The sequence below is a fragment of the Nocardioides lijunqiniae genome (assembly GCF_015024225.1).
GTDB lineage: Bacteria > Actinomycetota > Actinomycetes > Propionibacteriales > Nocardioidaceae > Nocardioides > Nocardioides lijunqiniae.
The window spans coordinates 113,614-169,347 of sequence record NZ_JACJGM010000001.1 but is presented as its reverse complement, the minus strand read 5'-3'; the positions used below and the strand labels follow the sequence as shown (position 1 = coordinate 169,347).

55 protein-coding genes and 1 riboswitch (1 of these 56 only partly in view) are annotated in these 55,734 nt (G+C 73.4%); of the genes, 19 read left to right on the top strand and 36 right to left on the bottom strand.

From position 1 onward, the window contains the following. The first annotated feature begins 96 nt into the window (after nt 1-96). Nucleotides 97-597, top strand: coding sequence for an inorganic diphosphatase (locus IRQ30_RS00805; protein WP_193606704.1), 501 nt, complete (start codon nt 97-99; stop codon nt 595-597). 116 nt (nt 598-713) lie between these two features. Here IRQ30_RS00805 and IRQ30_RS00800 read toward each other — a convergent pair whose 3' ends face one another. From IRQ30_RS00800 to IRQ30_RS00770, 7 genes are all read right to left on the bottom strand, one after another. Continuing rightward, nucleotides 714-1,391, bottom strand: coding sequence for a methyltransferase domain-containing protein (locus tag IRQ30_RS00800; protein WP_193611175.1), 678 nt, complete (start codon nt 1,389-1,391; stop codon nt 714-716). 4 nt (nt 1,392-1,395) lie between these two features. Then, a complete protein-coding gene (locus tag IRQ30_RS00795) occupies nt 1,396-3,408 on the bottom strand; it encodes an acyl-CoA dehydrogenase family protein (protein ID WP_193611174.1) in 2,013 nt (670 codons plus the stop codon). A 33-nt stretch (nt 3,409-3,441) separates the two neighbouring features. Continuing rightward, nucleotides 3,442-4,746 (bottom strand): NlpC/P60 family protein, encoded by a 1,305-nt coding sequence (locus IRQ30_RS00790; RefSeq protein ID WP_193611173.1) that lies wholly within the window; start codon nt 4,744-4,746, stop codon nt 3,442-3,444. Between the two features lie 236 nt (nt 4,747-4,982). Further along, the gene (locus tag IRQ30_RS00785) at nt 4,983-6,032 is read right to left on the bottom strand and encodes a phosphatase PAP2 family protein (protein ID WP_338087671.1); all 1,050 of its coding nucleotides are present in this window, start codon (nt 6,030-6,032) and stop codon (nt 4,983-4,985) included. 34 nt (nt 6,033-6,066) lie between these two features. Next, entirely contained in the window at nt 6,067-7,065 is a 999-nt protein-coding gene (locus tag IRQ30_RS00780; protein ID WP_193611172.1) for an ABC transporter ATP-binding protein, read from the bottom strand. Next, a complete protein-coding gene (locus tag IRQ30_RS00775) occupies nt 7,065-8,732 on the bottom strand; it encodes an ABC transporter permease (RefSeq protein ID WP_338089505.1) in 1,668 nt (555 codons plus the stop codon). Before IRQ30_RS00775 ends, IRQ30_RS00780 begins: the two co-directional genes overlap by 1 nt. Further along, nucleotides 8,732-9,817 (bottom strand): thiamine ABC transporter substrate-binding protein, encoded by a 1,086-nt coding sequence (locus tag IRQ30_RS00770; protein WP_193611171.1) that lies wholly within the window; start codon nt 9,815-9,817, stop codon nt 8,732-8,734. The genes IRQ30_RS00775 and IRQ30_RS00770 overlap by 1 nt, the downstream gene beginning before the upstream one ends. Next, nucleotides 9,809-9,916: riboswitch (TPP riboswitch) on the bottom strand. Its footprint overlaps the gene before it by 9 nt. Nucleotides 9,917-9,963: 47 nt before the next feature. Between IRQ30_RS00770 and IRQ30_RS00765 the strand changes: the two genes are divergently transcribed. The 3 genes from IRQ30_RS00765 to IRQ30_RS00755 are packed head-to-tail and all read left to right on the top strand — an operon-like array spanning nt 9,964 to nt 11,908. Then, nucleotides 9,964-10,878, top strand: a complete 915-nt coding sequence (locus IRQ30_RS00765; protein WP_193611170.1) for an alpha/beta hydrolase — start codon at nt 9,964-9,966, stop codon at nt 10,876-10,878. Further along, entirely contained in the window at nt 10,866-11,318 is a 453-nt protein-coding gene (locus IRQ30_RS00760; RefSeq protein WP_338089504.1) for a GNAT family N-acetyltransferase, read from the top strand. Before IRQ30_RS00765 ends, IRQ30_RS00760 begins: the two co-directional genes overlap by 13 nt. A gap of 11 nt (nt 11,319-11,329) precedes the next feature. Continuing rightward, nucleotides 11,330-11,908: an NIPSNAP family protein gene (locus tag IRQ30_RS00755; protein WP_193611169.1), complete on the top strand. Its 579-nt coding sequence runs from the start codon at nt 11,330-11,332 to the stop codon at nt 11,906-11,908. A gap of 4 nt (nt 11,909-11,912) precedes the next feature. Here IRQ30_RS00755 and IRQ30_RS00750 read toward each other — a convergent pair whose 3' ends face one another. Genes IRQ30_RS00750 through IRQ30_RS24000 form a run of 4 tightly spaced genes read right to left on the bottom strand, consistent with a single transcriptional unit; the run spans nt 11,913 to nt 16,148 of the window. Beyond that, nucleotides 11,913-13,004, bottom strand: coding sequence for an MBL fold metallo-hydrolase (locus IRQ30_RS00750; RefSeq protein WP_193611168.1), 1,092 nt, complete (start codon nt 13,002-13,004; stop codon nt 11,913-11,915). 10 nt (nt 13,005-13,014) lie between these two features. Further along, entirely contained in the window at nt 13,015-13,821 is an 807-nt protein-coding gene (locus IRQ30_RS00745) for an SDR family oxidoreductase (RefSeq protein ID WP_193611167.1), read from the bottom strand. Further along, entirely contained in the window at nt 13,818-14,918 is a 1,101-nt protein-coding gene (locus IRQ30_RS00740; RefSeq protein WP_193611166.1) for an NAD(P)H-dependent amine dehydrogenase family protein, read from the bottom strand. The genes IRQ30_RS00745 and IRQ30_RS00740 overlap by 4 nt, the downstream gene beginning before the upstream one ends. Before the next feature lie 57 nt (nt 14,919-14,975). Further along, nucleotides 14,976-16,148, bottom strand: a complete 1,173-nt coding sequence (locus tag IRQ30_RS24000; RefSeq protein WP_193611165.1) for an oxidoreductase — start codon at nt 16,146-16,148, stop codon at nt 14,976-14,978. A gap of 68 nt (nt 16,149-16,216) precedes the next feature. Between IRQ30_RS24000 and IRQ30_RS00730 the strand changes: the two genes are divergently transcribed. Beyond that, nucleotides 16,217-16,993 carry a putative protein N(5)-glutamine methyltransferase gene (locus tag IRQ30_RS00730; RefSeq protein WP_193611164.1) on the top strand — a complete coding sequence of 259 codons (777 nt, stop codon included), beginning with the start codon at nt 16,217-16,219 and terminating at the stop codon, nt 16,991-16,993. Here IRQ30_RS00730 and IRQ30_RS00725 read toward each other — a convergent pair whose 3' ends face one another. After that, nucleotides 16,994-19,252 (bottom strand): SpoIIE family protein phosphatase, encoded by a 2,259-nt coding sequence (locus IRQ30_RS00725; protein ID WP_193611163.1) that lies wholly within the window; start codon nt 19,250-19,252, stop codon nt 16,994-16,996. It lies immediately after the preceding gene. 148 nt (nt 19,253-19,400) lie between these two features. Here IRQ30_RS00725 and IRQ30_RS00720 point away from each other — a divergent pair, with 148 nt between their 5' ends. Then, on the top strand, nt 19,401-20,030 hold the full coding sequence (locus IRQ30_RS00720; RefSeq protein WP_193611162.1) for an NADPH-dependent F420 reductase: 630 nt from the start codon (nt 19,401-19,403) through the stop codon (nt 20,028-20,030). Between the two features lie 16 nt (nt 20,031-20,046). Here IRQ30_RS00720 and IRQ30_RS00715 read toward each other — a convergent pair whose 3' ends face one another. The 6 genes from IRQ30_RS00715 to IRQ30_RS00690 all read right to left on the bottom strand — a co-directional run bounded on the left by IRQ30_RS00715 (nt 20,047) and on the right by IRQ30_RS00690 (nt 24,003). Further along, nucleotides 20,047-20,673, bottom strand: a complete 627-nt coding sequence (locus tag IRQ30_RS00715; protein ID WP_193611161.1) for a hemerythrin domain-containing protein — start codon at nt 20,671-20,673, stop codon at nt 20,047-20,049. A 15-nt stretch (nt 20,674-20,688) separates the two neighbouring features. Beyond that, nucleotides 20,689-21,075, bottom strand: a complete 387-nt coding sequence (locus tag IRQ30_RS00710; RefSeq protein WP_193611160.1) for an STAS domain-containing protein — start codon at nt 21,073-21,075, stop codon at nt 20,689-20,691. A 102-nt stretch (nt 21,076-21,177) separates the two neighbouring features. Further along, nucleotides 21,178-21,864 (bottom strand): acyltransferase, encoded by a 687-nt coding sequence (locus IRQ30_RS23965; protein WP_338089503.1) that lies wholly within the window; start codon nt 21,862-21,864, stop codon nt 21,178-21,180. Next, nucleotides 21,861-23,123, bottom strand: a complete 1,263-nt coding sequence (locus IRQ30_RS00700) for an AGE family epimerase/isomerase (RefSeq protein ID WP_193611159.1) — start codon at nt 23,121-23,123, stop codon at nt 21,861-21,863. The genes IRQ30_RS23965 and IRQ30_RS00700 overlap by 4 nt, the downstream gene beginning before the upstream one ends. Beyond that, on the bottom strand, nt 23,120-23,572 hold the full coding sequence (locus IRQ30_RS00695; RefSeq protein WP_227466756.1) for an ImmA/IrrE family metallo-endopeptidase: 453 nt from the start codon (nt 23,570-23,572) through the stop codon (nt 23,120-23,122). The genes IRQ30_RS00700 and IRQ30_RS00695 overlap by 4 nt, the downstream gene beginning before the upstream one ends. Nucleotides 23,573-23,616: 44 nt before the next feature. Then, nucleotides 23,617-24,003 (bottom strand): hypothetical protein, encoded by a 387-nt coding sequence (locus IRQ30_RS00690; RefSeq protein WP_193611158.1) that lies wholly within the window; start codon nt 24,001-24,003, stop codon nt 23,617-23,619. 217 nt (nt 24,004-24,220) lie between these two features. On the opposite strand from IRQ30_RS00690, the gene IRQ30_RS00685 reads away from it, so the two are divergent. From IRQ30_RS00685 to IRQ30_RS00665, 5 genes are read left to right on the top strand one after another with little or no spacing between them, the layout of a single operon-like run. Further along, nucleotides 24,221-24,496 (top strand): helix-turn-helix transcriptional regulator, encoded by a 276-nt coding sequence (locus IRQ30_RS00685; RefSeq protein ID WP_193611157.1) that lies wholly within the window; start codon nt 24,221-24,223, stop codon nt 24,494-24,496. Further along, entirely contained in the window at nt 24,493-24,987 is a 495-nt protein-coding gene (locus tag IRQ30_RS00680; RefSeq protein WP_193606724.1) for a hypothetical protein, read from the top strand. Before IRQ30_RS00685 ends, IRQ30_RS00680 begins: the two co-directional genes overlap by 4 nt. A 7-nt stretch (nt 24,988-24,994) precedes the next feature. Continuing rightward, nucleotides 24,995-25,747 (top strand): ATP-binding cassette domain-containing protein, encoded by a 753-nt coding sequence (locus tag IRQ30_RS00675; protein WP_193611156.1) that lies wholly within the window; start codon nt 24,995-24,997, stop codon nt 25,745-25,747. Then, the gene (locus IRQ30_RS00670) at nt 25,744-27,015 is read left to right on the top strand and encodes a hypothetical protein (RefSeq protein WP_193611155.1); all 1,272 of its coding nucleotides are present in this window, start codon (nt 25,744-25,746) and stop codon (nt 27,013-27,015) included. Before IRQ30_RS00675 ends, IRQ30_RS00670 begins: the two co-directional genes overlap by 4 nt. After that, nucleotides 27,008-27,571, top strand: coding sequence for a hypothetical protein (locus IRQ30_RS00665; protein ID WP_193611154.1), 564 nt, complete (start codon nt 27,008-27,010; stop codon nt 27,569-27,571). The genes IRQ30_RS00670 and IRQ30_RS00665 overlap by 8 nt, the downstream gene beginning before the upstream one ends. Nucleotides 27,572-27,578: 7 nt before the next feature. Here the strand turns inward: IRQ30_RS00665 and IRQ30_RS00660 are convergent, their stop codons facing one another. Continuing rightward, entirely contained in the window at nt 27,579-29,111 is a 1,533-nt protein-coding gene (locus IRQ30_RS00660; RefSeq protein ID WP_193611153.1) for a flotillin family protein, read from the bottom strand. An 18-nt stretch (nt 29,112-29,129) separates the two neighbouring features. Beyond that, the gene (locus tag IRQ30_RS00655) at nt 29,130-29,630 is read right to left on the bottom strand and encodes a hypothetical protein (RefSeq protein WP_193611152.1); all 501 of its coding nucleotides are present in this window, start codon (nt 29,628-29,630) and stop codon (nt 29,130-29,132) included. A gap of 199 nt (nt 29,631-29,829) precedes the next feature. Between IRQ30_RS00655 and IRQ30_RS00650 the strand changes: the two genes are divergently transcribed. Both IRQ30_RS00650 and IRQ30_RS00645 read left to right on the top strand, forming a co-directional pair. Next, on the top strand, nt 29,830-31,038 hold the full coding sequence (locus IRQ30_RS00650) for a serine hydrolase domain-containing protein (protein ID WP_193611151.1): 1,209 nt from the start codon (nt 29,830-29,832) through the stop codon (nt 31,036-31,038). Between the two features lie 135 nt (nt 31,039-31,173). Further along, nucleotides 31,174-32,811: an ATP-binding cassette domain-containing protein gene (locus IRQ30_RS00645; RefSeq protein WP_193611150.1), complete on the top strand. Its 1,638-nt coding sequence runs from the start codon at nt 31,174-31,176 to the stop codon at nt 32,809-32,811. A 12-nt stretch (nt 32,812-32,823) separates the two neighbouring features. Here the strand turns inward: IRQ30_RS00645 and IRQ30_RS00640 are convergent, their stop codons facing one another. The 3 genes from IRQ30_RS00640 to IRQ30_RS00630 are packed head-to-tail and all read right to left on the bottom strand — an operon-like array spanning nt 32,824 to nt 34,909. Continuing rightward, a complete protein-coding gene (locus IRQ30_RS00640) occupies nt 32,824-33,294 on the bottom strand; it encodes a hypothetical protein (RefSeq protein ID WP_193611149.1) in 471 nt (156 codons plus the stop codon). Between the two features lie 10 nt (nt 33,295-33,304). Then, a complete protein-coding gene (locus IRQ30_RS00635; protein ID WP_193611148.1) occupies nt 33,305-34,003 on the bottom strand; it encodes a hypothetical protein in 699 nt (232 codons plus the stop codon). A gap of 9 nt (nt 34,004-34,012) precedes the next feature. After that, nucleotides 34,013-34,909 (bottom strand): LysR family transcriptional regulator, encoded by an 897-nt coding sequence (locus IRQ30_RS00630; RefSeq protein WP_193611147.1) that lies wholly within the window; start codon nt 34,907-34,909, stop codon nt 34,013-34,015. Between the two features lie 79 nt (nt 34,910-34,988). On the opposite strand from IRQ30_RS00630, the gene IRQ30_RS00625 reads away from it, so the two are divergent. Beyond that, complete coding sequence (locus tag IRQ30_RS00625; protein WP_193611146.1) at nt 34,989-35,702, top strand: aspartate/glutamate racemase family protein; 714 nt, start codon at nt 34,989-34,991, stop codon at nt 35,700-35,702. On the opposite strand, the gene rocD is transcribed toward IRQ30_RS00625, so the two are convergent. After that, nucleotides 35,699-36,922: an ornithine--oxo-acid transaminase gene (gene rocD / locus IRQ30_RS00620; protein WP_338089502.1), complete on the bottom strand. Its 1,224-nt coding sequence runs from the start codon at nt 36,920-36,922 to the stop codon at nt 35,699-35,701. The genes IRQ30_RS00625 and rocD overlap by 4 nt on opposite strands. A 133-nt stretch (nt 36,923-37,055) precedes the next feature. Between rocD and pruA the strand changes: the two genes are divergently transcribed. Together pruA and IRQ30_RS00610 are read left to right on the top strand one after the other, a co-directional pair. Further along, nucleotides 37,056-38,684 carry an L-glutamate gamma-semialdehyde dehydrogenase gene (gene pruA, locus IRQ30_RS00615; protein WP_193611145.1) on the top strand — a complete coding sequence of 543 codons (1,629 nt, stop codon included), beginning with the start codon at nt 37,056-37,058 and terminating at the stop codon, nt 38,682-38,684. A gap of 60 nt (nt 38,685-38,744) precedes the next feature. Beyond that, the gene (locus IRQ30_RS00610) at nt 38,745-39,599 is read left to right on the top strand and encodes a MurR/RpiR family transcriptional regulator (protein WP_338087676.1); all 855 of its coding nucleotides are present in this window, start codon (nt 38,745-38,747) and stop codon (nt 39,597-39,599) included. A gap of 18 nt (nt 39,600-39,617) precedes the next feature. Here the strand turns inward: IRQ30_RS00610 and IRQ30_RS00605 are convergent, their stop codons facing one another. The 8 genes from IRQ30_RS00605 to mftD all read right to left on the bottom strand — a co-directional run bounded on the left by IRQ30_RS00605 (nt 39,618) and on the right by mftD (nt 48,409). Next, nucleotides 39,618-40,718, bottom strand: a complete 1,101-nt coding sequence (locus IRQ30_RS00605; protein WP_193611144.1) for an ABC transporter permease subunit — start codon at nt 40,716-40,718, stop codon at nt 39,618-39,620. After that, nucleotides 40,715-41,590: a branched-chain amino acid ABC transporter permease gene (locus IRQ30_RS00600; protein WP_193606738.1), complete on the bottom strand. Its 876-nt coding sequence runs from the start codon at nt 41,588-41,590 to the stop codon at nt 40,715-40,717. The genes IRQ30_RS00605 and IRQ30_RS00600 overlap by 4 nt, the downstream gene beginning before the upstream one ends. Beyond that, nucleotides 41,587-42,321, bottom strand: a complete 735-nt coding sequence (locus IRQ30_RS00595) for an ABC transporter ATP-binding protein (RefSeq protein WP_193611143.1) — start codon at nt 42,319-42,321, stop codon at nt 41,587-41,589. Before IRQ30_RS00595 ends, IRQ30_RS00600 begins: the two co-directional genes overlap by 4 nt. A gap of 1 nt (nt 42,322) precedes the next feature. Next, nucleotides 42,323-43,072: an ABC transporter ATP-binding protein gene (locus tag IRQ30_RS00590; protein WP_193606740.1), complete on the bottom strand. Its 750-nt coding sequence runs from the start codon at nt 43,070-43,072 to the stop codon at nt 42,323-42,325. Continuing rightward, complete coding sequence (locus IRQ30_RS00585) at nt 43,069-44,325, bottom strand: ABC transporter substrate-binding protein (RefSeq protein ID WP_193606741.1); 1,257 nt, start codon at nt 44,323-44,325, stop codon at nt 43,069-43,071. The genes IRQ30_RS00590 and IRQ30_RS00585 overlap by 4 nt, the downstream gene beginning before the upstream one ends. A gap of 92 nt (nt 44,326-44,417) precedes the next feature. Continuing rightward, nucleotides 44,418-45,725, bottom strand: a complete 1,308-nt coding sequence (locus IRQ30_RS00580) for an aminotransferase class III-fold pyridoxal phosphate-dependent enzyme (RefSeq protein ID WP_193611142.1) — start codon at nt 45,723-45,725, stop codon at nt 44,418-44,420. Beyond that, a complete protein-coding gene (locus tag IRQ30_RS00575; RefSeq protein ID WP_193611141.1) occupies nt 45,709-47,205 on the bottom strand; it encodes a GMC family oxidoreductase in 1,497 nt (498 codons plus the stop codon). Before IRQ30_RS00575 ends, IRQ30_RS00580 begins: the two co-directional genes overlap by 17 nt. 22 nt (nt 47,206-47,227) lie before the next feature. Beyond that, on the bottom strand, nt 47,228-48,409 hold the full coding sequence (gene mftD, locus IRQ30_RS00570) for a pre-mycofactocin synthase MftD (RefSeq protein WP_193611140.1): 1,182 nt from the start codon (nt 48,407-48,409) through the stop codon (nt 47,228-47,230). A gap of 272 nt (nt 48,410-48,681) precedes the next feature. On the opposite strand from mftD, the gene IRQ30_RS00565 reads away from it, so the two are divergent. From IRQ30_RS00565 to IRQ30_RS00555, 3 genes are read left to right on the top strand one after another with little or no spacing between them, the layout of a single operon-like run. Then, nucleotides 48,682-49,974, top strand: coding sequence for a glutamine synthetase family protein (locus IRQ30_RS00565; RefSeq protein ID WP_193611139.1), 1,293 nt, complete (start codon nt 48,682-48,684; stop codon nt 49,972-49,974). After that, nucleotides 49,964-51,106 (top strand): amidohydrolase family protein, encoded by a 1,143-nt coding sequence (locus IRQ30_RS00560; RefSeq protein ID WP_193611138.1) that lies wholly within the window; start codon nt 49,964-49,966, stop codon nt 51,104-51,106. Before IRQ30_RS00565 ends, IRQ30_RS00560 begins: the two co-directional genes overlap by 11 nt. Then, complete coding sequence (locus tag IRQ30_RS00555) at nt 51,099-52,262, top strand: M20 metallopeptidase family protein (protein ID WP_193611137.1); 1,164 nt, start codon at nt 51,099-51,101, stop codon at nt 52,260-52,262. The genes IRQ30_RS00560 and IRQ30_RS00555 overlap by 8 nt, the downstream gene beginning before the upstream one ends. Here the strand turns inward: IRQ30_RS00555 and IRQ30_RS00550 are convergent, their stop codons facing one another. From IRQ30_RS00550 to IRQ30_RS00535, 4 genes are all read right to left on the bottom strand, one after another. Further along, complete coding sequence (locus tag IRQ30_RS00550; protein WP_193611136.1) at nt 52,263-52,898, bottom strand: hypothetical protein; 636 nt, start codon at nt 52,896-52,898, stop codon at nt 52,263-52,265. Between the two features lie 52 nt (nt 52,899-52,950). Next, nucleotides 52,951-53,829 (bottom strand): alpha/beta hydrolase fold domain-containing protein, encoded by an 879-nt coding sequence (locus IRQ30_RS00545; protein ID WP_193611135.1) that lies wholly within the window; start codon nt 53,827-53,829, stop codon nt 52,951-52,953. A gap of 90 nt (nt 53,830-53,919) precedes the next feature. Then, a complete protein-coding gene (locus IRQ30_RS00540; protein WP_193611134.1) occupies nt 53,920-55,059 on the bottom strand; it encodes a hypothetical protein in 1,140 nt (379 codons plus the stop codon). 166 nt (nt 55,060-55,225) lie between these two features. After that, a protein-coding gene (locus IRQ30_RS00535; RefSeq protein WP_193611133.1) for an SPFH domain-containing protein crosses the window boundary here: on the bottom strand, nt 55,226-55,734 show its final stretch. The gene runs 598 nt beyond the window's last position; only the last 509 of its 1,107 coding nucleotides appear in the window; its start codon lies off the right edge, out of view — the gene reads right to left on this strand; its stop codon occupies nt 55,226-55,228.

Below are 55,734 nucleotides of genomic sequence, written 5' to 3'. Positions count from 1 at the left end.
ACTGCCTCCCGACTGCGTGTGCGCAGCCATTGTGCGGGACAATGATCCCCGGCCTCGCCGGGCCTGCCGCAGGCGACTGACATTCCGGAGGAAGACGTGCTCGAGTTCGACGTGCTGGTGGAGATCCCCAAGGGCGAGCGCAACAAGTACGAGGTGGACCACGAGAGCGGTCGCATGCGCCTGGACCGCATGCTCTTCACCTCGACGCAGTACCCCGCCGACTACGGCTACATCGAGAACACCCTGGGCCAGGACGGCGACCCGCTGGACGCCCTCGTGCTGCTCCAGGCGCCGACGTTCCCGGGCTGCCTCATCAAGTGCCGCGCGATCGGGATGTTCCGCATGACCGACGAGGCCGGCGGTGACGACAAGGTCCTGTGCGTGCCCGCGAAGGACCCCCGCCAGGAGCACCTGCGCGACATCAACCACGTGCCGAAGTTCGACCGGCTCGAGATCCAGCACTTCTTCGAGGTCTACAAGGACCTCGAGCCCGGCAAGTCCGTCGAAGGCGCCGACTGGGTCGGCCGCACCGAGGCCGAGCTCGAGGTCAACGCCTCCTTCAAGCGGTTCCTCGACACCGGCGGCGCCGCTCACTGAGGCCGCTGGCCGGAGGAGTTTCGCCGGTCGCCCGGCGAAACCCACGGTTCCGGGGCGTTATTTCGGCCCAGAAGCTCCAGAATCGCCGGTCGACCGGCGAATCTCCCGCCGCCGGCTCAGCGCTTGACGGCGCGGAAGTACGACATCCCGCCGGAGGGCTCGAGCGTGACGTCGCGACCGCCCTGGGCGGTCAGCCACAGGTGGACGTCCTCGGAGGTGCAGCCCGGCCCGAGGACGCCGGCGAGCCGGCCCGTCGTGCGCAGCGGGGCGTGGCGCAGGCCGGAGTCGTTGAGCATGGTGCTGCCGGTGATCGTGCCGCCGGGGCGGAGGACGCGCATCATCTCGACGACGGCGCGCGCCGGGTCCGGGAAGCAGTGCAGCCCGGTGAACGACACCACCACGTCGAAGGCGCCGTCCTCGAACGGCAGGTCCTCGACGTCCGCCAGCCGCGTCTCCACCTGCTCCTCGACGCCGAGCGCGTAGGCGGCGTCGGCGGTGCGGTCGAGCATCGTCCGGGAGATGTCGGCGGCGACGTAGCGCAGACCCTGGCCGGGACGCAGCCCGCGCAGCGCGACCCCGCCGCCGCACGGGACGTCGAGCACCGTCGTGCCCGCCGGCAGCGCCCCGAGCTCGTCGGTGGCGGCGTAGAGCCGGTCCAGGTCGCTCTGCAGCCCGACCGCCCAGGCCACGCGACCGACGGTCGGATGGCTCACGAGCCACGGGTAGACCGTCGCCCAGAGGGGGTCCTCGGACCAGCCGCCGAGCCCGAGCCGGCGACGACCGGGCAGCTTCACGGGGTCACGGTCCGACCGGCCCCACGAGGTCGGGGGAGCGCAGCATCTCGGGGGGTACGCCGAACGCGTCGACGAGGTCGCCCGCGAGGGGGCGGATCTTGCGGCACAGCGAGGACACCTCCCGGCTGATCGCCTTGGAGCGGGCCACGGTGAGCCGTCCGTGCTCCATGAACCACGCCCGGTCGGCCTCGATCGTCGACAGCGCGTGCAGGTCGCACAGGAGGTTGAGGCTGACCTTGAGGTCGCCGTCGGGCAGCGCCCGGGTCTTGGCGACGAACGCCTCGAGGACGAGCCGCTCCACGTGGGCGCGCGCCGCGGCGATCACGTGGTCCTGCACCTGGGAGAAGACCGCACCGGGGTTCATCTTCTGGTCGATGCCTCGCTTGAGCCGCCGGGCGACCCCGCCGAGCATGTGCTCCTCGCGGAAGCGCAGCATGGCCAGCTGGTAGTCGGGGTCGAGCAGCCCGGCCTCCTGGTCCCAGCCGTCGTCGCCGCCGGGCAGGACGTCCTTGATGCGCTCGAGGAGCTTGTGGACGCTGGTGCGCTCCAGCACCGTCTCGACGGCCAGGCCGGCCACGAACCGCACCATGCCGAACTGGTCGAGGTCGGCGAACTCGCTGGAGTAGTCGGTGAGCAGGCCCTTGGCGACCAGCTGCAGGAGCACGTGGTTGTCGCCCTCGAACGTCGTGAAGACGTCCGTGTCGGCCTTGAGCGCCGCAAACCGGTTGACCGAGAGGTAGCCCGCTCCCCCACAGGCCTCCCGACACTCCTGGATGGTGCGCGTCGCGTGCCACGTGCCCAGCGCCTTGACGCCGGCGGCGAGCGACTCGAGCTCGCGCTGGCGCTGCTCGCCCTCGACGACACCAGAGAGGATGTCGTGCAGCTCGCCGGCCACGCGCTCCTGGGTGAAGTGCAGTGCGTAGGTGCGCGCGAGCAACGGCAGGAGCCGGCGCTGGTGCAGCCCGTAGTCGAGGAGCAGCTCCTCCTCGTCCTCGCGGGTCGCCTCGAACTGCCGGCGGCGCAGGGCGTACTTCGTCGCGATCGTCAGCGCCACCTTCGCGGCGTTGATGCCGGCGCCGCCCACGCAGACGCGGCCCTGGATGAGCGTGCCGAGCATGGTGAAGAAGCGCTTGTTGGGGTTCTCGATCGCGCTCTCGTAGACGCCGGCCGGGGTCACCTCGGCGAAGCGGTTGAGCATCGAGATGCGCGGCACCCGGACCTCGTCGAACCACAGCCGTCCGTTGTCGACGCCGTTGAGCCCCATCTTGAGGCCGTCGTCCTCGATGCGGACGCCCTCGCAGGGCTCTCCGCCCTCGCGGATCGGCACGACGAACGCGTGCACGCCCTGCGACTCGCCGGCGACGTGCAGCTGCGCGAAGACCACCGCGACCTCGGCGTGCTTGGCGGCGTTGCCGATGTAGTCCTTGCGCGCGTCCTCGCGCGTCGTCGTGATGACGAACTCCTGCGCGGCCACGTCGTACGTCGCGACGGTGCCGAGCGCCTGCACGTTCGAGCCGTGTCCGGTCTCGGTCATCGCGAAGCAGCCCATCAGCTCCCCGGTGATCAGCTTCGACAGGTAGGCGTCGTGGTGCTCCTGGGTGCCGAGCTGGAGGATCGCGCCGCCGAACAGACCGAACTGCACGCCCACCTTGACCAGGACCGACAGGTCGCCGAACGCGAGCGTCTCGAACGCCGCGATCGAGGCCCCGATGTCGCCGCCGCCGCCGTGCTCCTGCGGGAAGCCCATGCCGGTCTGGCCGGTCGCCGCCATCTCGACGACGATGTCCTTGACGCGCTCGCGGTAGTCGTCGACCGACAGCTGCTCGGCGTCCTCGAGCACCGAGGCGTAGTCGGTCAGGTTGCGGCGCACCAGGTTGCGGATCTCGGCGTACGTGCCGTCCAGGACCCCCTGCAGGGCCGCCACGTCGACCTGCGGCTCGACGTAGCCCTTGGCGCCGTGGACCGCGCCCTCGTGCTCGGGCGTGGTGGCGGACGGCGCGGCGGTGTCGGTGGCCATGACGGCACGCTACCGGCGCGCCCCCAGGGCCGGTCAGGGACGGGCGAAGAAGTTCGGCGCGGTCCAGTAGTAGAGGGACTCCTCGGCGACCGGTCGACCGGTGCGCGGCGCGTGGATCATCCGCCCGTTCCCGATGTAGAGCGCCACGTGGTAGATCGAGGAGGGCTTGCTGGAGGAACCCCAGAAGACCAGGTCACCGGGCTTCAGCTCCCCGGAGGAGATCGGCGTGGAGGCCTCGTACTGCGCCACGGAGTAGTGCGGCAGCGAGGTGCCGCCGCGCTGCCAGGCACCCATGGTGAGCCCGGAGCAGTCCCAGGAGGAGGGACCGGCGGCGCCCCAGACGTAGGGCTCGCCGATCTGGGCACGGGCGAAGGCGATGGCGGCGCGGGCGCCCGACGACGCCGGCGGGGGCGTCGGGTCGGCCTGGGGAGCGGGCTCCTCGGCGACGGGCTCCTCGGCCGCGGGAGCGGGCTCGTCCGCGGCGGGCGCGGACGGCTCCTCGGCCGCAGGGGCGGACGGCGCCTCGTCGGCCGCGGCAGCAGCCTCCTGCTCCGCGGCGGCCTGCTGGGCAGCGGCCCGGTCGGCGGCAGCGGCAGCGGCGGCCGCCTCGAGTCCGGCCTGGCGGCGCTCGGCCAGGGAGACGCTGATGTCCTGCAGGCGGGCCAGGTCGGCGAGCAGCGAGGACTTCTCCGCGGCGATCGCCTGCGCCTCGGCGGTCGCGGCGTCGGCGGCCAGCTGCGCCTCGTCACGCGCGTCGCGTGCCGCGGACTCGGTGCGCTCGGCCTTCGTGCGGGCCTCGGCGGCCCGGTCGCTGGCCTCGGCGGCCAGGGCGGAGGCCGCCTTGAAGTCGTCGTAGTTGCTGTCCAGCGCCGACTCGGTGTCGCGCATGGTGTCCATGCGCTCCAGGACGTCGAGGATGCCCTTGGACTCCATCACCCCGGAGACGGCGTTCAGGGTCGGCATCGACTGCACGGAGCTGACGACCGAGCTGGCGTAGACCTTGCGCAGCCGCGACACGTCGGCGGCCGCGGCCGCCTCCTCCTCCTCGGCCGTCGCGGCGGCGGCACGCGCCTGCTCGGCCTCGTAGCGGGCGCCGTTGAACGCCTCGGCGGCCTGGGCCGCGGCGATCGAGGACGCCTGGAGCCGGCCGTTGGCCGCGTCGATCGCGGACTGGATCGACGCGACGTCGTCGGTGCGGACGGCGACCGCGCGCTCGGCGTCGCGCACCTCGGCACGGGTGGGCAGCGGGGTGTCCTCGTCGGCGTGGGCGACCTGGGCGGTCGCGGCCCCTGCGGCGAGGGCGAGGCAAAGGGCGGCGGCAGTCGCGCGGGAGCGCACGGCGGTCTCCAGACGTGTCGGGGAAGTGAGCAACACCCGGCACGCTAGTGCTCAACAGTCACAAAAGCACCACTTGCACCAACATTTCTCAGATTCATCGGCGTGTCGACTTGACGAACTACAAGGTTGTAATTCGCTCGCGCCCGCTCGACGCGCAGACAGCCCCTGACGTCCGTGTCGCTTTGGAACGATCCAAACGACACGAGCGTCAGGGACCACCCCCGCCGGCGGAGGCCTCAGACCTTCTCGACCGGGATCGCCGAGGTGGTCGTGGTGGGGTGGGAGCGCAGGCTCCGCTTGTCGAACTTCTGCCCCGTGGCGATGCCGCCGAGGTAGAAGGACACGAAGGCGATCATGATGCCGGCCACGTCGTCGGCGAGGTAGTGCCAGCCGAAGTAGATCGTGGCGACGACGGTGATCGCGAAGTTCGCCCAGAAGACGATCTTGAGCACCCGGTTGCGCAGCGTGAACTGGACCATCAGGGCCACCAGCAGGGTGATGGCGGTGTGCAGGCTCGCGAAGCCCGCGACCGACTGCACGATGCCGGTGACGCCGCCGTGGATGACGTCGGCGCGCGCGAAGGCGAGGCTGTTCATCAGGTCGGTCGTCGGCGTGTGGGTCAGGTCGTTGTAGCGGGAGAAGTACTCGAAGCCGGGGCCCTTGGTCGGCAGGGCGTAGTACGACAGGGTCCCGAGCGACCACGCCAGGCACTGGGAGGTGGCGAACCAGTAGCCGTAGGAGATGTTGCGCGACCACACCAGCCAGGCGGTCAGGGCGAGCGGCACCAGCGGCAGGAACCACAGGTAGATGTAGGACAGGAAGTGCGCCGAGACGCTCTCCCCGAGGACCGCGTGCAGCACCACCGGCGGGTCCTGGCCGAAGAACAGCACCCGGTCGAGGTACATCAGCTCGCGGTCGTACTCCACGTCGCCGCGCACGAACGGCAGCGACGACTTGAGGTTCCGGTAGCTGACGTAGGTGATGTAGAAGGAGACGATCCCGACGGCCACCAGCGTCATGCGCTCGCGGTTCCAGTGGGTGCTCAGCCGCTCGCGCACGATGCCCGGCATCGCCGAGGGCCGGAGCCTGGAGTACCACAGCGTGCGCGGCAGGAGGTCGAGCAGCAGCGCGCCGAACAGCAGCAGCGGCAGTCGCGCCCAGGAGGGGCCGAGGAACTTGCCCTCGGGGTCCAGCAGCGGGCGGTCGTAGTGGTTGGAGACGACGAACGCGAGAATGCCCATCACCGCGGCGGTGCCGATACAGGTCACGTAGGCGCGGCGATACACGCGGGTCAGTGTAGAGACCGGTGCGACGATCGCCTCATCGGATCACCGCGAGTCGCGAGCGGTCGACGACCAGCCGCACCGGCTCCCCGGCCGCGGGGTGGGTGCCGACCGACGCGACCGCGTCCAGCTCGCCGAGACCGTCGACCCCGACCACGAGGCGCACCTGGTCGGGGGTGACCCGCGCCGACAGGACCACGCCGCGCAGGTCCCGGGCCCCGTCCGGCGCGGTCGAGGGGTCCACGGTCAGCGCCGAGCGGCGTACGGCGACCGCCGCGGCGGGCGGCAGACCGGCGGCGGCCAGCAGCCGCTGCGCCGCGTCGTCGACCAGGACCCGGGCGTAGCCCAGGAACAGCGCGGTCTCGGGGTCGGCGGGCGCGGCCCAGACCTTGCCGATGACGCCGCTCTGCACCAGGCGCCCGTCGCGCATCACCGCGATCCGGTCGGCCACGGTGTAAGCCTCCTCGTGGTCGTGGGTGACCATCAGCGCGGTCGTGCCCGCCGCGACCAGGATGTCGCGCAGCTCGCCGGCGAGCCGCTCGCGCAGTCCCGCGTCGAGGGCCGAGAGCGGCTCGTCGAGCAGCAGCAGCCGCGGCTCGACTGCCAGCGAGCGGGCGAGGGCGACGCGCTGCCGCTCCCCGCCCGACAGCGTGCCGGGCAGCCGGTCGGCGTAGCCGGCGAGACCCACGAGCTCGAGCAGCTCGGCGACGCGCGACTCGACCCCGCGGACCTTGCGCAGGCGCAGCGCGTAGCCGACGTTGCGCCCCACCGTCAGGTGCCCGAAGAGCTGGCCGTCCTGGAACATCAGCGCGAACCCCCGCTGGTGGGTCGGCACGCCGCCGAGGTCCTGCCCCGCCCAGGCGATCGTCCCGCGAGCCGGCTCCAGCCCGGCGACCGCGCGCAGCAGCGTGGACTTGCCCGACCCGGACGGGCCCAGCACGGCCAGCACCTGGCCGGCCGGTAGCTCGAGGTCGACGTCCACCACGGCGGGGACCCCGTCGTAGTCGACCGAGACGCCCGAGAGCGACAGGCTCATCAGAGCGCCCCCAGCGACGGGACGCGCAGCCGCTCGACCGCGAGCATGACGGCGGCCGTGGTGGCGGCGAGGACGACGGACGCGGCGAGGGCCATGCCGTAGTTCATCGCACCGGGGTGGCCGATCAGCCGGAAGATCACGACCGGGAGCGTCGCGCTCTCGTCGCGCGCCAGGAAGGCCGTCGCCCCGAACTCGCCCAGCGACGCCGCGAACGCGAAGCCCGAGGCCGCCAGGAGCGGGCGCCACAGCACCGGCACGTCGACGGTCAGCAGCGTGCGCAGCGGGCCGGCGCCGAGGGAGGCGGCGGCCTGGCGCTGGCGGTCGTCGATGCCGTCGAGCACGGGCACCAGCGTGCGGACCACCAGCGGCAGCGCCACGAGGGCCTGCGCGACCGGCACCAGCAGCGCCGAGTCGCGCAGGTCGAGGGGCGGGCGGTCCAGGGTGATCAGGAAGCCGAAGCCCAGGGTCGCCGCGGAGACGCCCAGCGGCAGCATGAAGAAGCCGTCGAGCACGGTACGGATCCGGCGCTCGGCGCGCGAGCGCGAGCGACGCGTGACGGCGAGCGCCACGAGGAGTCCGAGCAGCAGCGACATCCACGTGGCGTCGACCGCCGTGCGCAGCGACGTGACGAGGGCGTCGGTCACCGGCACGACCAGGGCCTGCTGGTCGCCCACGCTGTCGAGCGCGCGGTAGTTGCCCAGGCTCCAGGAGTCCCCGACGCGCAGCGAGCCGGCGACCAGGGTGACGACGGGCGCCGCCACGAGCGCCAGCAGCAGGGCCGTCATGGCGAGCTGCGGCAGGTCGGCGCGTGCGGGCCGGCGCGGCCGCGAGGGCACCCGGACGACGCTCGGGTCGGCGCTCGCGCGCAGCCGCGCGGCCACGGCCAGCAGCGCGACCACGGCGGTGAGCTGCACCAGGGACAGCGCCGCCGCGCCCGGCAGGTCGAGCAGGTCGGTGGTGAGCAGGTAGATCTCGGTCTCCACCGAGCTGTAGCGCGTGCCGCCCAGCGTCAGCACCACCCCGAACGACGTGGCGCAGAAGAGGAAGACCACGCTCGCGGCCGACACGATCGCCGGTCGCAGCGTCGGCAGGGTCACCGTGCGGAACACCTGCGCCGGGCTCGCGCCGAGCGCGGCCGCGGCCTCCGCGGGGCGGGAGTCGAGCGACTCCCAGGAGGCGCCGACCGCGCGGATGACGACCGCCGCGTTGAAGAAGACGAGCCCCGCGACGATCGCGACCGGCGTGCCGTCCAGCCCCAGGAAGCCCAGCGGGCCCGACTCCCCCAGCAGCTGGCGGAAGGCCACGCCCACCACGACCGTCGGCAGCACGAACGGCACGAGCAGCAGCGCCCGCACGGTGCGGCGCAGCGGGAACTCCAGCCCGTGCAGCGCGTACGCCGCCGGCAGGCCGAGCAGGACCGACACCGCCGTCGCCACCCCGGCCGACCACACCGTGAACCACACGACGCGTCCCGTGCGGGAGCGGGTCAGCACCTCGAGGACCGCGCCGGCGTCGAGCTCGCCGTCGGGGAAGAACCCCCGCGCCACCATGCCGCTGACGGGCAGCACGAAGAAGCAGCCCAGCACCACCACGGGCAGGGCGGCGAGGGCGACCAACGACGCGGGCCGCCGCACCGCGGGCGGCAGCGCCACGGATCGGGAGGCCACTACCGGGTCGTGACGTCGCGCCACTCGGTGAGCCAGGCGTCGCGGTTGTCGGCCACCTCGGCGGGGTCCACCGTGTGCGGCTCGTCGGGCTGCTGGGCGAACGACGCCCAGTCGGCCGGCAGCTCGGTGCCCTCGACGACGGGGAACACGTACATGCTCTCGGGCAGCGCGGCCTGGACCTCCGGGCCGAGCAGGAACTCCACCAGCGCCTGCGCGCCGTCGGGGTTCTTCGCGCCGGCCAGCACGCCGGCGTACTCCACCTGGCGGAAGCAGGTGTCGAGCAGCGCGCTGGTGGTGCTGCCGCCCTTGCCGTCGACCGTGAACGCCGGGGAGGAGTCGTAGGACAGCACGATCGGTCGGTCGCCCTTGCCGCCGCCCTGCGTGAAGTCGGCCTGGTAGGCGTCCGACCAGCCGTTGGTGAGACGGGCGCCGTTGTCCATCAGGTCCGACCAGTAGTCGGGCCAGTCGTCGCCGTACTCGTCGATGGTGGTGAGCAGGAAGGCCAGGCCCACCGAGCTGGTCGCCGCCGAGGGCAGCACGAACAGGTCCTCGTAGGCCGGGTCGGTGAGGTCGGCGAGCGTGGCCGGCGGGTCGATGCCCTTCTCGTCGAACCAGGTGTCGTCGACGTTGACGCACACGTTGGCGTTGTCGACGGGGGCGAGGGCGCGGTCGTCGTCGCCCTCGAGCACGTAGGTCTCGGCGCCGGCGGGCAGGTCGAGGTCGAGGCCCTCGAAGACACCGGCCTCGAGCGCCCGGGAGGCGAAGGTGTTGTCGACCCCGAAGGCGACGTCGCCGGTCGGGTTGCCCTCGGTGAGGACGAGCTTGTTGGTGAGCGTGCCGGCGTCGCCGGCGGCCCGCACCTCCAGCTGGTAGCCGGACTCCTCCTCGAACGCCGCCACGACCTCGTCGGGCAGGGCGAACGACTCGTGGGTCACCAGGACGACCGTGCCACCGGCCTGGGACCCGCCGGACGAGCCGTCCTGGCCGCGCTCGTCGTCGTCGGACCCGACGAGCGAGCAGGACGACGCCGCCAGAGCGAGCGCGGCCAGGCCGATCGTCGTCCGGGCAGCAGAAATGGACCTCATGATGTGACTCCCTTCGCCGGTACTAACCGGAGCAGGTTCAAGGGTCTGCGGCTGGTCCGCACTCTCAGCAAGCTCGCGCTTGCTCCCCTGTCGTGTGGGGCCACAGTAGCGCGCGGCTCCTGCGGGTCGTGTGCGAGGCTCCCAGCATGCCGAGCCGCCGCCACCAGCTCCTGGCCTGGGCCCTCCCGCGCATGCGCGGGTCCCGCGACCTGGAGGACGTCGCCACCGAGCGTGCCCGCGTGGAGCAGTGGCACACGACGCTCGACCGTGCGCTGCCCACCAACGCCGTGCCGCGCTTCGACCGGCGCTACACGATCACCACCGAGACCCTGGCCGGCGCCGGCGGCGCCTTCACGTCGTACACGGTGACGCCGCGAGGGCTCGACCCCGACCTCACGGTCTACTACCTGCACGGCGGCGCGTTCATGGCGCCCGTGGACCCCTTCCAGGTGCGCTACGTCGTCCGGCTGGCCACCGAGCTGCAGGCGCGCGTCGTCGTCCCCGACTACCCCCTGACGCCCGAGCACACCGTCCACGACTCGCATGCCGCCGTCGTCGACCACGCCGTCGGCTGGGCCGATGAGGGGCCGCTGGTGCTCCTCGGCGACTCCGCCGGCGGTGGCTACGCGCTCGGCGTGGCCGAGGCGATGCGCGACCGCGGCGGAGCGCAGGCGGCGCGCATGGTGCTGTTCTCGCCGTGGGTCGACCTCTCCACCAGCACGGCCGAGGAGACCGAGGCGCTCGACGCCTACGACCCGTGGCTGTTCATCGGCAAGCTGCGGGCGTACGCCGAGTGGTGGGCCGGGGGCGCCGACCGGCTGACCCGCTACGAGGCCTCACCGGCCCTGGGCCGCCTCGACGGGCTGCCGCCGACGCTGATGTTCTGCGGCACCCGCGACCTGCTCGTGCCCGGCTGCCGGCTGCTCGCCCGGCGTGCGGCCGAGACCGACTGGGACCTCACCTACATCGAGGAGCCCGACCTGCTCCACGTCTACCCCCTGCTGCCGCTCATCCCGGAGGCGCGACGCGCCTGGAGGCAGATGGTCGCGTGGCTGGGCTGAGCGTCGAGGTCGTCGCCTTCGACGAGCTCGACACCCGCACGGCGTACGCCGCCTGGCGGCTGCGGCAGGACGTCTTCGTCGTCGAGCAGGCCTGCCCCTACCCCGACCTCGACGGCCGCGACGACGAGCCGGGCACCCGTCACGTGCTGCAGCGCGAGGACGGGCGCCTCGTCGGGTACGCCAGGGTGCTCGACGACGTCGACGAGTGGCGGATCGGACGGGTCGTGCTCGCCCCGACCGCCCGGGGCCGCGGCCTGTCGGCGCCGCTCATGCTGGCCGCGATCGACGCCTGCCCGGGCCGCGACGTGGTGCTGGACGCGCAGTCGCCGCTCCAGGGGTGGTACGGGTCGCTGGGCTTCGTCGTCGACGGCGAGGAGTTCCTGGAGGACGGCATCCCGCACCTCCCGATGCGACGAGCGGCTGTCGACGGCGCCGTCTAGCGTCGGCGGGCATGACGACCTCCGACATCGGTGTGGTGGAGCTGCGCCAGTACACCCTGCACCCCGGGCGACGCGACGAGATCGTGGAGCTCTTCGACGCCGAGCTGGTCGAGACCCAGGAAGCCTGTGGGATGCGGGTCCTGGGGCAGCTCCTCGACCTCGAGCGACCCGACCGGTTCGTGTGGCTGCGTGGCTTCGCCGACATGGAGGCCCGGCGGCGGGCGCTGGAGTCCTTCTACGGCGGGCCCGTCTGGGGCCGGCACGCCGAGGCCGCCAACGCGACGATGGCGGAGTTCCACGACGTCTACCTCCTCGCGCCGGTCGGCGGGATCGACCTCGCTCCCTCGCGCGCCACGCACTCCGGCGCGACGCGCGAGCTGTCGGTCACGGTCTACGACGGGCGCCCGGACCTCCCGCGCGGCGAGGCCCTGGCGGTCCTCACCGGGCTGGACGCCCCCAACACCTACCCCGCGCTCCCGCTGCGCCCCGACGGCGACGTCACCGTCCGCATCGAGCCCGGGACGGCCCCGGCCGGACCGGTGCGTCAGGCCGTCCGCGCCCGGCCGACCGACCGGTCGCTGCTGCGGTGAGGCGTCAGGAGCCCGGGGCGGCGTAGCGCAGGCCGTCGGGCGCGGCCTCGCGCGTGGCCTGACCGCGGGCGACCAGCAGCTCGAGGTGGGCCTTGGTCTCCATCGCGGCCATGCCCTGGCTGAAGACGTCGAGCTTCGCGAACGGCGTCTCGTGCCGGGTCCAGCCGAGCCCCTGCGCCACGTCGTACGCCGTGACCGGGCCGGCGCCCAGCAGCCGGGCGCTGTCGTCGAGGCGCCGCTCGTGGTGGGCCAGGAGCTCGTCGACGCGGGCGTGCGAGGACGGGGCGACCGGACCGTGCGCGGGCAGGATCGTCAGGTCCGGCAGGCCGCGCACCTTGGTGAGCGAGGCCATGAAGTGGCCCAGCGGCTGGTCGACCTCCGGCATCGTGAAGCCGATCGACGGCGTGATCGTGGGCAGCACGTGGTCGCCCGCGAACAGCAGGCCGGCGGCCCGCTCGGCGAAGACGAAGTGCCCCGGCGTGTGACCGGGCGTGTGCACGGCGTCGAGCGTGCGGTGCCCCACCGCGATCTCGTGGTCGCCCTCCAGCCACGTGCCGGGGTAGGCCCAGATCGACATGTCCGGCGGCTCGCGGTCGTCGTCCATGCGGACCCACTGCTCGGCCACCTCGCGCGCGCCCGCCGACACCAGAACCTCGACGAAGGGATTCTCCGTGAGGTCCTCGATGTTGTTGAGCAGGTCGAGGGCCGGCTTCTCGTCGGCGCCGAGCGCGACGTCGATGCCGAGCTCCTGACCGAGCACGGTGGCCATCGTGAAGTGGTCGCGGTGCACGTGCGTGACCAGGAAGCGGCGCAGGTCGCCGAGGCCGTAGCCGACGTCGCGCAGGCAGCCCTCCAGCAGGTCGCGCGCCACGGGGATGGCCCAGCCGCCGTCGACCAGCGTCAGGCCGTCGTCGGTCTCGATGACGTAGACGTTGATCGCCCGCAGACCGTCCATGGGGAGCGGGAGCGGGATCCGGAGGATGCCGTCGGCCACCCGCCAGGCGCCCTCCGCGGTCCAGTGCTCGCCGGAGTCCGGCGAGACGGCGTGCGCGGTGCTGACGCCGGGGTCGCGCGGGGCGGCGGGGTCCGGGGTCACGGCACGGACGCTACTGCCCGACGTCGGGGAACCCGAGGTCGAGGGTGGGCTGCTGGATGCCGCCGTCGACCTCGAGCAGCTTGCCCGTGACGTACTGGCCCGCGCGCGAGGACAGGTAGAGCACCGCCGCCGCGATGTCCTCCGGCTCGCCGACGCGCCCCAGCGGCGTCTTCGACTCGAGCTGGTCCATCATCTCGGGCTGCCCGACGACGTACTCGAGGGCGCTGGTCATGATCGAGCCGACGTAGATCCCGTTGACGCGGATCCGCGGCGCGAGGTCCTGCGCGGCCATCCTCGTCCAGTGCGCCAGCGCCGCCTTGGCCGTGCCGTAGGCGAGGAAGCCGCGGTCGGCGGTGCGGCCCATCATCGAGCTGATCGTGACGATGCTCTTCTGCGCCTCGGGCGCCGACTGCAGCATCAGGGGCACGGCGGCGCGGCTCAGGGCGTGCGCGGTGGTGACGTTGAAGCTGAAGGCCTCGTTGAGGAACTCGTTGCTGGTCTTGAGGAACTCGGTCGGGAAGGTGCCTCCGACGTTGTTGACGACCGTGTCGAGCCGGCCGAACTCGTCGTACGCCGCCTGCGCCAGCCCGGCGACGGCGTCGAGGTCGCTGAGGTCGGCCGGCACGACCAGCGCCCGCCGTCCGGTGGCGCGCACCTGCTCGGCCACCCGCTCGAGCTGCTGCTCCGTGCGCGCCGAGATCAGCACGTCCGCGCCGGCCTCCGCGAGGGCGACCGCCGTACCGGCGCCGAGGCCGCGGCCGGCGCCGGTGACGATCGCGACGTGGTCGGTGACCGCGAAGCGGTCCAGGATGCTCATCGGGCGACCAGGCCGCGTCCGGTGACCAGCGGCAGGTCGAGCGCGGTGACCAGCCCGGGCGGGGCCGCGACCACGGCCGGCAGCGTCGTGATGATCCGCTGCGCGGTGGTGATCATGCCGGAGACGTTGTGGTCGCCGTGCTCGCCGTGGTGGGTGAAGTCGACCTGCATCATCGGCTCACCGGTGATCCTGACGCGGTAGCAGCCGTCGCTCCCGGCGGGCGGCGTCTCCCACTCAGGCACCTGGTCCGGGGCGGTGCGCGTGATGTGCTCGAGCACGACCCGCGGCGTGCCGTCGACCTTGCCGACGAGCTGGAAGCGGACGGCGCCCATCGTGCCGGCCTCGACGTCGCCGGAGACCGACGGGGTATGGACCTCGGCCGCGCGCCGGTCGACCTCCTCGGTCAGCGGCTCGTCGAGCACGACGTCGAGCCCGGCGGCGATCTGGCGCACGACGCTGCCCCAGGCCATCGTGAGGATGCCCGGCTCCCACAGCATCGGGCGGGCGTCCATCGGCTTGCCGAAGCCGAACATCTCGTTCATGACGACCGGCTGGTAGTAGGTCGAGTAGTCGCAGATCTCCATGACCCGGACCTCGTCGATGCGCCGGCTGAGGCTGGTCATCACCAGCGGCAGCACGTCGTTGGCGAAGCCGGGGTCGATGCCGTTGACGTGCAGGCTCGCGTTGCCGGCCCGGCAGGCGTCGTCGATGCGCGCCAGGATCTCCGGGGGCAGGATCTTCTCGGGCCACTGCAGCAGGACGGGTCCGCTGCTGGTGACGTTGATGCCGGCCGCGACGAACGAGATCAGGTCCTCGATGCACTCGAACACCCGGTCGTCGGCCATCGCGGTGTGCACGATCGCGTCCGGCTTCAGCGCGATCAGGGCGTCGCGGTCGGTGGTCGCGATGACGCCCAGCTCGCGCCCCAGGTCGGCCAGCACGCCGGCGTCCTTGCCGTCCTTGTCGGGGTTGGACACCCACACCCCCACGAGCTCGAGGTCCGGATGGGCGTCGATGCCCGCGATCGCGTGCCGACCGATGGTCCCGGTGGACCAGACGACGACGCGGAGCGGGTGGTCACGGCTGTCTCGAGGCATGGCGTCAACCTAGAACACGTTCTAGATTTGCGGAAGGGGCCCACCTGGCCCGAGCGGTCAGTGACCCGCGACCACCGGGCACCGGGTGCCGGAGTAGATGGTGGGCATGCAGCGGTTGCAGTGGATGCACGCGCCCGAGGTCTGGCGACCGGCCTGCAGTCTGGTGACCAGGTCGGGCTCGCGCAGGACGGCGCGCCCCATGGCGACGAAGTCGAAGCCGTGCTCCATGGCGCGCTCCATGGTGTCGAGCCGGTTGATCCCGCCCAGCAGCATCAACGGCATCGTCAGCGCCTCGCGGAAGCGCAGCGCCTTCTCCCAGAAGTAGGCCTCGTGGAAGTCGTAGTGCTTCATGAAGGAGCGGCCCATCGGCGTCCGCATGCCCAGGCGCACCGGGAGCGGCATCGAGGCCGCGAACTCCTTCAGCGGCACGTCGCCGCGGAAGAGGTACATCGGGTTCATCAGCGAGCTGCCCCCGCTCATCTGCAGGGCGTCGAGGTGACCGTCGGCCTCCAGCAGTCGCGCCAGCTCCAGGCCCGCGTCCGTGGTCACGCCGCCCTTGAAGCCGTCGCTCAGCGAGACCTTGGCGGTCACGGCGACCGCGTCGCCGACCTCCTCCCGCACCGCACGCGCGACCTGCCGAGCGAGCCGGGCACGGCTCTCCAGGGAGCCGCCCCACCGGTCCTTGCGGCGGTTGAGCCCGGGGGCCAGGAAGGAGGAGATCAGATAGCTGTGGGCCATGTGCAGCTCGAGCACGTCGAAGCCGGCGTCCACGAGCGTGCGCGCCGTCGCGACGTACGCCGCCGTGACGCGGGTCAGGTCCTCCTCGCTCGCCGCGCGGATCATCTGCATCGACAGCGGGCTGGGCATCCGGCTGGCACTGATCGCCCTCACCCCGTTGGAGCGGCCGTTGGCGACCGGGCCGGCGTGGCCGACCTGCCCGGCGATCGCGGCGCCGGTCGCGTGGATCGCGTCGGCGAGGCGCGCGAGCCCCGCGGCGGTGTCGGGGCCGACGACGATCTGCTCGGCGTGCGTGCGCCCCTCGGGGGCGACGGCGAGGTAGGCGACCGTCGTCAGGCCGATCCCGCCCTGCGCCACGGCCAGGTGGTAGTCGATCAGCGCGTCCGTGACCTGCCCGTGCGGGGCCCGTCCCTCGAAGGTGGCGGCCTTCACCGTGCGGTTGCGCAGGCGTACGGGTCCGAGCGTGGCGGGGCCGAACACGTCAGGGGTCACGGCCGGAACGGTAACGCGTTCTAGTTCTGGGCGCACCGGGTCGGGCGGACGGGTGGCACGATGCGGGCGTGACGACCGAGGCGCTCGACGCGCTCACCGCGCGCCTGCGGGCCGCCGGCTGCGTGTTCGCGGAGGACGAGGCGGCGCTGCTCGTCGAGGAGGCCGGCGACGACGCCGAGCGCCTCGAGACGATGGCCGCCGCGCGGGTCGCCGGGCTGCCGCTGGAGCAGGTCGTCGGGTGGGCCGAGCTGGACGGTCGCCGGTACGCCGTCGCGCCCGGCGTCTTCGTGCCGCGTCGCCGCAGCTCCCTGCTGCTGCGCCTGGCGGCGAGCCGGCTGGCTCCGGGTGCGGTCGTCGTCGACCTCTGCTGCGGCAGCGGCGCGCTCGGCGCCGCCCTGCGGGCGCGCGAGCCGGGCATCGACGTCCACGCCGCCGACCTCGACCCGGCCGCGGTCGCCTGCGCCCGCCGCAACCTCCCGCCGGACCGGGTGCACGCCGGGGACCTCTTCGACGCGCTGCCCGCGCACCTGCGGGGCCGGGTCGACGTCCTCGTCGCGAACGCGCCGTACGTGCCGACCACCGCGATCGCGTCGATGCCGCCGGAGGCCCGCGACCACGAGCACCGCCTCGCCCTCGACGGCGGGAGCGACGGCCTCGACGTCCAGCGTCGGCTCGTCCTCGAGGCGCCCGCCTGGCTGGCCGCCGGCGGGGTGCTGCTCGTCGAGACGGGCCGCGACCAGGCCGCCCGCACCGCCGCGCTCGTCTCCGGCGCGGGGCTCCTCGCCCGCGTGCACCACGACGACGAGATCGCCGGCTGCGCCGTCAGCGGCGAGCGGCCGGGCTGATCAGGCGCGACGCACGGCGAGGAGCGTCGTGTCGTCGTCGGCGCCGCTCTCCTGCATGGCGAGCACCCGGTCGACGAGGTCCTGGAGCGGCTCGCCGTCGGTGGTCGCCGAGGTGATGGCGCGCAGCCGGTCGGTGCGCTCGACCATGTCGGAGCCGCGGCGCTCGACCAGTCCGTCGGTGTAGAGCAGCAGCGTGGTCCCGACCGGCAGCGTCAGGCGCACGGACCGGGCGACCCCCTCCCCCACGCCCAGCAGGGGCCGCACGTCGCCGTCGACCTCGCGCGCGCTCCCGGGAGCGCTGAGCAGCGGTGCCGGGTGCCCGGCGTTCGCGATCTCGACCTCGCCGGTCGCCACGTCGAGCAGGACCACGACCGCCGTGGCCACCTGCACGTCCAGCAGCCCGTCCATCAGGCGGTCGAGGTGGTCGAGGCACTCGGCCGGCGAGTGGCCCTCGAAGAGGTAGGCCCGCAGGGCCGTGCGCAGCTGCATCATCGCGGACGCGGCCGTCACGCCGTGCCCGGCGACATCACCGATGACCAGCGCCAGCCGTCCGGGCGCCAGCTCGAAGGCGTCCCACCAGTCGCCCCCCAGCTGGTACGACGTGGCGGGCCGGTAGCTCGCCACCAGGTCGACGCCCGCGAAGTCCGGGGCGTGGTCGAGCACGACGTGGCGCTGCAGGGACTCGGCCATCGCGATCTGCTCGCGCGAGCGCAGCAGCAGCAGGCCGTTCATGTGCCGGCCGAGCACGTCGGCGGCCTCGACCTCCCAGTGGCTCCAGACCTCGCTGTGGCCGCGCACGACCTGGCGCCACTTCTCGAAGGAGCGACGCGGGCTCAGCCGCACGTGCGGTCCCTCGGCGGCGGCCAGCAGCTTGTTGGTGGGGTCGCCGCCCCAGTCGACCACCTGCTCGATCTCGGGGCGCAGCCACATCAGCCACCGGTCCGGGGACGCGCCGATGCGCAGCACCCCGGAGGCGACCGGCGCGAGGTCCGCGAGGCCGGGGTCGAGGGCGGCCAGGTTGCTGCTCTGGATGGCGTAGCGGTCCGGCCGGTCGACGATCGTCGCGATCCGGCGCAGGGCCGCCTCGTCCGGCACCTTTCCGACGGTGCGCACGACGCCGTCGAAGTTGAGCGCCAGGCCCGTCGCGTTCATCAGCGGCAGCAGCGCCGGGTCGCCGAGCAGCGAGTCCAGCGGGTCGTCGGAGCTCGCGGAGACGCGCGCGGTGATCTCGGCCAGCATCGCCTGGGTGGCGAGCGCCGCCTCCCGGTCGTCGGCCCGCTCGCGGTCGGCGATCATCGGCGAGGCCACCTGCGCCAGGAACTCCGCCGCCGAGCGGGCCTCCAGGGGCGGGCGGTGCGGCCCGGAGTAGTGGTGGCAGGCCACCAGCCCCCAGAGCTCCCCCTCGATGACGAGCGACACCGACATCGAGGCGGTGACCCCCATGTGCGAGAGGTACTCGACGTGGACCGGCGACACGCTGCGCAGCGAGGAGTGCGACAGGTCCAGCGGTGCGCCGGTCCCGGGATCGACGATCGGCGTCAGCGGCACCGGCACGTAGGAGATGTCGGTGATCAGCCGCAGCCAGTTGACCGTGTAGAGCCGCCGCGCCTGGGCGGGGATGTCGCTGGCCGGGTAGTGCAGGCCGAGGAAGGGGTTCAGGTCCGGGCGGCGGTCCTCGGCCACGACCTCGCCGTTCCACTCCTCGTCGAAGCGGTAGACCATCACCCGGTCGAAGCCGCTGAGCGCCCTGACCTCGCGGGCGATCTGGTCGGCCAGGGTCATCACCGTGGTGGCCGCCCCGAGCCGCGCCATCGCACTGCGGGCGGACTGGTAGCTCATCGGCGTCGCCCGCACCCGCTCGACCGTCTCGAGCTCCACCACCGTGCGCGCGCCCGAGCGGTGCACGCGCAGGTCGCACTCGAGTCCGGCGAGCTCGCCGCGCCCGACCTCGTCCAGCACGACGACCAGCGGCTCTCCGGGGAACCCCTCTCCCGCCCGCCCTTGCACCAGCTGCGCCGCTCGGGGCCCCAGGACGTCCGCGAGCGGCCGGCCCACGACGTCGTCCGTGGCCAGGCCGAGCAGGGAGACGGTGTTGGCGGAGGCCATCACCACCTCCAGCGTCTCGTCGGCGACGGCGAGCAGCAGTCCGTGGGGCTGGATGGCGCCGGGGACGTGGATCGGCTCGGTGTCGCAGGTGGTGAGGTCGGTCGCGGCGTACGCCGGCGTGTGGTCACCGGGAGGCGTCAAGGGGATCGTCACCTGCGCGGGTCCCGCCTTCCTGGGCACGCTCGAGCACCACCGGTACCGGCGGCGAGATTCAGTGTCCTCGATGCCTCGGCCCGGACGAAACCCCCGACCGGATGAGGCCGCGGGGAAGAACCAGGGGGGCACCACCGTTGGAGAGGGCATGACCACCATCGGACTCATCGGCAGCGGACACATCGGAGCGGCGATCGCCCAGCGGGCGGTGGAGAGCGGGCACGACGTCGTGCTCAGCAACTCCCGCGGGCCCGAGACGCTCACGGACCTGGTGGAGCGCCTCGGCGACCGGGCTCGTGCGGCCACCGCGCAGGAGGCCGCCGCCGAGGGCGACGTGGTCGTCGTGACGATCCCGTTCAAGAACGTCGCGCAGGTGCCGGTCGAGCCCCTCGCCGGCAAGGTCGTGATCGACACCAACAACTACTACTTCGAGCGCGACGGCCGGGTGCCCGACATCGACGAGGGCCGCACCAGCGTCAGCGAGGTCCTCGCCGCGCACCTGCCGGAGTCGCGCGTGGTCAAGGCGTTCAACGCCATCCAGGCCGCGCACATCGTCTCGGCCGCGACCCCGCCGGGCGACCCCGCACGCCGCGCGATCCCGATCGCGGGTGACGACGAGGAGGCCAAGCAGCTGGTGGCCGGCCTCGTCGACGAGATCGGGTTCGACGTCGTCGACGCCGGCCCGCTGGCCGAGGGCCGCCGCTTCGACCGCGACAAGCCTGCGTACGGCGCCGAGCTCGCCGCCGACGCCATGCGCGAGGCCGTCGCGCAGGGCTGATCCCTCGCGGCCGGACCTAGGTCAGGCCGAGGCGCGCGAGCGGCTCGACCAGCTCGCGCTCCTCGTAGGACAGGTGCGAGAGCAGGGTGTCGGTCAGCAGATCGACCGCGTCCTGCAGGCGCACGACGCCGTCGGGCTCGGTGATGAAGGCGACGAGCGCCCGGTCCACGCCCTCGAGGACGTCGTGGATCGCGTGGTGCTCCAGCTCCAGGCGGTCGATCACGGGCGCCAGGGACGGGTCCGCGCGACGCAGGTGCGGGAACATCATCTGGTCCTCGAGCGTGTGGTGCGTCGTCACGACCCGGCAGTAGCTCTGGCAGTAGGCGCCCAGGGCCCAGTCGTTCTGGCGCATCGTCATGGTGTTGATGTGCGAGCGCGCGGCTCCGGGATCCAGCGCACCGGCGGTGACCTGCTCGACGACCGAGCGCACCTGCGCGAGCTCGGCGCGCAGGTGGTCGTGGACGTCCACGAGGTGCTGGCCCTGACCGCGCTCGTGCGGTGAGTAGATCCGCTCGGGGTCGGGCGGCCTCACGTGCGGGCGCTCGTCCTCGTCCCACAGGCGGGTCGCGCTGAGCCGCGTGCCGTCGTCGGGCGTCGGCGTGACCTGCAGTCCCGGCGGCAGGTCGTGCCCGTCCTCACCCACGCCCGGCTCGGCCGGTCAGGAAGCGGACGGCTCGCCCTGCGGGGCGAGGGCGTCGTCGAGCGTGGCGAAGCAGGGGAACACCCGGTCGAGCGAGGTCAGCGACAGCACGCGGGCCACCGGCGGACTCGGGGCGACCAGGCCCAGCGACCCCCGGAACACCCGGGCCTGCTTGCGGGCCGCGACGAGGATGCCGAGACCCGTGGAGTCCATGAACGTCACCCCGCGCAGGTCGATGAGGACGTCCGTGTGGCCGGCGAGCATGAGCTCTCGCAGGCACGTGCGCACGTCGCCGACCGAGGCCATGTCGACCTCGCCGCGCAGCAGGACCACGTGGTGCCGTCCGTGGTCCTCGACCACCACCTCCAGGGGAAGCGGCAGCGGGGGATTGGGATCGTGCCCCATGTGTACCTCGTCTCCGGGCGAGCCCCCCCGACGCGTCCGGGAGGCCTGGCTCAGCACAGGATGTCACGCGCCGCGCGCTCCCACGGCGTTTCCGGCGCGTTCTCACCCGCGCGGGTGAGGACCGCCGACCGGCACCAGCGGCGGCAGGACCGGCCGCAGGTCACCTGCGGCGGAGACCCAGCCGACCCCGGGCTCGAAGCGCCGCAGCACCCGCACGGGCGAGCCGCCGACCACCGCGTGGTCCTCCACGGCGCCGCGCACGACCGACCCGGCGGCCACCACGACGTTCCGCCCGATCGTGGCGCCCGGCAGGATGATCGCGCCGTGCCCGATCCAGGAGCCCGCGCCGATCGTGACCGGTCGGTGCTCGCCGAGCTGCAGGCCGATGGGCACGCCGGGCTCCTGGTAGCCGTGCCCGGCGTCGGAGACGAACACGTCCTGGCCGAACCACACGTCGTCGCCGACCACGATCGAGGTGTGCGCCGTCAGGCTGGTGCGCGCCCCGATCACGCACCGGTCGCCGATCACCAGGCCGCGCGCGGGAAGGCGCGCGTCGTCGGGGCCGTAGCCCACGGACAGCGTCACCTGCCGCCCGACCAGCGTCCGGGAGCCGATGTGGATCGACCGGGCGCCCATCACGGTGGCGGCCGGGAAGCCGATGCTGCTGCCCTCCCCGAGGCTGCCGAACGCCTCGGCGGCGCGGGTGCCGGGCACGATCTCCCCGGCGCGCTGCACCCGCTCCCACACCGCGTGCACCCAGGAGTTGGCCCACCGCTCGCGTCGCTTCACGCGCCAGAGGCTAGACCCTTCGCGGCCAGCGCGGCCGCGAACGCCGGGGTCACCGGGAGCAGCGGGAGGATCGCGGCCTGGTAGGCGTGGTAGACGTCCGGCTTGCCGGGCCAGGTGTCCCCCGCCGGGCGGTTGTGCGCGTCGAGCTCGTGGGTCCAGGAGCCGAGCTCGTGGTCGACCAGACTGCGGTCGATGTGGGCCCACCAGCCGGCGGCGCGCCCGGCCCACCGCTCGTCGCCGGTCAGTCGCCCGAGGACCTCGGCGGTGTTGACCGCCTCGGCCGCGACCCAGTGCATCCGGGCCCGGACCACCGGCGCGCCCTGCCAGTCGGTGGTGTAGACGAACCCCTCCTCGCCGTCGACGGCCCACCCGTCGGCGACGGCGCGCTCGGCCAGCGCCACGGCGGCCTCCGCCGCGCCGGCCGGCGCGCGCTCCCCCAGCGTCCGAGCCACGGCCGCGACCAGCCGCGCCCACTCCAGGCCGTGACCGACCGTGGCGCCGTAGGGCTGGAAGGGGTGGGCAGGGTGGTCGCGGTGGTGCTCCAGCAGGGGTCGCCACTGCTCGTCGAAGTGCTCGGGAATGCGCCAGTCGTTGTCGCTCGCCCAGCCCATGACCCGGCCGGCCACGCGACCGGCGCGCAGATGCCAGGTCGGGTCGCCCGAGACGTCGCCCGCCGCCAGGAGAGCCTCCACGGCGTGCATGTTGGCATTGACCCCGCGGTAGGGGTCGAGCTCAGACCAGGTGCGGTCCCACCGGTCGACGACCAGCCCCTCCCGGTCGTCCCAGAACCGCTCGTCGAGGCAGGCGAGGGCGTCGCGCAGCAGCTCGGCCCCACCGTCGATCCCGGCCGCCGTCGCGGACCCCGCGGCGAGCACGACGAACGCGTGGCCGTAGGCCTGCTTGCTCGCATCGACCACCCCGTCCTCGCCGACGGCGGCGAGCCACCCGCCGTGGGCGTCGTCGGCCAGGCTCGTGCGCAGCGAGCGCACCCCGTGCTCCACGAGCGACGCCAGCTCGTCGGCACCGGGCCCCCCGGGAGCGGGCGGCTCGCCGGCCAGCAGCCCCAGGGCGAAGGTGTGGGTCATGCGACAGGTGATCCACAGCTCCACCGGTCGTGCCGGGTCGACGACGCCGGCGGAGTCGAGGTAGCCGAACCCGAGCCCCGTCCGCGATCCGCGCGCGAACCGGAGGAGGTCGGCGCGCTGGTCGGCGAGGTAGGCCGGGCTGCCGGGGGTGGGCCGGTCGTGCGTCGTGATCATCCGGTCAGCCTAGGAGCGTCCGCGCCCTGCTGTCCCTCACGACTGGCCCGGGCCCTCGCCAGCGTCTCGCGCTCCGCCTCGGTCAGGTGGTGGAGTCGCACCCGCACGGTCTCCTCGTCGACCCACAGCTCTCGCGCCTGCTCCTCGAGGTCGTCGCTCCACTTCACCGCCTCGACGAGGTCGGACCACGCGATGATCCGCGCGGCCGCCAGCCGCGCCACCTCGCGCTCCTCGGGGTCGCCGGGGCCGCACGGCGTACCGCGCTCGAGGTGGACCAGCTCGTGCGCCAGCGTCGAGCGACGCTCGTCCTGCAGCAGGCTCGGGCACAGCGTGATGACGCGGGAGCGCAGGTCGACGACCCCGACGTTGCCCTCACCCGGGTCGCCGTAGACCACGCTCACCTCGGGCGACCGGCTCAGCGCCCGCCACGGATTCCATCCGCCTGCCATGCCCCGCGACCCTAGCCACCCCCGCCGACACGCTCCGGTCGTCGTCAGCCCTCCACCGACGGCCGGTCGGACGACGGCGGCCGCGTGGCCGCGGCGTCCTGCTCCTCGCGCAGGCGCCTGCCCCTCGACCTCCCGGACCGCGCCGCCAGCGCCGGGCGGTCCGCGGCGAGGCCGTCCGCGCGGGCCCGGGCGACCTGGGCCGGCAGGTACTCCGCACTCACCAGCAGCGCCCGGACCAGGTCCTCGTAGTCGACCTTGAGGGCGTCGGCCAGCGCGACCACGACGTCCACCTTGGGCAGCGCCGGGACCCCGCGGGCACGCCACGCGGTGAACGTCCCGTGGTTGAGGCCGGCCCTGCGCTGCACGGCCGCCTCGGTGGCTCCGGTGTCGTCGCAGTAGCTCTCCACCAGCTCCCAGAAGGTCGTGGACACGGTCGTGCGGATCCCTCCGATGGACGGGCTGAGGAAAAGCGTCTACCGCCGATTGTGCCCGAGAAGGCGGCTCCCGCGCCTGAACGGCGCTCGACGCCCCCGGCAGCGTCTACCAGCAGTAGAGCAGACATCTACACCCGATTGACAGCGTCCGTGGCGCGGGTCACGATGCGAACACCCCGAGAGACCTCGACCAAGCGCCGCGGAGGACGGTCACATGCAGCTCAGCTCACCGGAGATGCTCGCGGCGACCATCCGGCGCCGGGGCCTCTCGCTGGCCGACCTCGCCCGGCAGAGCGGGTGCAGCAAGTCGATGGTCGGCCACCTGGTCACCGGCCACAAGACGACGTGCAGCCCCCAGCTCGCCGCCCGCATCGCCACCGCCCTCGACGTCCCCCTCGAGCTCCTGTTCCTCGTCCCCGCGGTCCCGCGGCCCGACGACACCGACGCACGCCCCCCACACCCCCACCCGGAAGGCAGGCACCACCCATGACACCCACCACCTCGCTCCTGCGCGACCCTCGCGTCCTCGCGGCCGGTCTCCTCAGCGCCCTCGTCGTCACGTCGGTCCCGGCCGCACAGGCCGCCTCCGAGGACTGGTACTCCCGCTCCAGTCCGCTCAAGGCCATGGAGGACGGCAAGGCCCAGGGTCTGGCCTACGGCACGTCCTACACGAAGAACACCTTCCTGAAGAACCACACCCACTACCGCGACCCGCGCGAGGGCGGCGACGGGGTCTACACCCAGACCAACTACACCTACCGCGTCCCCGACCAGAGCGGGGAGTCCTGGACCGAGAGCGGCAAGACCGACCAGAGCTCGCGCACCGCCAGCGGCAGCTGGGTCGACCAGTACGACAGCGACGACTACTCCAGCAGCCACGCCGACGCCTCCAAGGGACGCGTGCACTCGAAGGTCTGCGAGGACCAGGCCTGGAGCCCCGACGCCTGCAGTCGTCGGCCGTTCTTCACCTTCGACCTCTGAGCCGACCGTGGACGACGCCCTCCCCTCGCTGCGTGCCGTCGACGTGCGCTGCCGCTACCCACCGGGCACCGTCGACGTGGTCGACCTCGACGAGCTCGCGCTCGGGCCGGGCGCGACGGGCCTGGTCGGGGTCAACGGCGCGGGCAAGACCACGCTGCTGCTCACCCTCGCCGGAGCTTGCCGGCCCCAGCACGGCACCGTCACGCTCGACGGAGCCGACCTCTACGGCCGCGAGCGCCGCGAGCTCGTCGGGCGGATCGGGCTGATGCCGCAGTCGCTCGACCTGCCCGGCGAGCTCCGGGTCGCCGACGCGCTCTCCTACGTCAGCTGGCTGCGCGGCGTCCCGCGACGGGTCGCGGGCCCGCGCGAGCGCGAGCTGCTCGAGACCGTCGGTCTCGGGCCGCGCCGGCACGAGCGCGTCCGCCGGCTCTCGGGTGGGATGCGACGTCGCCTGGTCCTGGCATCGGCGCTCGTCACCGAGCCCGCCGTCCTGCTCCTGGACGAGCCCACCACCGGTCTCGACCCGGAGCAGCGCGCCGGGCTGCGCGCACTGCTCCTCGACCTGCCGGCCGCGACCGTCACGGTGCTGAGCAGCCACGTGATGGAGGACGTCGAGCGGATGACCGCACGGATCGTGGTGCTCGACGAGGGCCGCGTGCTCCACCACGGCGACACGACGGCGTTCGTCGCGGAGCGTGGCGGGCCGGAGCGCTCGCCCGAGCTGGCGTTCCTCGCCACGCTCGCGCGGGGGCGGGCATGACGCGCACCTTCGTCTGGCTCGGCGACCGACGCACGGTCGTGCTGACGTTCGCGGGGATGCTGCTCGCCGGACTGGTCCCGGTGCTCAGTCACGGCACGGACTGGCTCGGGTCGTGGAAGCTCGCCCTCGACCGCGGCACCTTCAGCCTCACCCTCGTCGGTCCGGTCGCCGCGGGCGTCGCCTGCACCGCCTACGTGCGCCTGACGACCTCCGGCGTCGAGCCCCTCGTCCAGACCGCGCGACGACCCTGGTGGCCGTGGCTCCGCCCGGCGCTCGCGACCTGGTGCCTGGCCGCGGCCGCCGTGCTCGTCACCACGCTGGGCGTCACGGTCGCCGCACAGGCGGCCGGGTCGGCGCCGTTCCCCCGGACCCTCTGGGTGCTGGTGCCCGCCCTGTGCGTCCTGGCCGCCCAGGTCGCGGTCGGCGTGCTGCTCGGCGGGCTCGGGCGGCGCCGGTGGCTGGCCCCCGTGGCCGCCGCGGCGACGTTCGGCCTGGGCGTGCTGGGCGCGGTCGGCGTGATCCCCGAGGTCTTCCGCACCGGAGGCCTCACCGGCTCCTACGCCGGCGAGACCTTCGACGTCGCGACGCACCTCCTGCAGGCCGGCGCCGCGCTGGGCATCGCCGCCGGGCTCCTGACCCTCTCGGACCGCGCGGCCGTGTGGCGGTCCCTGGGCGCCCGCGCCGTCGTGCTCGTCCTCGTGCTCGGCGGGGGCGCCTGCTACGTCGCCCTGGGCCGGGGCACCCACGAGACCACCCGCCCGCTCGCCGACCCCGCCCTGGTCTGCCGCGGTCAGGCGCCTCGCGTCTGCCTGGCCCGCGAGACGACGCGCCCCCTCGACGACCTGGTCCGGCGCATGGAGCAGCAGGCGGTGGCCCTCACCGAGATCGGGATCGAGCTGCCCCCGCGCTGGGTGCAGCACCGGCCGGGCGCCCCGGCCGGCGACGGCGACGGCGCGCTGGAGCTGTTCGTCGAGGAGGAGCTGGCCGGCGAGGTCTCCGACGAGACCGTCGCCCGGTCCCTCGCCACCCCGGCCGACTGCCCCGCCTACCGGGGCGACGTCCCCCCGCCCGAGGCCTCCTTCGACACCCGCCGGCTGCTGGCGCGCTGGCTGCTGGTGCACGCCGGGCTCCTCGAGCCGGGTGCCGACGACCAGGACCGCGCCTGGCTCGCCTCCGGCACCGACGAGCAGCGCCCCTGGGTCCTCGGCACCTACGACCGGCTGCGCGCGTGCCGGCTCGACGAGCTCCGGCTGCCCGCGGGTGTCTAGCCGGCTGGCGGTGCTGCGGGCGTGGGGCGCCCCCCGCACCCTGCTGACGGCGTTGGCCCTCGCCGGCGCCGTCCAGCTCGCCGCGTCCACCTACGTCGGCCTGCCGGCGTTCGCCGCCGAGATCCCGGCGCTGGACCTGGCCGCGCCGGCGGCCGCGCTGCTGCTGGCCTCGCCGCTGGTCGACCAGACCCCCGACCTCACCCTGCGCGCCGTACGTCCCCTGTGGCGGGTGCTGCTCCTGCGCTACGCCGTCGTGCAGGTCGCGGGCACCCTCGTCCTCGTCTCGCTGACCCTGACCGCCTGGACGCTGGCGCGTGCGCTGGTGCTGGTCGTCTTTCTCGCCGGCAGCGCCGTGACCGTCGCCGCCGTGGATGCGTGGTTCTGGGTGCCGGTCCTGGCGGCGTCCTACGCCTGGCTGTGGTGGGTGCAGCAGCGCGGCGCCCACGGGAGCGACGTGGCCCTCACGAGCGCCGTCGCCGCGCTGGTGCTCGGCGGGCTGGTGTTCGTGGCTGCAGGGACGTGGCGGGTGCACCGCTCCCGATGTCCTCGCCGCTGACGAGTGGTCAGCGGCCCGCGCCGTCCGCCGAGGCGCCCCCCACCGCGTCGGTGGTGGCGAGCCCGCTGCCCTCGGCCGCCTTGCTGATCGACTTCTTGATCAGGGCCTCGAGGTCCAGGCCGGTCGAGGTCTTGAGCATGTTGAGGGTCTGCACGACGTTGTCGTTGACCTGGCGCGGCAGCGCGCCGGCCCCGTCCGACGAGATGACCGTGAGCTGGTCGATGGCCGCGATCGGCGCCGCGACCTCGCGGGCGATCTGCGGGAGCACCTCGATCAGCATCTGCAGCACCGCCGCGTCGTTGTAGTGCGCGAACGCCTCCGCCCGCTTGTCCATCGCCTCCGCCTCGGCCTGTCCCACGGCCAGGGTGGCGGCCGCGGTGGCCTCGCCCTCGGCGCGGGTCGCGTCGGCCTCCGCCGTACGCCGGGCCTTCTCGGCCTCACCGCGCTTGGCGCCCTCGATCGCCTCCGCCTCGGCCAGCGCCGAGCGGCGGGACTTCTCCGCCTCACCGCTGAGCCGGGTCTGCTCGGCGCTCGCCTCGGCCGCCGCGATCGTGGCGGCGCGGCCGGCCTCGGCGCGGGCGATCTCGGCGGACCGGTTGGCCTCCGCCTCCTGCTCGACCTTGTAGCGCGCGGCGTCGGCCGGCTTGCGCACCTCGGTCTCGAGCTGCCGCTCGGTGAGGGCGGCCTGGCGCACGGCGACCTTCTCCTGCTCCAGCAGGATCGCCTGGTCGCGGTCGGCCTGGGCCAGTGGGCCGGCTGCCGACGCGGTGGCCGCGGCGGCGTCGGTCTCGGCCTGGATCTCCGACTGCTTGAGCGCCAGCGCCCGCTGCGAGACCGCGATCTCCTGCTCCGCCGCGATGGTCGCCTGCTCGGCGGCCTGGCGGGCGTTGGCCTCGGCGATCCGCGCGGCCTGGCTCACCCGGGCCGCCTCGGGGCGGCCGAGGTCGGCGAGGTAGCTGCCGTCGTCGGTGACGTCCTGGATCTGGAAGGTGTCGAGGATCAGGCCCTGGCCGGTGAGGGAGTTCTCGGACTCGTCCGCGACGCGCTGGGCGAACGCCGCACGGTCGCGGATGATCTGCTCGACGGTGAGCCCGCCCACGATCGAGCGGAGCGCGCCGGCGAGCACCTCCTGGGTGAACGCCTCGACGTCCTGCTGCTGGCTCAGGAACCGCTGGGCGGCCAGCCGGATCTGGTCGGCGTTGCCGCCGACCTTGACGATCGCCACGCCCTCGACGTTCAGCTTGATGCCCTGCCCCGACACGGCGCCGCGGATCTGCACCGAGATCCGCCGCGACGACAGGTCGAGGGTCGCGAGCTTCTGGACGAACGGGATGACGAAGGTGCCGCCACCGAGGATCACCTTCTGCCCGGAGAGGTCGGTCGTCAGCGCGCCGGTCTCCGGGTTGAGCACGGCCTTGCCCTTGCGGCCGGTCACGATGAACGCCTGGTTGGGCCCGGCCACCTTGTAGCGGCTCGTCACCAGCAGCACCAGCAGGAGGACGAGGAGGACGAGTCCGCCGATCGGGAGCCAGAAGTCCATGGGGGGTTCCTTTCGAGGTCAGCCGAGGGGCTGCCAGACCGGCGCCACGGTGACGGCGGTGGGCGAGAGCACGCTGGTCACGTGGACCTGGGTGCCGGGGTCGAGCGGTTGGTCGGCGCGGGCGTTGAGCCGCATGGTGTGCCCGCCGACCAGGATCGTGACCACGCCGAAGCCCTCGGCGGGGATGCCGGTCACGACCTTGCCGTCGCGGCCGATGGTGTCGTCGATGGTGAGGGTGGCGTCGCTGCCGCCGTCACGGATCAGGCGCGTGAGCCAGTAGGCGAACCAGCCGAACGCGACGCCGGCGACGAGACCGACGGGCAGGGCCACGAGCAGCGGGGCTCCGGCGGCCTGCGTCGCCGCGCCGCCGAAGCCGGTGGCTGCCACGAAGGCGCCGAGCACGGCGCTGGAGAAGACGTCGCCGGCCAGGGCGTCGAGCGCACCGTCGAAGAGGTCGCCCGCGACCAGGGAGATCCCGAGCACCACGAGCCCGATCAGCCCGATCACCAGCAAGGTCAACTCAGCTCCCGTGGACGACTCCTCCCGCCTGCCTGCGGGGACCACAGCATCCCCCAGCGGGCAGGTCGGCGAAACCCCGGGTCGGTGGCGGGGTGGAGCCAGCTGCACCCCCAAGAGGGGGGCTCACCGGATGGGAAGCGCCGCCGCGCCCCGGCAGCGTGGAGGACACCACCTCCCCTACCCCCTTGGAGTGATCCCGATGACGTCCCTCATCCCCCGCGCCGGCCTGGTCGCCCTGGTCGCCGGGCTGTCCCTCTCGGTCCTCGCGCCGCCGGCCGGCGCGGCCGTCGCCGCGCCCAGCGTCGAGGCCAGACTCGAGCAGGCCCCCGCGGCCGCGACCGTGAAGGCGTCCGGTGCGCGCGTCGTCCAGCGCCACCTGGACCGGCTGGTCTCGCGCTCCGGCTTCCCGGGCGCCACCGCCACCGTGCGTGGCCGCGACGGCGCGGTCCGCACCTACCGCGCCGGCGTGGGCGACCTCGCCACCGGCAAGCCGATCCCGCGCGACTCGCGGGTCCGGATCGCGAGCAACACCAAGATGTTCACCGCCACGGTCGTCCTGCAGCTCGTGGGCGAGGGCCGCGTCGACCTCGACGCCAGGGTCGAGCGCTACCTGCCGGGCGTCGTTCGCGGCCACGGCAACGACGGCCGCCGGATCACCGTGCGTCAGCTGCTGCAGCAGACCAGCGGGCTGCCCGACTACGACACCCTCGTCATCGACGCCGGCGGCACCATGCGCTCGGTCGCCCACACCTACTACGAACCCCGCCAGCTCCTCGACGCCGCGCTCGCCGAGCGCCGGCACTTCCGGCCCGGAGCCAGGTGGGAGTACAGCAACACCAACTACGTCGTCCTCGGCCTCCTCGCCGAGCGCGTGACCAAGCGCCCGATCAGCGAGCTCGTGACCAGGCGCATCATCAAGCGCATCGGGCTGCGCGACACCTACTGGCCCGGCGTCGGCGAGCAGCGCATCCGCGGCAGCCACCCGCGCGGCTACCTCGCCGACGAGCCCGGCGGCCGGTGGCACGACCTCACCCGCATGGACCCCTCGCTGGGCTGGGCCGCCGGCCAGCTCGTCGCCTCCCCCCGCGACCTGGGTCGCTTCATGAGGGCGCTGCTCGACGGCCGGCTGCTCCCCGCCGCCCAGCTGAGGCAGATGCAGAGGACGGTCCGGGCACCGGGCTTCGACGCCGAGCCGGGCTGGCGCTACGGCCTGGGGCTCGCGCGCTACACGACCAGCTGCGGCGTGGTGGCGTGGGGACACGGTGGTGACATCCAGGGCTTCGAGACACGCAACCTGGCGACCAGCGACGGCCGCTGGGCCGTGGTCACCGTCAACGCGCTCCCCACCGGCATGGACATGCTCGAGGCCGTCAGCGCGGCCACCGAGGCGGCGCTCTGCCGCTCCTGACCCGCGGGACCGGTACCAGCATCTGCTGGTACCGGCGAGGTTCTGGGCCGTCCGAACGCCCCAGAACGTAGCCAGTACCAGCAGATGCTGGTACTGGCTCCTCGCCGTCTCGGCCCCTCCTCCTACGATCGGCACGTGAGTGCCACCCTGGTCGCCAAGGGCCTGTCCGGGGGACACGCCCACCGCACGCTCTTCGAGGGCCTCGACCTGACGGTCGCCCCGGGCGACGTCGTGGGGGTCGTCGGGGCCAACGGCGCCGGCAAGACGACGCTGCTGCGACTGCTGGCCGGCCACGCCGAGCCGCTGGCCGGCACCGTGTCGACGGCCCCGTCCGACGCGTTCGTCGGCTGGCTCCCGCAGGAGCACGAGCGGCGCGACGGCGAGACCGTCGGCGGCTACCTCGCCCGCCGTACCGGTGCCGCCGCCGCGGCCGACGCCATGGAGGAGACGGCCGCCGCCCTCGGCTCCGGCGCTCCCGGCGCCGACGACGCGTACGCCGCCGCGCTGGACCACTGGCTGGCGTCGGGCGCTCCCGACCTCGACGACCGGATGCCGGCCGTGCTGGGCGACCTGCGGCTCGACGTGGGCACCGACGCGCTGATGACCTCGCTGTCCGGCGGGCAGGCCGCCCGCGTGGGCCTGGCCGCGCTGCTGCTGAGCCGCTTCGACGTGGTGCTGCTCGACGAGCCCACCAACGACCTCGACCTCGACGGCCTCGAGCGCCTGGAGCGGCTCGTCACCGGGCTGCGCGCCGGGATCGTGCTGGTCTCGCACGACCGCGAGTTCCTCGCCCGGTGCGTCGCCAGGGTCGTCGAGCTGGACCTCGCGCAGCAGCAGGTGCGCGTCTACGACGGCGGCTACGACGCCTTCCTCGAGGAGCGCGCGGTGGTGCGCCGCCACGCGCGCGAGGCCTACGAGCAGTTCGCGGACACCAAGGCCGACCTGGTCTCCCGGGCGCGCACCCAGCGCGAGTGGAGCTCGCAGGGTGTGCGCAACGCGATGAAGAAGAGCCCCGACAACGACAAGATCCGGCGGCGGGCGCAGAGCGAGTCGTCGGAGAAGCAGGCCCAGAAGGTCCGCCAGATGGAGTCGCGGATCGCGCGGCTGGAGGAGGTCGAGGAGCCGCGCAAGGAGTGGGAGCTGCGCTTCGACATCGCCGCCGCCCCGCGGTCGAGCACGGTCGTGGCCACCCTCGACGAGGCGAGCGTGCACCGCGGCGACTTCACCCTCGGGCCGCTCTCGCTGCAGGTCAACGCCGGCGAGCGGATCGGCATCGTCGGGCCCAACGGCGCGGGCAAGACCACGCTGCTGCGCCTGCTGCTCGGCCAGCTCGCACCCGACGCCGGCCGCGCCTCCCAGGGCGCGTCGCTGGCCGTGGGCGAGATCGACCAGGCCCGCGCGGTGCTCCCCGAGGACGCCACCCTGGGTGACGCCTTCGAGGCCGCCGTGCCCGACCTCTCCCCCGCCGACGCCCGCACCCTCCTGGCGAAGTTCGGCCTCAAGGCCGACCAGGTCGGCGCGCTCGTCGGCCGCCTGTCACCCGGCGAGCGCACCCGCGCGGCGATGGCGCTCCTGCAGGCCCGCGCGGTCAACGTGCTGGTGCTCGACGAGCCGACCAACCACCTCGACCTGCCCGCCATCGAGCAGCTCGAGCAGGCCCTGGCGGCGTACGACGGCGCGCTGCTGCTGGTCTCCCACGACCGGCGCCTGCTGGACAACGTCAGCCTCGACCAGCGCTGGCACGTCGACGCCGGCCGCGTCACCCCCGGCTGATCGCGGCCAGTCTCAGACGAAGCACTGGATCTCGCGGACAGGCGACACTCCGACCTCGGGGCTGTCGGCCCGGCCCACCAGGTCCACGTCGACCCGCGAGCGGTATGAGTACTTGTTGACCGAGCGGTTGCACCCGATCGAGTGGATCGTCGTCCTGCCCGTGCCGCAGCCCGAGAGGATGGTCGAGGTCGTCGAGTCGCCGACATGCACCCAGTCACCCGCGACCGTCAGGCGCTCGATCCACACCTTGACCCGGGCGGTCTGGGAGGCCGGCAGACCGGAGATGCGACGCCAGCAGCCCTTCGTGCGCAGGGTCTCGGCCGGCTTCTCGCGGACGATCTGGGGCACCGTCTGATGAACGGCGGGGGCGCGCTGAGCAGTCGCCGGTCGCTCGTCGGCCGGGGCGGCGCCGGCGGGAGGCGCGAGGGTCAGCAGGGGGAGGGCGGCGGCCGCGAGGGCGAGCCGTACGAGGATCCGAGACATGCCCGCATGATCACCCGCGCGCCACGGTCGCTGTCAAGGAGCCGTCGTGCGCGTGCGCCGCGTGCGCCGCGAGGTAGCCGGCCACCTGGCGGTCCCAGGCCGGCAGCGACAACCGCAGCTCGGCGCGCCGACGGTCGTCGGCGACCGTGAGCGAGTCGAGCGGGAAGGCCGCCGTCTCCTGCGACACCGCCCGCACCAGCCGCTCGACGGCCGCCTCCGGGATCGGGGAGCCGGAGGCGACGGTGACCACCGCAGGGATCTCCGGGGCCACCGGGCCCGTCACGTAGGAGAGCCAGAGACCCGTCGACCACAGACGTCTGCGCGAGGACGCGCCGTCGAGAGGGCTCACCACCCCGACCTCGACGGAGGTGGGGGCCTCGCCACCGAGCGCCTCCACCACGGCCCACGCGACCCCGACCGCCGGCGCCACCGGCTCGTCGACCCCGGCGTCGGACACGACGTCGCGGTCGATCGCGAGCCACAGCGCGTAGTCGGGCCCTGCTCCCGCGAGCTCGGCACCGGCCACCAGCGGTGCGGCCGTCAGGCCGGTGGCCGGGCCGTGGCCGAGGGACTCCGCGAGAAGCGCAGCGAGCTCGTGCTCGTCGGCCTCCTCGAGGATCCGGCGACGCACGTCGTGGGTGCCGTCGCGCCAGCGACCGCGGACGCTCACGCGCAGCAGCGGCCCGTCCGACCGGGGGCTGGTCACCATGACGACACGCTAGCGGGGCCGCAGGACGCGAGCGGCCCCCGGCTGCAGCCGCTCCATCAGGGCCCGGATCGCGGGCACGCCCTCGGCGCCAGGGCGGTGGACCATGCCCACGTGCCGCTCGCCGAACCCCGACGAGGGCCGCACCTCCACGTCGGGGTGGCGGAACGCGGTGAGGGCCAGCTGGGGCAGCACGGTGACCCCCAGCCCGTGCGCGACCAGGCTCTGCGCGACCACGTAGTCGTCGCTCTCGTGCAGCAGCCGCGGCTCGAAGCCGGCCGCGCGGCAGCTGTCGACCAGGTGCCGGCGACACCGCTCGCACCCCGCCACCCAGCCCTGCTCGCGCAGCCACGAGGGCCCGACGCGCGCCGGCGCCCCGGCGTCGGGCGGCAGGACGAGGTGGAGGGGCTCGATGCCGAGCGGGACCCAGCTCAGCGCCCCGTCGTCGTCGGGCGGCCCGTCGTAACCGAACACCAGCGCGACGTCGGCGTCGCCGGAGAGGACGGCGGTCCAGGCCTCCGGGGGCTCGACCTCGACGAGCGTCACCTGGACGCCGCTGTGGTCGTCGCGGAGCGCACGGACGGCGGCCGGCACCAGCGTCGCGGCGGCCGAGGGGAACGACGCCAGCCGCACGCTCCCCGTGCGCAGGCTGGCCAGCGCGCCCAGCTCCTCGCCGGCCTGGTGCAGCGCGCTGTGGACGGTGTCCGCGCGGGCCAGCAGCGCGACCCCGGCCTCGGTCAGCCGGGTGCCCTGGCTCGTGCGCACCAGCAGCGGGCTGCCGGCCTCGCGCTCGAGCTGGCGCAGCTGCTGGCTCACCGCCGACTGGGTGGTGCCGAGCTCGCGCGCCGCGGCGCTCAGCGAGCCGCTCCTCGCCACCGCGCGGAAGACGAGGACGCGTCGGGGATCCATCAACCCATTAGAAGCGCTAAGAGTCGCCTTCGACAACTGACGGATACCTAAGGGCCCCGATCCGGAGCAGACTGGAGCCATGGAGACCCTGGGCCTGATCGGCGGCATGAGCTGGCACTCGACCGCGACCTACTACCGGATCATCAACGAGGTGGTCTCCGCCGCGCGTGGCGGCCACGCGTCGGCCCGGATCAGCCTGCAGTCGCTCGACTTCGCCGAGATCCGCCAGTGCCAGCTGGACGGCGACTGGGACCGCGCCGGCGAGCTGCTCGCCGAGGCCGGGCAGCACTGCGTGCGCAGCGGTGCCACCACCGTCGCGATCTGCACCAACCTCATGCACAAGGTCGCGCCCCAGGTCGAGGCCGCGCTCGACGTCCCGCTCCTCCACATCGGCGACGCCGTCGCCGCCGAGGCCCGGCGCCACGGCTGGCAGACGCTCGGGATCCTCGGCACCTCCTGGGTGATGGAGGAGTCGTTCTACGCCGACCGGCTCGCCCTCCACGGCGTCGCCGCGGTCGCGCCCGACGCCGCCGACCGCGCGGTGGTCGACCGGATCGTCTTCGACGAGCTCACCCAGGGCGTCGTCACCGACGCCTCGCGCACGGCGTACGCCGACGTGATCGGCCGTCTGGCCGAGCAGGGCGCGGACGCGGTCGTGCTCGCCTGCACCGAGATCGGCCTGCTGGTCGGCCCCGACGACAGCCCGCTGCCGCTCATCGACAGCGCCGAGGTGCACGCACGCGAGCTGGGCCGGGCCGCCCTGGGACAGCTCCGCCCGACGAGCGCCCGCTAGGCGGAGAGCGCCGAACGGAGCGCCTCGACGAGCACGTCGATGTCGTCCTCGGTGGCCACGATCGGCGGCGCGAAGCGGACCGTCGAGCCGTGCGCGTCCTTCGCGAGGACCCCGCGCTCGAGCAGCGCCTCGCAGACCTGCCGGCCCGTCATCAGGGCGGGATCGACGTCCACGCCGGCCCAGAGCCCGTGGACCCGCACGGCGACGAGCCCACGACCGACGAGCGGCGCCAGCCCCCGCTCCAGGCGCTCGCCGAGCCGGCGCGCACGGTCCTGGAACTCCCCGGTGGCGAGCATCTCCACGACCTCGCGACCGATCGCCGCGGCCAGCGGGTTGCCGCCGAAGGTGGAGCCGTGCGTGCCCGGCTGGACCACGCCCAGGACGTCGGCGTCCGCGGCGATGGCCGACACGGGGTAGAGCCCGCCGCCGAGCGCCTTGCCCAGGACGTAGACGTCCGGGACCACGTCCTCGTGGTCGCAGGCGAAGGTCCGCCCGGTGCGTGCGAGCCCGGACTGGATCTCGTCCGCGACCATCAGCACGTCGCGCTCGGTGCACAGCTCGCGCAGGCCGCGCAGGAAGCCCGGGGGAGGCATGACCACGCCACCCTCGCCCTGGACGGGCTCGAAGAGCACGGCGACCACGGTGTCGTCGATCGCCGCGGCCACGGCGGCGAGGTCGCCGTAGGGGACGCTGCGGAAGCCGGGGGTGAAGGGGCCGTAGTCGGCCGTCGCCTCGTCGTCGTCGGAGAAGCTCACGATGGTGGTCGTGCGGCCGTGGAAGTTGCCCTCCATCGTCAGGATCGTGGCGGCTCCCGGCGCGACGCCCTTGACCTGGTAGCCCCACTTGCGGCTGACCTTGATCGCCGTCTCGACGGCCTCGGCGCCGGAGTTCATCGGCAGCACCACCTGCTTGCCGGTGAGCTCGGCCAGCGCCTCGACGAAGGGCCCCAGCTGGTCGTTGTAGAACGCCCGGCTGGTGAGGGTGAGCCGTTGCAGCTGCTCGGTGGCGCGCGCGACCAGGCGCGGGTGGGCGTGGCCGAAGTTGAGCGCCGAGTAGCCCGCCAGGCAGTCGAGGTAGCGACGCCCCTCGACGTCGGTGACCCAGGCGCCACTGCCCTCGGCCACGACGACCGGCAGCGGGTGGTAGTTGTGCGCGGCGTATCGCTCGGTCTGCTCGATGTGCCTCGCCGACGACGCGACGTCGCTCGGGATCGTGGTCACGGTGTCCACCTCTCGCGGGGGCCTCCGGAGCTCTTCCGGCGCCGTGGAGAGTAGAACAACCTGTTCCAGATCCTGTCAACAACGGCTAGTCTGTAATAGACGTTTCTTCACCCCCGTGCTGCCAGGAGCCCCGATGGACGCGACCACCCGTGTGCCCACCCCCGTCAACGAGACCGTGCGCGACTACGTGCCGGGCAGCGCGGACCTCGCCGCCCTGGACGTGGCCCTCGAGCGACTGGCCGCCGGCCCCGCCGACCTCTCCCACGTCATTGGCGGACGCGCCGTGGCGGGCGCCGGTGATCCCGTCGAGGTGCGCGCGCCGCACGACCACGCACTGCTGCTCGGGACGCTGCGCAACGCCACCCGCGACGACGCGACGGCGGCCGTCGAGGCGGCCCGCGCGGCGGCACCCGGATGGCGGGCGCTGCCGTTCGACGAGCGCGCCGCGGTGTTCCTGCGGGCAGCCGAGCTGCTGGCGGGGCCGTGGCGGGCACGGATCGTCGCGGCCACCATGCTCGGGCAGTCCAAGACCAGCCACCAGGCCGAGATCGACGCGGCCTGCGAGCTGATCGACTTCTGGCGCTTCAACGTCCACTTCGCGCGGGAGATCATGGCCGAGCAGCCGGTCGCCCACAGCCCCGGCGTGTGGAACCGCACCGACCACCGCCCCCTCGAGGGCTTCGTCTACGCCGTCACGCCGTTCAACTTCACCGCCATCGCCGGCAACCTCGCCACGGCTCCGGCGCTGATGGGCAACACCGTCGTGTGGAAGCCGTCCCCCACCCAGCAGCTCGCCGCCAGCCTGACCATGGAGCTCCTGGCCGAGGCCGGTCTCCCGCCCGGCGTCATCAACATGGTGACCGGGGACGGGCTGGCCGTCAGCGACGTCGTCCTCGCGGCTCCCGACCTCGCGGGCATCCACTTCACGGGCTCCACCGCCACCTTCCGCCACCTGTGGCGCGAGGTGGGCGCGCGCATCGACGGCTACGCCGCCTACCCGCGGCTGGTGGGCGAGACCGGCGGCAAGGACTTCGTGCTCGCCTCCCCGTGCGCCGACCCCGCCGCCCTGCGCACCGCGCTCGTGCGCGGCGCCTTCGAGTACCAGGGGCAGAAGTGCTCCGCGGCCTCCCGGGCCTACGTGCCGCGCAGCCTGTGGGACCGGGTGCGCGACGAGCTCGTGGCCACCACGGAGGGCCTGCCCACGGGCGACGTGCGCGACCACACCCGCTTCATGGGCGCGGTGATCGACGGTCGTGCGTTCGCGCGCCACCGGGAGGTCCTCGACGCCTCCCACGCCGACCCGGGCGTGCAGGTCCTCGCCGGCGGGACCTACGACGACAGCCGCGGCTGGTTCGTCCGGCCCACGATCCTCGAGATCGAGGACCCGGCGCACCCCGCCTTCTCGACGGAGTACTTCGGACCGATCCTGGCCGTCCACGTCTACGCCGACGAGGACCTCGACCAGGTCGTCGACCAGCTGGAGTCGGTGTCGGCGTACGCGCTCACGGGCGCCGTGCTCGCCACCGACCGCACCGTCGTGCACCGGCTCTCCGAGCGGTTGCGCTTCGCGGCCGGCAACTTCTACGTCAACGACAAGCCCACCGGCGCCGTGGTCGGGCAGCAGCCCTTCGGCGGTGGACGCGCCTCCGGCACCAACGACAAGGCCGGGGCCGCGACCAACCTGCTGCGGTGGACCAGCCCGCGCTCGATCAAGGAGACCTTCGTCCCCGCCACCGACCACGCCTACCCCCACATGGGCTGAGTCCCGGGCACTCTGGCGCAGACGGTTACTGGAACTACTGAATGTTGGTAAATTCTCATGGTGAGTGAGATCCCGGGCGGCCATGCCTCCATGCGCAAGCTGCTCATGTCCACCCTCGACGACCTGAGCAACGGCGAGCGCAAGGTCGCGCGAGCCCTGATGGCGCAGTACCCCACGGCCGGCCTCACCACGGTGGTCGACCTGGCGGAGGTGTCCGGCGTCAGCCCGCCCACGGTGGTCCGCTTCGTGACCCGGCTCGGGTTCACCGGCTTCCCGGCCTTCCAGCGGGCGCTGGTCCACGAGCTCAACAGCGAGCTGGGCTCGCCGCTCAAGCAGTACCCCGAGAAGGGCGGGCCCTCGGCCCTGGGCATCCTGCACGAGACCCACAACGCGTTCGCCGAGATGCTGATGACGTCCTACTCCGACCTCCCGGAGTCGGAGTTCAAGAAGGCCGTCAAGCTCCTGTGCGACCCCGCCCGCGACATCCGGGTCACGGGCGGGCGCTTCAGCCGCTCGGTGTCCGACTACCTCGTCGCCCACCTGCGCCTGCTCCGGCCGGGCGTGCACGGCGTCGGTGCCGACGACGAGATCGACCGCCGGTCGACCGTCGCGGACGCCGGCGCGAGCACGGTGCTGGTGATCTACGACTACCGCCGCTACACCGACCAGAGCCTGGTGTTCGCCGAGCGGATGGCCGCCCGCGGTGCCGTGGTGTGCCTGATGACCGACAACTGGCTCTCGCCCATCGCCAAGGTCGCGAAGGTGGTGCTCCCGGTGCGCGTCGACTCGGCCTCGCCGTTCGACTCGCTGGTCGCCTCCATGGCCGTCACCGAGAGCATCGTCGCCGGCGTCGCCGAGCGCCTCGGCAGCGCGGGCATCTCCCGGCTCGAGCTGGTCGAGGGCGCCGTCGAGTGACGGCGCCCCCGGGAGCGGTCAGGCTCCCCGCGCGGCCTGCGTCGGGGCCTCCGCCGCCGGCGTGACCGCCTCGGTGGCGTCGTCGTCCGGAGCAGCCCTGCGGCGGCGCCGCGGCAGCACGAGCTCGCGCACGCCCATCAGCCCGAGCGGGGCCTTGATGAGGGTGAGCAGCAGCACGGCCGCCAGGATCAGGTCGGCGACCCCGGCGGGCAGGGCGCTGCCCCCGGTGAACTGACCGTCCTGCAGGCGGCGCAGCAGCTCCTGGAGCCCGCTCACCACCAGGGCGCCGATGACGGCGCCGCTGAGCGACAGGTAGCCGCCGAGGACGATCATCACGATGAAGGCGAAGGTGGCGGTGAGGAAGAAGCTGTTGACGTTGAACGACGTGAGGTAGCCGGCGTACAGCGAGCCCGCGAGCCCGCAGACGAAGGCGCTCAGGATCCACGACAGCGCCCGGTGCCGTCCCACCGCGATGCCCGAGGCCTGCGCCGCCCAGTAGTCCTCACGTGAGGCCTGGAGCTGGAGACCGCTGCGCGAGCGCCGGTAGGCCCACGCCGCGGCGATCGAGCCCGCCGCGACGGCGAAGGCCAGCCAGATGGTGGTGTTGCGCGGGATGCCGATCATGCTCGACGAGCCGCGGGTCACGTCGGTCCAGCTGTTGAGGACGTTGTAGACGATCAGCAGCAGGGCCAGCGTCGCGATGCCGGACTGCAGTCCGGACAGGCGCGCGACGATCGGCGAGGTGACCACCCCGAGCACCGCGGCGGCGACGCCGCTGACGAGCAGGGCCACGAGGAAGCTCGCGTGCGCGTCGACCAGCCACGACAGCCAGCCGGGCAGGTTGGTGAACAGCGCGGCCTTCAGGTTGACCGGGATCGTGAGGTAGGCGGTCGTGTAGGCGCCGACCGCCATGAAGGCGACGTGCCCGAACGACATGACCCCGGAGCTGCCCGAGAAGATGGACAGGCCGGTGACGAACACGACCGAGACGATCGCCAGGGTCGCGACGCGGGCGACCGTGACGTCGCCGCCGACCCCCACGAGCGCGGCGAGCAGGACCAGCGCGATCAGCAGGACGGGCGTCTGGAGGACGCCGGTGACGGAGCCGAGCTTCTTCACGAGACACGCACCTTCGCGCCGGAGAGGAGACCCTGGGGGCGGACCACGAGGACCGCGATCAGGGCGGAGAACAGGAACGCGTCGCGGAAGGCGATGAGGTCGGTCGGCAGCAGGGACTCCAGGAGCGCCGTCGCGGCGCCCAGCAGGAAGCCGCCGAGAGCGGCCCCCTTGAGGCTGCTCATGCCACCCAGCACCGCGCCGACGACGCCGATGAGCATGGGCTGCAGGCCCATGTCGGCCGAGACCGCGCCCTGGCGGGCCACGAGGACGGCCGAGCCGACGGCGGCGAGGACGCCCACGGTGACGAAGGCGCTCGGGATGACGAGGTTCGCGCGCACCCCGAGGCTCGAGGCCATCTGGAAGTCCTCGGCGGCGGCCCGGAGCTGGATGCCGAGGCTGGTGCGGCCCATCATCCAGGCGACCGCGACCAGCATGGTGCCGCACAGCGCCAGGGTCAGCAGGTCGAGCACGCTGACGTCGGCGCCCAGGAGGTCGACCCGGTGTGCCAGGAAGTCCTCCGGCGCCACCCCGCGGGTGCGCGGGAGCACGGTCATGCGGGCCAGGCTCTGGATCGCGAGGCTGACCGCGAACGACGCGATCATCAGCGTCACCGGGTCGGCGTTGCGGAGCGGGTGGAACGCCAGCCGCTCGCTGAGCAGCGCCACGACGACCGCGAAGACGATGGCCATCAGCAGCGCGACCAGCCAGGGCTGGTCGCGGAACAGGTACATGGCGAACGCGCCGGCCAGGATGATCTCGCCGTAGGCGAAGTTCATCAGGCCGAGCACGCCGAAGAGCAGAGCGACGCCGATGGTCAGCAGCGCGTACAGCGCGCCCAGGCCGACCGCGGAGATGAGGAACTCGAGGATCATCGGGTGACACCCACTTCGGCAGGAGAGAAGCCGAGGTACTCCACCACGGCCGGGAGCTCCCCGAGCTCGGCCGCCGAGCCGCTGCCCAGCACCTTCCCGGGAGCCTGGAGCACGTACGAGCGGTCGGAGACCTCCAGCGAGCGCACGGCGTTCTGCTCCACGAGCAGGATCGTCATGCCCTCCTCGCGGAGCTGGACCACGACGTCGAAGATCAGGTCCACGATGATCGGCGCCAGGCCGAGCGTCGGCTCGTCGAGCAGCAGCAGTCGCGGGTCGAGCAGCAGCGCCCGGGCGATGGCCAGCTGCTGCTGCTCCCCGCCCGAGAGCAGGCTCGCGCCGCGGCTCCAGTACTTGCGGAGCACCGGGAACCGCTCGAGCTCGCGCTCGATGTCCCGGGCCAGGCCCGCCTTGTCCTTGCGGGTGATCCCGCCCAGGCGCAGGTTCTCCCCCACGGTGAGGCTGGCGAAGATGCCGCGGTCCTCGGGGACGTGGGAGACCCGCTTGCGCACCGTGGAGAAGCCGCGGTCGGAGACCGAGTGACCGTCGACGGTGATGGTCCCGCTGTGCAGCGGGACCTGCCCCATGACGGCCTTGACCAGGGTGCTCTTGCCCGCGCCGTTCTGGCCGATGAGGGAGACCAGCTCCCCCTCGCCGACGTGGAGGGAGCAGCCCTGGACGGCCATGACGGAGGCGCCGTACTGCAGGTAGGCGTCGGTGATGCTCAGGACCATGTCAGTGTCGCTTCCCGAAGTAGATCTCGATGACGCGCGGGTCCTTGCGGACCGTCGCCGGCTCGCCCTCGACGACAGTGCGCCCGCTGTCCAGCACGTGCAGGCGGTCGCAGGTGCCCATCACCACGGACATGTCGTGCTCCACGAGCAGGACCCCGCAGTCTCGGCGCCGGGCGAAGCCGCGGATGGAGGTGATCAGCTCGACCGCCTCCGTCTCGTTCTGCCCGGCGGCCGGCTCGTCCAGCAGGAGGAAGCGGGGCTTCGCGGCCAGCGCCCGGGCGATGGCGGTGGTCCGGATGCGCCCCGCGGTCAGGCTGTCCGCGCGGGTGTCGGCCACCGCACCGAGGTTGAGCTCGTCGAGGATCTCGTCGCGCAGGCGCCGCGCCGGGCCCCGGCGGGAGCCGGCGCCCAGCGCCGCGGCCTCGACGTTCTCCGCCACGGTCAGGCGGCCGAAGACCCGACCGCTCTGGAAGGTCCGGACCACCCCCCGCTGCACGCGCTGGCGCATCGACGACCGGGTCAGGTCGTCGTCGTCCAGGTGGATGCGGCCGGACGTCGCCCGCAGCATCCCGCTGAGCAGGTTCAGCGTGCTGGTCTTGCCGGACCCGTTGGGGCCGATCAGGCCCAGCACCTCGCCGCTGCGCACCTCGAGGGTCACCCCGTCCACGGCCTTGACGCCGTCGAAGTGGATCCCCCCGTCGGCCATCCGCAGCACGGACGGCCGACGGGAGAGCTGAGCGGTGTCGGTCATGAGGCGCAGGCGTTCTCGTCACCGATGTCCGGGATGCCGTCGACCTGCTGCTGGCCGACGAACTTCATCGCGCCCTGGTCGACCTCGACCACCGAGAGCGGCATGTCGATGATCTTGTGGCAGGTCTCGGAGAAGTACTGGACCTCGCCGATCGGCGTCGACACCGGCCCGGCGCTCTCCAGCGCCGCCTTCACGTCCGCGCCGTCGAGCGAGTCGGCGCCCTCGAGGGCGTTGGCGATGGCCGAGACCATGGTGTAGCCGAGGAGCGCGTAGCTGGAGGCGGGCTCGGAGTCGTACTCGGCCTGGTAGTCGGTCACGAAGGCGTCCAGCTCGGCGGAGTCGGCGCCGGTGCAGTAGACGTAGCAGGCGAAGCCGGTGTAGTAGACGTCGCTGGCCGAGTCTCCGACGATGTCGAGGAGGACCTGGCCGTCCAGGGCCGCGGGGCCGACGATCGGCACGTCGATGCCACCCTCGCGCAGCTGGCGGATGGCCGTGGCGCCGCCGGGGTTCCAGCTGGCGACGTAGATGAAGTCGGGCTTCGTGGCGAGGCCCTTGATCCGGCTGACCTGGCTGCTGATGTTGACGTTGTCGCCGCCGGGGAAGGCGTCGTTCCCGACGACCTCGCCACCCAGCTCCTCGAACTCGGCCTCGAAGTAGCGACCGGCCGACTTGGTGTACTCGATGCTCTCGTCCTGCAGGAGGTACGCCGAGGACCAGCCCTGGGCGTCGGCCCAGGCGGCGCCGGTGGCGCCCTCGACGTCGCTGCCGGCGTTGGCCGAGAAGACGTAGTCGCCCAGGGTCGTGGTGTCGGCCATCTTCGGGTCACCGGCACAGATGGACACCGAGGGGACGGAGGCGGCCTGCGCCACGGCCGCGCCGGGCGCGCTCAGGTCGAAGTCGCAGGGGGTGACCAGCAGGTCGATGCCGTCGGCGACGAGCTCCGTCGCAGCGGTGCCCACCGTGTCGGGGTCGGAGCGGACGTCCTTGGTGACGGTCTTGATCTGCTTGCCGTCGACGCCGCCGTCGTCGTTGATCTCCTTGATGCGGAGCATCGCGGCGTTGCCGGGCTCGACGTCGAACGGCGCCATGTTGCCGCTCTGGCTGAGGGCGAACCCGATCGTGATGACGTCGGAGTCACCGGACGCGTCGTCGGAACCGCTGTCGGAGCAACCCGCGGTCACGAGCAGCGAGGCCGCGGCAGCCGCCGCGAGGATCGCCTTCCGGCCCGAAAAAGGGCGCGCTGAGGAGAGCATCTGTCCTACCTAGGTGTGTGAAGGGGTGGGGCGGTCGGTGGTGCCGTGCCGTGCCGTGCTGTGCTGTGACGTTCAGGGGCGGTGCGGTGAGCTCAGCCGGTGGCTGCTCGGAGGGCGACCCGGACGCACTCGATCGTGGAGGCGACGTCGGACTCGGTGGTGGCGGCGTTGAGTCGTCGGTCGCCGGTCGGGAAGGCGGGCTCGAGGACGCCCTGCGACAGCAGGGACGTGTGGTAGCGGGCGTACATCTCCGCGTCGGACTCCATGGCCTGGCGGAAGTTGGTGGGCAGCTCCGGGCGGAAGTAGACGCACCACTCGGAGCCCAGGCCGGCGACCGTCGCCGGCGCCCCGGTCTCGTCGATGGCGGCCTGGATGCCGCTGCGCATCTGCTCGCCGCGCGCGTAGAGCACGCCGAAGACGTCCTCGGACTGCATGATCTCGAGGGTCTTGTTGGCGGCCGCCAGCGCGTACGGCGAGGCGTTGAAGGTGCCGTCGATGGTCGCCTCGCTCTTGCTGTAGGCGCCCAGGTGGCCCATCACCGCGTCCGAGCCGGCGAGCCCGGCCAGGGAGTAGCCGTTGGCGACGGCCTTGCCGAAGGCGGTCATGTCGGGGGTGACCCCGCAGATCGACTGGTAGCCGCCGAGCGCGGCGCGGAAGCCGGTCTTGATCTCGTCGAACACCAGCACGACGCCGTGGCCGGTGCACAGCTCGCGGAGCAGCTCGAGGAAGCCGGGCGCGGCGGGCACGCACCCGAAGCTGTGCACGTAGCCCTCGGTGAACGCGACCGCCAGCTCGTGGCCGTGGGCCTCGAAGGCGGCGCGCAGGCCGGCGTCGTCGTTCCACTCGACGACCACCACGTCGTCGACGACCGCCGGGTGCAGGCCCCCGCCGTTGGGCGTGTTGAGCGAGGACGTCGCGGTGAGGTCCTTGCGCGAGCTCCCGACCGCGACGTGGTCGCTCCAGCCGTGGTACGAGCCGTGGAACTTGAGGACCTTGAGGCGTCCGGTGGCGGCGCGGGCGACGTGGACGGCGTGCATCGTGGCGTCCGTGCCGGAGGTGCAGAACGCGACCTTGTCGGCCGAGGGCAGCACCTCGCAGATGGTCTCGGCGAGCTCGATCTCACCCGACTGGGGGCCGACGCCGGTGAGGTCGCACGTGCTGACGGCCGCGAAGACCGCCTCGTTGACGCGCCGGTCGCTGTGGCCGAGCACGATCGGGCCCCAGGCGTTCAGGTAGTCGACGTACTGGCGGTCCTCCTGGTCCCAGATGTAGGCGCCCTGGGTGCGCACGAAGACCTGCTGCCACCCCACGCGGTGACCGGAGGACACCCCGCGCGGGACCGACGCCTCGGCACGGCGCCACGTCGCGGCCTGGTCGAGCTGCTCAGAGACTGGGGACACGGGGAGCTCCTTGGTGGGAGGCGAGCGGGGCGTTCGCGACGCCGCTCGCGAGGTCGGCGAGGAGGGCACTGCTCATGCGCTCGGCGAGCATCACCGCCGGCAGGTGGGTATTGGCGGCGGGCACCTCGGGCATGACCGAGCAGTCGATCACCCGGACGCCGGCCATGCCGTGCACGCGGCCACGCTGGTCGACCACGGCACCGGGGTCGTCGGCGGCGCCCATCCGGGCGGTGCCGACCGCGTGGAAGTAGTCACCGACGGAGCCGGCGAGCCAGCGCTCGTAGGCCTCGGGGTCGGCGAGCGCTGAGACGGGTGTCCCGTCGGCGTCGATGAACGCCTCCTCGACGATGTCGCGGAAGGCCTGCGTGTCCAGCAGGCGCACGGCGTGCCCGACGGCCTCGCGCATCACCGCCCGGTCCCGCTCGGTCGTGAGCATCCGCTCCGCGATCACCGGCGGCCCGGTCGGGCGGTCGGGGTCGAGGCGCACCTCGCCGGTCGAGGTCACCGTCATCACGGCGGCCATGACGACGGCGTGGTGCTGCGGCGAGCTCACCGACAGCGCGCCCTGCATGGGCAGGATGTGGATGTCGCCCTCGGCGACCTGCGAGGAGAGCCGCAGCACCGCGTTGATGCACGACTCCTTCGCCCGCACCTCCTGGTGGCCGGGCTTGAGCGCCAGCAGGATCGAGGCGGCGGGGTGGTCCTGCAGGCCCTTGCCGACTCCCGGCCGGTCGCAGCCGCTGCGCAGCAGGATGGCCGGCGTCTCGATGGTGCCCGCGCTGAGCACCACCTGGTCGGCGTGCAGCGAGGAGCCGTCGGTGAGCAGGACGCCGGTGACGCGGCCGTCCTCGACCAGGAGCCGGTCGACGCGCGAGTCGGTGCGCACGACGAGGTTGTCGCGGTCGCGCGCCGGGGTCAGGTACGTCTCCAGGCTCGAGCGCCGGCCGGCGTGGTCGGCGTGGCGCCACAGGGTGCCCCCGCCGTCGTACGGCGTGTGGGTGTCGACGTCGCTGGGCAGGCCCAGCTCGGCCGCGGCGTCCACGAGCGCGTTGTCCATGGGCGTGTAGCCCGAGCGCGGGGTGGCCACGAGGTCGCGCTTGAGCGACCGGAAGGTGGGCTCGACCGCCGACCAGGACCAGGCGTCCAGGCCGTAGACCTCGGCCCAGCGGTCGTAGTCGCGAGGCAGGCCGGGCAGGGCCAGCATCGCGTTGACGGCGCCGGAGCCGCCCAGGCCGCGGCCTCGGTGGTACTGACGCGGGGTGTCGGAGGCGAGGCGGGTGGCGAGCAGGTCCGGGTCGAACGCCGCCGTCGCCCCCATCGCGTCGATCCAGTTGGCCGAGGCGAGCTGCGTGCCGACGTCGGTCCCGGCGTGGTCGGGACCGCCTTCAAGGACGACCACCTCGTGGCCCGGGTGCTGGCTGAGCCGGGCGGCCACGACGCAGCCGGCGCTGCCGGCGCCCACGACGATGATGCGTGCCATCTGTTGTCTCCGGTTCCGTCGCTCAGCTGGCCGGGGGGACCAGGAAGTGGGGGTTGAGGAACATCAGGTCGTCGCGCGACACGTCCGAGAGACGGCTGTGCCCGATGCCGTACATCGTCTCCTCGATGCCGCGGCGCAGGATCTGGAGCACCTCGTGGACGCCGTCCTCGCCCGACACGGCCAGGCCGTAGAGGAAGGCGCGGCCGACGAAGACGGCCTTCGCGCCGAGCGCCACCGCCTTGACGACGTCCGAGCCCCGACGGATGCCGCCGTCGACCATGACGTCGATCTGGTCGCCGACGGCCTCGACGACGTGCGGCAGGTAGCGCAGCGGCGAGGGGCTGCCGTCGATGTTGTTGCCACCGTGGTTGGACAGCGAGATCGCGTCGGCACCGAGGTCGACCGCCAGCTTGGCGTCCTTGATGGTGTTGACGCCCTTGACCATGAAGGGGCCTCCCCACAGGTCGCGCAGCCACTTGACGTCGGCCCAGGTGGGAGGCGGGGTGCTCTCGAACTCCGCCCACGCCTTGCCGAAGTACGGCGCGCTGCCGTCGGCGGTGAACAGGTTGGGCACCTTCAGCTCGGGGATCCGCCCGCGGCGCAGGTAGCTGGCGAACCACAGCGGTCGCGACAGCGCCTCGGGCGCCAGCGTCGCCATCGTCCGGGGGCTCATGTCGCTGGGCGGGGCGGGCGGGACGCCCCAGTCGCGGCGCGGGGTGTGCGACCAGTCCAGCGTGACGATGAGGGCCTTCGCGCCGGCGGCGCGCGCGGCCTCCACCCGAGCCTCGATCTGGGGCTTGGTGCCGACCCAGTAGAGCTGGAAGATCGTCTTGTCGTTGGCCCGCGCCACGTCCGCCACCGCGTCGGAGGCCCACGAGCTCAGGCCCATCGCCGTGCCGGCGCGGGCCGCGGCCCGCGCGACGCCGACCTCGCCGTCGGGGTGGATGGCCTGGGCGCCGACGGGCGAGACCAGGACCGGGAAGTCCACGTCGAGGCCCAGGATGGTGGTCCTGGTGTCGAACGTCGTGGGCCGGTCGAAGATGGTGGGCGAGAAGCCCAGCTCGTCGAAGGCTCGCAGGTTCTCCTGGAGCGTCCAGCCCTGCTCGTTGCCTGCCTTGACGGCAAGCCACACGGCGCGGGGCAACCGGCGCTTGGCGAGGCGCTCGGCCTCGGCCAGGTTCCTGAAGCGGACCTTCGTGCTCATGGCGTTCCTTCCACTGGGCGAGGCGACGATCCTTACCGTAGGATGAAACTTCTCTTACGGCAATGCCCTCTAGTGAACTTTCTGTAACGCGAATGCCGCAGTCCGGTCACGCCGCCTCCGCCCTGGCGCTAAGTAACAGCCATTTCACAGGCTCGCTCTTGACGAGTTTCTGAAATGGATATATCAATCTCTGTACGTGCCCGACCCTGGCGCCTCGTCCCCGGCAAGGGGCGGCGTCGAGCCCCCGGCGACTCGATCCGAGAAGGTGGAGCATGACCCCCGACCCCACAGTGTTCGTCGCCACCAGTGACCTGGCCGGCCAGATGCGCGGCCGCTCGGTCCCGGCCGGCTCACGCGACGCCGTGCTCCGCCGCGGCGTCGGCTGGGTGCCGGCCGACCTGGCCATCACCGCGTTCGGCGCCATCGCCGACAACGTCTTCGGCTCCACCGGCGACCTCCGCCTCATGCCCGACCCGACGACCCAGGTCGAGATCCCGGCCCGCGAAGGCGACCCGGGGGTCACGCTCGTGCTCGCGGACCAGACCCTGCCCGACGGCACGCCGTGGGCCTGCTGCCCGCGGACCTTCGCGCGCCGGGCGCTCGAGGACCTGCAGGAGGCCACCGGTCTGGAGGTCGTGGCCTCCTTCGAGCACGAGTTCATGATGGCGGACCTCGCCCCCACGGGCCCCTTCTCGTTCGAGCGGCACCGCAGCGTGGAGCCCTTCGGCTCCGAGCTGGTCGCCCTCCTCGAGGGCGCCGGCCTGCAGCCGGAGAACTGGCTGCCGGAGTTCGGCACCGACCAGTTCGAGATCACCCTGGAGCCCGCGCCCGGGCTGGTCGCCGCCGATCGCGCCGTCCTGGTCAAGGAGCTGGTCCGCGACCTCGCGCGACGGCACGGACGTCGTGTCACGTTCGCGCCGCTGCAGCACCCCGACGGCAGCGGCAACGGCGTGCACGTGCACCTCTCGCTGCGCGACGCCACGGGGGCTCCCGTGCTCCACGACCCCGCCCTGCCCGCCGGGCTCTCGAGCCTGGGGCAGCGGTTCGCCGCCGGCATCCTGGCCCACGCTCCGGCGCTGCTGGCGATCACCGCACCCAGCCCCGCGTCGTACCTCCGCCTCACCCCGCACCGCTGGAGCGCCGGGGGCATCTTCCTGGCCGAGCGCAACCGCGAGGCGCTCCTGCGCATCTGTCCCACGAGCACCGTCGGGGGCGGCGACCCGGCCGCCCAGTACAACCTGGAGTTCCGACCCTCCGACGCGACCGCCAACCCCTGGCTGACGCTCGGCGTGCTCGTGAGAGCAGGGCTCGCCGGGATCACGGGCGAGTACGACGCCCCGACGATCTGGCCGGAGTCGGTCACCGAGCAGGAGCTGGCCGGTGTCCCCACGCTGCCGTCCGGCCTGGCGGAGGCGCTCGACCACCTCGTCGCGGACCGCGTCGTCGCCGGCTGGTTCGACCCCGACCTGATCGACACCCACTGCGCGGTGAAACGGGCCGAGCTGGCCGCGGTCAGCGGCATCGACGACGTCGCGCTCTGCTCCGCGATGGCCGATGTCTACTGAGGTCGCCGAGGCGGTCGCCGCGCTCTCGCTCGTCGACCACCACGTGCACACCTGCTCCGCCGGCTCGCCCAGCCTGGCGGAGCTCGGCGACCTCCTGACCGAGTCCGACCGACCGGCCGCCCGCGGCACCTCGCGCTTCGACTCGCAGGTGGGCTTCGCGGTCCGCCGGCACTGTGCTCCGCTCCTGGGGCTTCCCGCCCATGCGCCGATCGAGGACTACTGGGCCGCCCGCCAGCTGCTGGCCCCCGACGAGCTGGACCGTCGCCTCCTGGGCGCGGCCGGCGTGGACCGCTGGCTCGTCGACACCGGCTTCAACGGGGACCAGATCCTGGACCTCGACGCCTTCGCCACCCGGGTGCCCGGCTCCCGGGTGCAGGAGATCGTGCGCCTGGAGTCCGTGCTCGAGGAGGTCGTCGCCGACGCGACGGCCGCCACGCTCGAGGAGCGCTTCCGCGAGGCACTGTCCAGCGCGAGTGCCGACGCCGCCGGCCTGAAGTCGGTCATCGCCTACCGCCACGGCTTCGACTTCGACCCCGCGCGGCCGTCGCCGTCCGAGGTGAGCGCCGCCGCGGGACGCTGGCTTGCCGAGCTGGACGCCGGCGCCGCAGCGCGGGTGACCGACCCGGTGCTGCTGCGGATGGCCCTGTGGGCCGGCGTCGACACCGGACTGCCGCTGCAGCTGCACGCCGGCTACGGCGACCCCGACCTCGACCTGCGGCGCTGCGACCCCCTGCTGCTGTCGGACTGGATCAAGCGCGTCGAGCCTCTCGGGACCGACGTCGTGCTGCTGCACTGCTACCCGTTCCACCGGCACGCGGGCTACCTCGCCCAGGCGTTCCCCCACGTCTACTTCGACGTCGGCCTGGCCGTGAACTTCACCGGTGCGGCGTCCGCGGCCGTGGTCGCCGAGTCGCTCGAGCTGGCGCCGTTCGCGAAGGTCCTCTACTCCTCCGACGCCTGGGGTCCGCCCGAGCTGCACCTGCTCGGCTCGCTGCTGTGGCGCGCCGGCCTCACCCGGACGCTGTCGCGGTGGGTCGCCGACGGCGAGTGGTCGGTCCCGGACGCGATCCGGGTGGCCACGATGGTCGGTCGCACGAACGCCTCCCTCGTCTACGGGGGCCACGATGGGTGAGCCCTCCGTCTGGGAGCTGCTCGAGCGGCACCTGGGCCGGGCCGCCGAGCTGCGACGGCTGCTGCACAGCGAGCCCGACCTGTCGGGCGACGAGTCGATGACGCGCGACCGGGTGCTCCAGGCCCTGCCCGGGGACCAGACCCCGGTCAAGGTCGCGGAGACCGGCGCCGTGCTGCGCCTGGGAGGTCCCGGGCCGTGCATCGGCGTCCGCGGCGAGATGGATGCGCTCCCGGTGACCGAGCAGACGGGGGTGCCGTGGGCCTCGCGCCACGACGGCGCGATGCACGCCTGCGGGCACGACCTGCACCTCGCCGCCCTGGTGGCGGTGGCCTGGGCCGTCCACGAGGCACGGCTGCCCGTGCCCCTGCTCGTCGTGCTGCAGCCCCGCGAGGAGACCTACCCCTCGGGCGCCAAGGACATCGCGGAGCACGGGATCCTCGAGGCCGAGCAGTGCGCCGCCATGATCGGCGCCCACATCCAGCCCGCGCTGCCGCCCGAGGTGGTCGCGTGCGTCCCCGGCGGCGTGAACGCCTCCTCCGACGAGTTCGAGATCCGCGTGCACGGCACGTCCGGCCATGCGGCGTACCCCCACCTGAGCTGCGACCCGCTCCTCGCGCTCTCCGAGATCGTGGTCGCGCTGCAGAGCATCGTCAGCCGCTCGGTCGACCCCATGTCGTCCGCGGTCGTCGGGGTCTCGTCCTTCGCGTCCGGTCAGGCCGCCAACGTGATCCCCGGCCTGGCGCGCGCCACCGGGACCATCCGGGCCCTGGACCCGCGCAACCGAGCGCTCCTGCGCGAGCGGGTCGTCGCGGTCGCCGAGAACGTCGCGCGGGCGCACTCGTGCGCGGCGGAGGTCAGGATCACCGACGGTGAGCCGGTGCTGGAGAACGACCCGGCCCTGGTGCGAGCCGTCTCCACCCACCTCGCCGACCAGGGGATCGGCCTGTCGACCACGTTGCGGTCGCTGGGCGCCGACGACTTCTCGTTCTTCTCCGAGCGGATGCCCTCGGCGATGATGTTCGTGGGCAGCGAGACCACCGACGCGCTGCACTCCGCGTCGTTCCTGCCCACCGACAACGACCTGCGGCTCACCGCCCGGGCCATGCTCGCCGGCTACCTCGGAGCCGCGGACCTGCTGACGGCGCCCGACGCCTGACTACGGCGTGGACGCGCCGCCGGGTGACACCGTGGTCGTCTCACCCGGTCGCCCCCGCACCATCACGAAGGGCGCCTCGTCGCCGAGCGCGACGGTGTGGCGGCGAGCCACCTCCTCCACGCGGGCCTGCACGCTCGTGAGGTCGGCGCCGGCCGGCGCCACCACGTCGAGCCTGCCGGAGAAGCCGTACCGGATGCTCTCGACGCCGCGCACCTGCGTCAGCTCGCCGAGCAGCGCCGCCGCGTCGGCCAGGCGCGTCTCGGGGCCGTCGCCGGGACAGGGAAGCGGCGTGGAGTGCCGCCCGACGGCGAAGCCCCACTCCACGCTGGCGTCCGCCTCCGGCGCGAACTCGCAGACGTGCTCGGCGACGGCCCGCATCGCCGACTCGTAGTCCTGGGGCTCCAGCGCGGCGGGGTCGAGCGCGGTCATGGTGACCTCCAGCGACCCGGAGAACGGCAGGGTGTTCTCCGCGCGCACGGTCTCCGGCCGGTAGCCGTCGAGGGGCCGGTCGTCGAGGAAGGCCTCCAGCTCGGACTGCGCGGCGTCCCCCGCGTTGGGATCGCCGCACGCCGTGGCGGTCACGCCGATGACGCCGACGAGCGCGACGGCCGCCAGCAGACGTCGGGGGCTCGGCACGGGCACAGCGTACGGGCGCCCGCGTCCGCGCGGAGGCCGCCGGAGTCGGCGGTCAGGCGCGCGTCGCCGCGTCGAGCCGCTCGCGGAAGAGCGTGCTCATCCGCGCCACCGCCGACCCCGCGGCGTCCGAGAGCGGGGCGAAGCGCCAGAAGCCGTGCGGCATCCCCGGCTCCTCGCTGAGGTCCACCGTCACGCCCGCGTCGCCCAGGCGCCGTCCCAGCTCGCGACCCTCGTCGCGCAGCGGGTCCCGGCCCGCGACGACGAGGACCGTCGGTGGCAGCAGGCGGAGGTCGGGCGAGAGCAGCGGCGCGAAGCGCGGGTCGTCGCGCAGGCTCTGCTCGCCCAGGCTCTGCTCGCCCAAGTACTGCTCCACGCACCACTCCAGCCGCTGCGACGTCAGTCCGTAGGCGTCGGCGAGCTCGGTGCGCGAGGGGTACGACGGGTCGCCGTGCACCAGCGGGTTGACCAACAGCTGCGCGACCGGCGCGGCGTCCGTGCCGGCCAGCGCCAGGGCGGCGCCCAAGGCGAGGTTCGCCCCCGCGCTCGGACCCGCCACCGCGACCCGCTCCCCCAGCTCCTCGCGCGCCCAGCGCACGGCCGCCACGGCATCGTCGTAGGCCGCGGGGAAGCGGTGCGCCGGGGCCAGCCGGTAGTCGACGGCGAGCACGCTGCGACCCGTGTCGCGGCAGAGCCGCCGCGCGTGCGCGTCGTGGCTGTCCAGGCCACCGCTGACGAAGCCACCACCGTGCAGGAACACCACCACGCAGTCGTCGAGGTCGCCGGAGTACAGGCGGGCCGGCACCCCGGCCGACGGCACGGTCAGGTCGCGCACCTCGCGGAGATCGGGTCCTGGCGGCTCCTCGACCTCGCCCGCGCCGGCGAGGGCGGCGATCTGCGGGTCCAGCAGGGGGTCGAGGCAGGCGTCGGGCACCGCGCCAACCTAGCTCCGCACGGCTGCGCCGGCGCCCGTCCGACGCTGCCACCTCGGCATCGCGCCATACCCGCTCCGGAGCGCGGGCCGCTACGCCGTCGTCGGGTCGGGCGGGCCCGTGCCGGGCGGCATCGCCACCGCGGCGACCGACCGCACGTCGGACAGCGCGGCGGCGGCCGTCGAGCCCTCCTTGTTGGCCAGCACGAGCGCCAGCACGAGCGCGACCAGCGCCACCGCCACGAGCACCGCGAGGGTGATCTTGACGACGGAGTACGGACGGTCGCCGGTCACCTTGCCGGTGTTGGCGTTGACCATCACCTGCCACTGCTTGCCGGCGTGCGGGTACGTCGCCAGCCACAGGGGCAGCAGCACGAGCTTGAACGTGACGCGCGAGTAGGTGACGTCCACCTGGTGCACGCGCTGCTCGTCGCCGCCGATGTCGCGGCGCACGTCCTTCTCGATGGTGGCGCGCATCTCCTGGCGCGCTTCGGTGGAGGCGTCCGGGGGGTCGACGTCGTAGCGCAGCGCGGAGAAACCGGAGAGGTACTCGGGCTGGTAGGCCACGGCGGTGCCCAGCTCCCACGGACCCATCTCGTCGAGGCGCTCCTGGTCGAGGCGCTGCGAGGCCGGGACGAGGACGTCGTCGAAGGCGCGCGAGACCCGGCCGGACGCGTCGTGCCAGCGGGTCCGGCGCTCCTGGTAGGTCTCGGTGCGGGTGCCGCCCTTGCCGTCGGAGACCTGACGGGTGAGGGTGACGTAGTAGTACTCGCCCCGCTCACCGACGTACGTCGAGGCCGTGGCGGCGTCAAAGGTCCAGTGCGGCACGTAGGTGCCGGTCAGCGACTCCGCCGAGCCGATCTTCTTGAGCGCGTTGGGGGCGAACCACCGCGAGCTGATCCACTCCTTGAACGCCTTCTGCGCGGCGTCCCCGGGGATGTGGAAGGGGACGACGGCCTCGGGGGCCACCATGCCCTCGGGCGTCGCGAGCGCGATCAGGTGCCCGTTGCAGAACTGGCAGGTCTCCGCCAGCTGGGCGCCCTCGACCTGGGCGCCGCAGCCCTGACAGCGCAGCACCTGACCGACCAGGGACGCCACCTTGACGTGGGAGTTGCGCTCCATCCACTCGTCGAAGGAGTGCTCGTCGATGGTGGTGTCCTCGCCGGCCTCGATCGGGTGCTCGGCACCGCACGCGGTGCACGTGAGGACGGCGGTGCCCGGCGCGTACGTCACCTGCGACCCGCAGGTCGGGCAGGACGCGAACAGCGCCTGCGCGGCCTTCGGCAGCGGTGGCGGTGGCGGGGACGTTGGTGGTGGGGGCGGGCCCGCGGGGGCGGAGGCTGCGGGCGCGGAGGAGTCGGCGTCGCCCGGAGGGAGCGGCGGCGGAGCGCTCGTCACCTCAGGCCTGCGGGGGCAGCGGCGGCGGGGTGGTGCCGAACAGCGAGGCCAGCTCCGGCACCTCGCCGGCGGGCTTCCAGGACGGCATCGCCTCGCACCAGACCAGCGTCTCGCGGCCCAGCTGCTCGGCGGCCACCTTGGCCGGCAGGGCCTCCAGGGCGAAGGGACCGGCCTGCTGGCCGTTGACGGCGACGAACCACTGCGTCCCGCCGGCGCCGGGGAGCGGCGGCGGGCTGGCGGGGGCCGACTGCTGCGCGCCGGCGAGGGCGCCGGTGGCAGCCTGCCCCAGGCCCATCCCCACGACCATCCCGGTGCCCTGGCCCGCGGCGCCGGGGTTGTTGGCGGCGTCCTCCAGCGCGTTGGCGGCCTGGAACTTCGTGTACTGGTCCAGGTTGCCGAGGATCCCCATCTGGCTGCGCTTGTCGAGCGCCTCCTCGACCTCGGGGGGCATCGAGATGTTCTCGATGACGAAGCGCGGGAGGGCGATGCCGAACTCCGCCAGGCTCGCGC

What these genes read in the sequence shown, in the direction of transcription:
- IRQ30_RS00585 (WP_193606741.1), bottom strand. Translation starts at nt 44,325, where the DNA reads ATGCTCTCCTCAGCGCGCCCTTTTTCGGGCCGGAAGGCGATCCTCGCG.
- IRQ30_RS00745 (WP_193611167.1), bottom strand. Translation starts at nt 13,821, where the DNA reads ATGAGCATCCTGGACCGCTTCGCGGTCACCGACCACGTCGCGATCGTC.
- IRQ30_RS00590 (WP_193606740.1), bottom strand. Translation starts at nt 43,072, where the DNA reads ATGACCGACACCGCTCAGCTCTCCCGTCGGCCGTCCGTGCTGCGGATG.
- IRQ30_RS00575 (WP_193611141.1), bottom strand. Translation starts at nt 47,205, where the DNA reads ATGGCACGCATCATCGTCGTGGGCGCCGGCAGCGCCGGCTGCGTCGTG.
- IRQ30_RS00660 (WP_193611153.1), bottom strand. Translation starts at nt 29,111, where the DNA reads ATGGACTTCTGGCTCCCGATCGGCGGACTCGTCCTCCTCGTCCTCCTG.
- IRQ30_RS00650 (WP_193611151.1), top strand. Translation starts at nt 29,830, where the DNA reads ATGACGTCCCTCATCCCCCGCGCCGGCCTGGTCGCCCTGGTCGCCGGG.
- IRQ30_RS00770 (WP_193611171.1), bottom strand. Translation starts at nt 9,817, where the DNA reads ATGAGGTCCATTTCTGCTGCCCGGACGACGATCGGCCTGGCCGCGCTC.
- IRQ30_RS00740 (WP_193611166.1), bottom strand. Translation starts at nt 14,918, where the DNA reads ATGCCTCGAGACAGCCGTGACCACCCGCTCCGCGTCGTCGTCTGGTCC.
- IRQ30_RS00765 (WP_193611170.1), top strand. Translation starts at nt 9,964, where the DNA reads ATGCCGAGCCGCCGCCACCAGCTCCTGGCCTGGGCCCTCCCGCGCATG.
- pruA (WP_193611145.1), top strand. Translation starts at nt 37,056, where the DNA reads ATGGACGCGACCACCCGTGTGCCCACCCCCGTCAACGAGACCGTGCGC.
- IRQ30_RS00795 (WP_193611174.1), bottom strand. Translation starts at nt 3,408, where the DNA reads ATGGCCACCGACACCGCCGCGCCGTCCGCCACCACGCCCGAGCACGAG.
- IRQ30_RS00630 (WP_193611147.1), bottom strand. Translation starts at nt 34,909, where the DNA reads ATGGATCCCCGACGCGTCCTCGTCTTCCGCGCGGTGGCGAGGAGCGGC.
- IRQ30_RS00600 (WP_193606738.1), bottom strand. Translation starts at nt 41,590, where the DNA reads ATGATCCTCGAGTTCCTCATCTCCGCGGTCGGCCTGGGCGCGCTGTAC.
- IRQ30_RS00695 (WP_227466756.1), bottom strand. Translation starts at nt 23,572, where the DNA reads ATGGCAGGCGGATGGAATCCGTGGCGGGCGCTGAGCCGGTCGCCCGAG.
- IRQ30_RS00565 (WP_193611139.1), top strand. Translation starts at nt 48,682, where the DNA reads ATGACCCCCGACCCCACAGTGTTCGTCGCCACCAGTGACCTGGCCGGC.
- IRQ30_RS00780 (WP_193611172.1), bottom strand. Translation starts at nt 7,065, where the DNA reads ATGAGCCTGTCGCTCTCGGGCGTCTCGGTCGACTACGACGGGGTCCCC.
- IRQ30_RS00685 (WP_193611157.1), top strand. Translation starts at nt 24,221, where the DNA reads ATGCAGCTCAGCTCACCGGAGATGCTCGCGGCGACCATCCGGCGCCGG.
- IRQ30_RS00560 (WP_193611138.1), top strand. Translation starts at nt 49,964, where the DNA reads ATGTCTACTGAGGTCGCCGAGGCGGTCGCCGCGCTCTCGCTCGTCGAC.
- IRQ30_RS00680 (WP_193606724.1), top strand. Translation starts at nt 24,493, where the DNA reads ATGACACCCACCACCTCGCTCCTGCGCGACCCTCGCGTCCTCGCGGCC.
- IRQ30_RS00635 (WP_193611148.1), bottom strand. Translation starts at nt 34,003, where the DNA reads ATGGTGACCAGCCCCCGGTCGGACGGGCCGCTGCTGCGCGTGAGCGTC.
- IRQ30_RS00710 (WP_193611160.1), bottom strand. Translation starts at nt 21,075, where the DNA reads ATGGGGCACGATCCCAATCCCCCGCTGCCGCTTCCCCTGGAGGTGGTG.
- IRQ30_RS00700 (WP_193611159.1), bottom strand. Translation starts at nt 23,123, where the DNA reads ATGATCACGACGCACGACCGGCCCACCCCCGGCAGCCCGGCCTACCTC.
- IRQ30_RS00670 (WP_193611155.1), top strand. Translation starts at nt 25,744, where the DNA reads ATGACGCGCACCTTCGTCTGGCTCGGCGACCGACGCACGGTCGTGCTG.
- mftD (WP_193611140.1), bottom strand. Translation starts at nt 48,409, where the DNA reads ATGAGCACGAAGGTCCGCTTCAGGAACCTGGCCGAGGCCGAGCGCCTC.
- IRQ30_RS00555 (WP_193611137.1), top strand. Translation starts at nt 51,099, where the DNA reads ATGGGTGAGCCCTCCGTCTGGGAGCTGCTCGAGCGGCACCTGGGCCGG.
- IRQ30_RS00640 (WP_193611149.1), bottom strand. Translation starts at nt 33,294, where the DNA reads ATGTCTCGGATCCTCGTACGGCTCGCCCTCGCGGCCGCCGCCCTCCCC.
- IRQ30_RS00625 (WP_193611146.1), top strand. Translation starts at nt 34,989, where the DNA reads ATGGAGACCCTGGGCCTGATCGGCGGCATGAGCTGGCACTCGACCGCG.
- IRQ30_RS00755 (WP_193611169.1), top strand. Translation starts at nt 11,330, where the DNA reads ATGACGACCTCCGACATCGGTGTGGTGGAGCTGCGCCAGTACACCCTG.
- IRQ30_RS00720 (WP_193611162.1), top strand. Translation starts at nt 19,401, where the DNA reads ATGACCACCATCGGACTCATCGGCAGCGGACACATCGGAGCGGCGATC.
- IRQ30_RS00595 (WP_193611143.1), bottom strand. Translation starts at nt 42,321, where the DNA reads ATGGTCCTGAGCATCACCGACGCCTACCTGCAGTACGGCGCCTCCGTC.